A 57,671-nucleotide genomic window follows, 5' to 3' on the forward strand; every position below is an offset into this window, starting at 1 on the left:
GGGCTGTCGCTCGTGTCACAAATGCCGAAAGCCAAAAGCTGACGGATATCGGGATATGTAGCTGCGCCGGGGCACCGTACCGCCCCGGCGTTTATTTTTGTGTTCCTGCTTTTTCTGCATAGGAGAGTTCGCGTGAAAATGCCTGACCTGCTCAAGGCGCTGTTTCCGTCGCGCGACGCTGGGGAACTCACGCGATCGCGGCTGGACACATGGAATGTGTGGTTGCAGCCGCTACCCGGCGAGAATGGCGTCGGGCGCGATCCGGGCTACGAAGACGCGTTCTTCGCGCTCAAGGACGAGACGAACAAGCTTTCCGGCATCGACGACGTACTGATCACGGGTACGTGCGAGCAGTTACTGAAGGAAACCGGCAAAGATCTCCGGGTGGCGGGCTACTATGCCGGGGCGCGCCTGAGGCAGGACGGGCCAGCCGGATTCGCGGATGGGCTGGAGCTGGCCGCAGCCCTTGTGGAACGGTTTGGGGAAGCGGTGCTGCCGGCTCGCGCCGAAGCGAAGAAGGGCGCGCTGGAAATGCTGGCTACCACGCGCATGATGGAGTTGCTGACGAGCCGCGGCGAGCCCGCGCCAGCCGATCTTGAGCGCTCGCTCGCGGCACTGGATGTGCTCGTTACACAGACGGGCAACTGGGCAGAAGCCGCCCGCCCGAATCTTCAGCCGCTGGTTTCCCGGTTTGAACGCAGGGAAGAGCCGGCTGGTATGGCCACCGACACGTCAACCGTCCCGTCATCGCCCATGACGGGAGGTGGCACGTCTGGCGCGATCGCCTCGACGCGCGACCTGCTGGAGCAGGCGCGGGGCATGGCCACCTGGCTGTGTGACCAGGAGCAGGGCTATCTGCCGTCGGTGCGGCTTGTGCGCTGCGTTCGCTGGGACACCCTGCATGAGGTTCCACCGGCGGATGCGGCCTCGCATACGCGGCTCGTCGCGCCGCGCCCGGAGCTGCGCGCGCAGATGAAGCGCCTCGTCCTGCAGAAGCAGTGGCATGAACTGCTTGAGCGCGTCGAGGGCGCCTTCATGGAAGGCGTCAATCACCTGTGGTTCGATCTGCAATATTTCCAGCACATTGCGCTCGATCACGCAGGCGCGCCATACAACACCTGGCGCGAACTGCTGCGCGCGGACTTCGCGCTTTTCCTTGAACGCCTGCCCGGCATCGAGCGCCTGTCGTTCAACGATGGCACGCCGTTCTCGGACGACACGACACTCGAGTGGATTGCCCGGCATGCGGTCGTGCGTGACCTGGAAGCAGGGCAGAGCGTCGCACCGTTACCGGTGTCGGCCGACTGCGAGGAAGGGGGAGCCGGTGACTGGCCAGAGATCGAGGCGCAGGCGAAGGATCTCACTGCGCGCGATGGCATCGAAGCCGCTTTTGTGTGGCTCGAAGGCCTGCCCGGTATGAAGACCGAGCGTCACCGATTCCTCCAGCGGTTCGTGATGGCGCGTCTAGCGGCTCAGGCCGAACGCGCGGATACGGCCATGGCGCTGCTGCTGGAGCTCGACGGGGCAGCGAAATCGCTGCCGCTCGTGCGCTGGGATCCGGCGCTCGTGTTCGAGGTCAAACTCCAGCTCACACGTGTACTGAAAGCCGCGAGTAGCCGCAAGGACGCCGACAAACCGGGAATCGCGCGCCGTATCGTCGATCTGCAGGGCGAGATGACGGTGCTCGATCCTGCGCGCATGCTCGCGCTGGAGCAGTGACCTCTCACGCATGGCGTCGTGGTCGCCGCGGGTGCGCGCTGCGACACCTCGCGGCTCTTCTATTCGTCGTAGAACCCGGAACGCGCAATCACACGGTTCTCGCCGCGCGGGCACTGGCAGGCCACGATATCGTTGTCCTTGACAGCTGTCGTCCCCGTCAGCCCCCAGTTCTTTGCCGTTCCCAGCATGGGCCCGTTGTGGCCACAGCGACCGCAGGAAGCCAATCCGCCATCCGGCGCGAGCGCTCCGCTCTCGTCCGAGAACGACTCATCGCCATCCAGTACCTCACCTCCTGTCGTCGTTTTGTTCCCCTTGACTGCCAGCATCGTTGCCACGCCATTTCTCCTGGGTTAAAAAAAGATCCGTACCGCATCAATACCGGTCGAGCGCCGCCTGCAGCATCTTCAGACGCGTTCTGCCGTCTGGTGTGAATACCGTGTCAAAGCGCACCAGCCCTTCCCTGTGCAGGTGGCATTTCATCGTGAAGCTGACCATGATGCCGGGTTCAGGGGCCTGCACTTCGATTTCGATCCTCTTCAGACGCGGCTCGTATTTGAGCAACGTCGACTCGATCGCATTGCGCAGTTTGTGCGTGGACGAAGGCAGATGCCGGTAGATCTCCGACAGGTCATCGAGCCCGAAGTCGGGCAGGTGAGCGAGCGAGCCGCGCCGGCTGTTCAGGATGCGTTCGATGTTGTCCCGCACCGAAAGGAACGTCTGATCCTCCGGCGAGAAATCCTTCACGACCGCCCCATCGGCAAAATGCCCCGTGATCCGCTCGAAGAGTCCTGGTCCGGTACGCATCAGTGCCTCAATGTCCCATGCCGGCAATCGACGACAGCAGCCACCGGTCGATGACGAACCAGCCTAGACCTGCAGCGATGCAGGCAATGAGTACCCACGTCAGCGACGACAGCGGGCTCCTGAGGCTGCGCGAGGGGCTCACCACCAATGGTCCCGCGCGGTCCGGCACGACACCGCCCATGGCGCGCTCAAGGCGCCCGTCAATCGCGCGGATAAGCTTCGTGCGTGCTTCGGCCTCGTTCACGGCAAAGCGCCCTGTAAAGCCGTGCTTGAGCACGGCGGCAAAGATTGCGAGCAGCGGCAGCACAGGGCGGGGCTCACGAAGTCGCTGGCCGATCCGCCGCAGCAACTCCTCACCCGCATCGTTGCGACCGAACACGCCCACCTGCAGCGGTTCGCGCTCCCATTCATCGCGGGCCTCCCCGCGCAGGCTCCTGAGTGCCACTTCGTCGAGCAGGGCGCATTGCGCATAAAGCGCGTCATCGATCACGTCATGAGGCTGCCCGCGCCGCAGCAACTCATCACGGAGGCGGACGACCTGGTCATCACATTCTCCACGTAGCACATGCAGCGAAGGCGGGTTCCCTTTACGAAGAGCTACAACGGTGCGGGCAGTATCGCGCAGGGCGACGGGCAGCAGGTCCATGACGGGTTGTGCGGTGGTGATCTTCATGACGGCAGCACCGCGTAGAGTTCAAGCTCGGCTTCGGGAATCGACGACGGCAGGTAGATCTGGCACGCTCGCGCGGCGATCATCCGCTTGAATGCCGGGTCGGAACTGTCCACCGCGAAATACTGGTTTTCGATGCGCACAGGGATCGCGGCCGGCAGCCGCGACACCGCCCGCAGTGTGATGCCAGCCAGTGCCGAGTTGACGACCTGTTCGACCTCATCCGGTGCGCCCATCTTGCACAGCGCCGGCAACTGCTCCAGAAGGGTGTGGGCGGGCAGGGTGGCGCGCACCGAGAGGTAATAGTCGACGTCTTCGGTAAGCCGGTCGTCGTTGATGCGGCCCAGCCACATCGAGGTGCGCAGGCGCTCGAGTGCGATGGGGACCACGCGCGACGGAATCACCGCGTCCAGCAGCATGCGGATCAGAGATTCGAGCTCTGCAAAGACCGGCTCCGGCGCGCGATGGTCATAGGCCGGGATGGCCTGCAGCGTCTCCGTAGTCGAAAACGTGAGCAGCGATCCGGCCAGCCGCGCGAGCACCGCATAGAGCCGTTCAGGGTGCTGGTCGGGCGCCTGGGCGAGACGCGCCAGCTCCGGCCAGGTGCTGTTGACCGAATTCAGCAGCCAGAAGAGCGACACATCGGATACCGCAAAATCGGCGATCTGGTCAGAGCGCTCCTTGCGGCGCACGGCAAGGCTTGCGCTCTTGGCCGTGAGGATCTCGGAGAGGCGCCGCATGCGCTGCGTGAGCCGCGCGCTGGCCGACAGGAACAGGCACGGCGGCACGAACGACTCATCCTGCTCGAAACGGCCCTGCGGTGTGCGTACGAGGCGCGCAACGGGGCACGTGACATAGTCGCCCACCTTCTCGAAATCGAACAGCAGCGCCACTATCTGCCGTTCGACACTGATCTCTTCCTTTCCCTCTCCGTTGATATCGACGGCGTGGACGAATTCGCGGGTCGAGCGTCGCGGCCGCGCTGGCTTCTCGCCGGGCTCCACGCAGTTGCCGCCCTGCGGATCGATGAGCGCCACACCGGCGAACACCGTGACCGCCTCCAAGTCGGCCGGCACGTCGGCCAGACTGCGGGCTGAAGGCAGCCAGTCGGCCGTCTCGCTATCGATGAGGGTGCCATCGCGCAAACGCGCCGTGAGTTTCGTGAGTTGCAGCCGGTCGACGGAGAGGGTCTTCGAATCCAGTGCGACGTCGATCACGCCCCACGCGTCGGGACTCGACATACGGGCGTTCTGGTCATTGGCATATTGCTCCCAGAGCGCCTGCTGCTGGAAATGCTGCGGCGTCATGAAAATGCCGCGCGCCCACAGGGGTTTCGTTATCTTCATCGTTGAAGTTGATCGGAATTCAGGTCAGTAAAGTAGGGCGGTGTTCAATTTTTCTTCTTCGGCATCTGCGACATGAGCGAGAGACTCACATCCATGCCCTCAATCTGGAAATGCGGAACGATAAAAAGCTTGACGCGGAAAAAGCCAGGATTGTCTTCAATGTCTTCCACCTCGACCTTGGCATGCCGCAACGGATGCGAAGCCTGGAGTTCGTCGCCGGCATGCTTCATCTCGGTCACAAGGCCCTTGATCCAGTTGTTCAGCTCAAGCTCCAGCACGCGACGGTCCTTGGTCGTGCCGATGTTTTCGCGCTGGATCAGCTTCAGGTAGTGCGCGATACGTGACGCGAGAAAAATGTATGGCAGGCGGGCATTGATACGGCTGTTGGCCGAGGCTTCGCGGGTGTCGAAGACTGCGGGTTTTTGGGTCGAATGGGCGGAATAGAAGCACGCGTAATCGTGGTTGCTGGTGTACGAAAGCGCGATCAGACCGAGTTCGGCAAATTCGTGCTCGCGGGTCTCCGGAATCAGCGCGTCGGTGGCGATCTTCCCGAGGCGTCCCGTATCGAGAGCGTAGAGGTCTGTCGGCAGGTCGCGGATCAGGCCGCCTGCACGCGGGCCACGAATCTGAAGACACCAGCCGTTGCGCACGAAACTTCTGACGAGATTCACGGCAAAGGCGAAGGCGGCGTTGGCCCACAGGAAAGCGTCGCGGCCGGCGCCGCGGACGTCTTCGGCGTAGTTGAAGGCGCGCACCGGACGAGTCTCTGGCCCATACGGCAGGCGCGCGAGGAAGCGGGGCAGCGTAAGCCCGACATAGCGCGCGTCTTCCGTTTCGCGGAACGCGTTCCACTTCAGCCAGGCCGCGCGTTCGAAGTGGCCCGACAGGTCGCGTATGCCCGACACGTCCTCCATCGAAGCGCGGCCGAAAAAGGCCGGTGAGACCGCTCCGATCACCGGCATGTGCGCCGCGGCCGCCACTTTCGACAGATTACGCAACAGAGCAATGTCCGGAGCCGCAGCGTCAAACTCATAGGTCGCGATGACGGCTGAGACGGGCCATGCACCGGGCGTGTCGTATTCCTGAACGTATGTGTGCTGATACAGGCCGCTCTGGGTCAGTTCTGGCGCGTCCTCGAAGTCCTGTCGCAGGGTTTCCTTCGAGACGTCCAGCACCTCGATACATACCCTGACGTTGCCGCGAAAGTCCGTGCGATCCACCAAAAACTGCAGGCCTCGCCACGCGGCTTCGAGTGCCTGGAAGGCGGGATGGTGAAGGACGGTATCGATCTGCCGGCCGAGCATCCGGTCGATCATGGCCAGGTCATGATCAATGCGTAGCGGATCGACACACGCAGGTAAATCCACCTGAGATTGGGGTGTGCCTGGTGGTGCGGCCGTGATATCCCGCTGCGTGCTGCTCTGGAAGCTTGCGCTCATTGTTTAGGTCTTGATCGGTTCCGGCATCGCCTAGCCGATTATGTTTATCACGTCACCCATCTCAAAACCACAATAAAGAGTGAACATTTGTCAGTCAATGACCAAAAGCAACGAACACTCCACGTTTATGGTCTCCTACCTTCACCTGCGAAATGAAGACAGGTAATGTCCATCCTCCACGATTGCGCGCGCAACGATATTAGCTGCGCATGTCGTTTGCGATGCAGTGCTAATCAGGTGAGGAGTCGGCAAAGATGGCAAGCCTGTTTGACGAAGCGGGAAAAGCGAAAGAGTTCATCAACAAGCTAACGGCAATACCCGGTCGTCAGGCGTATTTTCTGGACGTGCCGGGAACGGAAAGCGCGAAGGAGCTGTCGGTCGTGGAGTTCGAGGCGACGGAAGTCATCGGTGCGCCTACCGAGGTGCGCATTGTCGCTACCCACCCGAGACAGCTTCCTCGCGCCGACTATCTGAATCTCGATGCGGTATTCACTATCGTGCCGGACGATGGCGTCCAGAAAAAGATCTCGGGTTTTATCGACCGCATTTCAAATGTGAAAACTTCAAAGGACTTCTCGCAATACGAGATTATCCTGAAGTCGCATCTCGGACGGCTTGCCGCAGTCCATAATACCCAGATCTATCAGCACCAGTCGACGCCTGACATCATCGCAACGATACTGCGTCGTCACGGCATCAAGGATCACCAGATGTCGTTCCAGCTCAGGAGCCGGTATCTCAAGCACCTGTTCCGCTTCCAGTACCGTGTCGATGATCTGGCATATGTCCAGATGCTGATGCAGAAGTCAGGCATCTACTGCTATATCGTCGAGACCGAGTATGGTGACCAGGTCGTCTTCGCCGATGACATCGACCACTATCTCTACGATCCGAGGCTGATCGTGCCGTATCGCGAAGCGGCCGGTCTCGAAGCCGGTGGCGTGGAGGCGATCACATCGCTCAAGACGCACAATTTCACGGTGGCACAGGGCTACACCGTAGCAGATTACAACCCTGAATCGGCTTGGGAAAGATTTCGAGATAGCGTCAATCTCGCACCGCAGGACACGACGACGTACGGCCAGCCGTATGTGTACGGGACTCATCACCTCGACCAGGCTGGGGCCAAGTGGGAGGCCCAACTGCGGCACGAAGCGGCGCTCGCGCGCCAGGTCGTGTACGAGGGCGAGAGCGATGTGCTGGAGCTGCAGTGCGCGCGTGTGCTCGAAACCGACATCGTCCTGCCCGATGCACCCCAGGGGCAGGTCGTCGTCGAGATCACCCACAGCGGTGGGCGCGACAAGCCCTACACCAACCGCTACAAGGCGATTCCCGCCGATCGACGTTTCCGCCTTGAACTGAAGCCGGAAACCTGGCCCAAAATCGCGGGCACACTCAGCGCACGAATTTGCAGTCCTGATAAATACACCTACGCCTATCTCATTCTGTCGGCTATTACGTCGTTCGCTTCGACGTGGATTTTGCTGACTGGCCGAAGGGTGGTGAAAGCGTGCCGCTGCGCCTTGCAAAACCGTTTGCCGGCAAGCTGCAGACTGGCATGCACTTCGTCGCGCTGGACAATGACGAGGCAGTGGTCTCATTTAGAGATGGAGACCCAGATAAGCCGGAAATTACAGCCTTCCACCACCACAGCCAGGCCCGCGACCTCATCACGAACGATCGCCGCTGGCTCTCGCGCAACATGATCCGCACGCAGAAGAACAACAAGCTGCGGATGGAAGGCTGGGCGGGACAGGAAGGCATCAAGCTTAGCACAGAGCATTCGGGCAAGTCGCAGCTGAATCTCGGCTATCTGGTGAACCAGAATCTCGAGTACCGGGGTGAGGGCTATGAGCTTCGGACGTCGGGCTATGGCGTCAACCGCGCGGGCAAAGGCCTGCACCTGACGGCGTACGATCGCCCGGCCGCGACGGGCAAGCAGCTCGAAAGCGCGCTGGCCACTGCAAAGGCACTCGCCGCTTCTACGACCAGCGCCAAGGCGGAGCCTGCCGACACCGACGCACAGCAGCAGATGAAGGCCGACTTCGACGGCCTGAAGGAACCCGGACTGCTGATGAGCACGCCGGCTTCTGCGGGAATTGTCACGGGGCAGGGCATGCAGTTCTCGGCGCAGGGCAACATCAACGCCGTAGCCGGAAAGAACGTCGATTTCAGCGTGCTCAAACGCTTTACGGTCGCTGCTGGCGAACTCATCTCCCTGTTCGCCGGGAAGCTCGGCATCAAGATCTTCGCGGCGAAGGGTCCCGTTGAGATCCAGGCGCAGAGCGATGCCATGTCCTTGTTCGCTGCTCAGGATGTTTCTGTGATGAGCGTCAATGGAACGGTTCGCATCAGCGCGAAGAGTGAGCTTATTCTCGAATGCGGCGGCGCATTCGTCCAGTTGAAGGACGGCAATGTCACGCTTGGTGGTCCGGCGGATCTGTTCTTCAAGGTCATCACGATCCAGAAGCAGGGCGCGGCGTCGATGCAGATCTCGTCGAAGCTGCCAACGCCAAATGACCTCTCCGACCTGACTGGACATAGCTCCAAATTCTCCGGCTAACCTCATTCAATCTGCAAAATGGCCTCACCACAACCCACTCCGGCGGCCCCCCAGAGCAATCCGGCAGATACTCCGTCTGCGCCGTCGTTAAACTGGCGCTATCCGTTTCCTGCGAGGGACGGCAGGGACATCGCCGATCCGCAGATTTTCTACGGTGCGCTGGGAGCCATGAGCGATGGCTTTTTTCCGCTCGGCGTCAACGGATTTCCGCACGGCGGCATTCACTTCGGTGCGGCTTCCGCATCGAATGTGGACCAGTCCAAGGGCGTCCGGGCCATCGCAGAAGGGGACATCGTCGCGTTCAAGATCGACGATGCGTATCCACACCTGCACTACACGCAGACGCGTCATTGGGCCTGGTATTCAACGGGTTTCGTGCTGATCCGGCACACGATGACGATGCCTCGTGCGCCGGGAAGCACTGGTGCCCAGCCAGCCGACGAGACGCTGACATTTTTCAGCCTCTATATGCACATGGCGGACTGGGCTACCTATCTGTCGGACGGCAAACTCGTGCGGCCCGGCTGGTGGCCCGGCGTGGACGTATTTCGTATCGGGACAACAAACACGCAGATTGGGGGTGGGGCAGCAGGTGCGTTCGTGTATACGGCGCCGACAACTGGCAAGAAAAAACACACATTTACGGCCGGACAGCAGGTTGGCTTTCTGCCCGAAGGCAGTGAAGTCACAATCAGCGAAACGCGTGGAACGTGGGGCCACATCAAGGCGATTACGTCGGGGACGATGATTGCCACGAAAAGTGGGGACTACTTCGGCTGGGAAGACGGGCCGCAGGCGCCATGGTTGCACCCTGATGGCACCAAATCGGCGGACGAGCCGGGTGACATCCGAGATCCCGGCAGCTCCAACCAGAGCCAAACACCGCTCACACCGGACGGAGACTGGGGGTGGATCAATTTGCACGATCAGCAGGCCCTCAAAGAACCGACATCGGGTGTCGGCACGGTTTTTATTCCGCCAAAGACACAACCGATCCACGTGACTGCTGGAACATTGCTGGGACAGCTTGGCGAATACATCGATTACGAAACCTCAACGCCGCTGCCGCCTATTCCGAGTCGACAATTGCTGCATGTCGAGGTCTTTGCCGATGAGTCGCTGAAGGCCTTCATCGACAAAAGTCGGACACGGGCCGCGCAACTACCCGCTAGCGACAGGACCATCTTCGTTATCCAGGCGGGTGCGAAGCTTGTCGCAAAACCGACTGCCGCAGACCTGACTCTTGGTTCTGGTGTCCAGCTTGCAAAGCTCACCCAGACCACCACTAGCCCGAAGATCGGACCTTGGGCACAAGTCCAGCAGTGGATCAACAGTCCATCAGGTCATCCGCAGCAATACCAGAGTCCCATCTGGATTTCGCGTTCCGGGTTGGGCCAGCTCGACTCCCCGACCGGCCTCAAGGCGTGGAAATCATTCCCGCTGCAATTGAATCAGGCGAGTTCACCCGCCAACGCGGACCAGGTCACCTACCCAAGCGCGCAGCTCAACGCGCTCGGGAACGGGAACGTGGCAGTCGATGACAAAGGGGTGACCTGGTGGCGCCTCGAAGTTGGGACAGGCTCAGGCCAATCGGCATTAGGCTGGATCTGTGGTGGCAAGCAATCTGACGTGGCAGACGAAGCCGGACAACACGGATTCGAAACCTGCCGCGACGACGACGGAGGGGCTTGCGGATATCGCGGCACAGGTTGCCCAGGAGCCGCTCGCGCCGGCGCCGGCTGGCATGACGCACCCGCTGCGCTACCTGATCCGCACCGACGTGGGCAGGGGACCACTTGAGCTGCTGGCGCTGCGGGGCTTTACGCTGCCCTCGCGCATCTTCGTCGATCGCGCGGCACCAGCCGCAAGGCAGCCCATGCCCGCCGGTCCGCCGCCGCTGCCCAAGGCGGCCATCGCAGCCGCGAAGCACGCTGCGGTGTCCCTTCCAGGAGGTATGGCGCCCTGATGAAGCACGCTGATCGCCACCACGTCCAGGCGCGTCAGGGGGTTGACCGCTGTGCGCGCGGCAAGCTCATTTTCATCGCACCCACGCTGGTGCGCGCAGACCGGCTTCACGCAAGTGGGACCGACAAACACTGATTCAGACCATGACAGATCCCACCCGAGATAACGAAATCCTGCGGTATTTCGAGGCAGAAATGCGCTACCTGAGCGAAGGCGGCAAGGAGTTCGCGCGCGCGTTCCCAGATCGCGCGCGTGAGCTCGACCTTGACCGCGTCGGCGAGCGCGACCCGCATGTCGAGCGGCTCTTCGAAGGCTTCGCCTTCCTGATGGGGCGGCTGCGCCACAAGCTCGACGACGAGTTGCCCGAGCTGACCGAGGGCCTCGTGAGCATGTTGTGGCCGCATTATCTGCGCATGATTCCGTCGCTCTCCATTCTCGAGCTGATCCCCGAGAAGGGCGCGCTACAGAAGCACGAAACGCTTGAGGCGGGACTGGAAGCGACGTCCGATCCGGTGGGAGAGGGCGACGCCACCATCGAGTGCGTCTACCGCACCACGCAGTCCGTTGACCTGTATCCGCTGGCCCTCTCCGAGGCAGGCGTCTACGCACGCGAGGATGGACGCTCCGTCATCCGTCTGCGTCTGGCCTTCCAGAGCCAGACCGAGCGCGACCGGCTGCAGGTGCCGCGCCTGCGTCTGTACCTGAACGCCGACCGACCCGTCGCCCTCTCGCTCTACGCCGCGCTCACGGCAAAGCCGGTCGCGATGCACGTACGCGTGCCGGGGTGGCCCGAGGACCGCCCCGGCGCGCCGGCGGCGATGCCGGGCCTGCGTCTGGCTCCCGCAGGCTTTGCGGCCGAAGAACGCCTCTGGCCCAAGGCCGATAACGCGTTTGGCGGCTACCAGCTGTTGCTGGAGTACTTCACGTTTCCCGAAAAGTTCATGTTCGTCGATCTGTTCGGACTCGACATTCAGGCCATTCCCGCGTCGGCGACTTCGCTCGACGTCGAGGTCGTGCTCGAGCGCCCGTATCCGGACGACATGCGCTTCACCGCGGAGAACGTGCGGCTGTACTGCACGCCGGTCATCAACCTCTTCACGGTGGGCGCCGACCCGGTCAACGTCACGCAGCACGAAACCGAATATCGCGTACGTGCGCGCGCCGAACACGGCTCGCTCATCGACATCTATTCAGTCGATGGCGTGGAGTATTTCGAACGCGGCAAGCGTCACGAATACGTGCCCTTCGCGGCGTTCCGCCACCGCGGGGGCATGCTGCGCCACGACATGCCGGAGCGGTATTACCACACCCGCATGCGGCGCGGCCCGTCGGGCCGCTTCGACACCTGGCTCGTGCTCGGCGGCCACGCATGGGAACAGGTGGACTCGCTGCCCACCGAAACGCTGACGCTTGCCGTGACGGGCACCAATGGCATGCTGCCGCGCAAGGCGTTGCGCGAGGCGGGCATCACGCACATGCGCGGCGGCTTTACCAATATCGGCGCAGTGCGCAACCTCACGGCGCCCACACTCCCGGTCTATCCACCCACCGGCGACCGGTATCAGTGGCGCGTGCTCTCCCACCTGGCACCGAACTACCTCTCGCTGCTCGACGCCGAAATCCTGCGCGGCTCGCTCGCGCTCTACGACTGGACCGACAGCGAACTCAACGCCCGGCGCATCAACGCGATCACCGACGTGCGGCACCGGCCGCTCAGCAAGCTCGTCAAGGGCGGCCTGATGCGCGGCGTCGAAATCACCGTGACGCTCGACAGCAACCGCTTCGCGGGCGAGGGTGATCTGGAGCTCTTCGGCAGCATGCTCAACCGGTTCCTGGGCCTGTACGCGACGGTGAATCTCTACACGAAGCTGGTGATCGTCGCCATGCCGACCGGGCGGCGTATCGAGTGGCCTGAGACGAAAGGCGAGGGGGCACCGTTTTGAACGCACCCATGATGCCGACGGCCTCCGCGCCACTGTTGCCGGCGATCCTCTACGACGCACCGCGGATGAACTTCATCCGCTTCTGCGAACTGCTTGAGCTGGCTGTGCCCGATGCGCCGCCTCTCGGGACGACGGATTCGTCGGCGGCAGACCCCGTCCGGTTCCGCTCGCGCGCCCAGTTGGGCTTTCCGGGGCGCGAGATCGACGCGGTCCGGTACGACGCCGACAATCCGGGGACGCCCCCCTCAGTCATGACGACGTTCCTTGGGTTCTATGGCGTCGACGCACGCATGCCTGCGTACTTTGCTGACGAGGTGGCGCAGAACCGGGATGGCGCGGAACCCCTGTCGGTATTCCTTGACCTGTTCCACCACCGCATCATCACGCAGTACTACCGCATCGCGCGCAAGTACCGGTATCCGGTGGGCTTCCGGCGCGATGGCACAGATCCGGTGTCGCGCTACCTGCTCAGCTTTGCCGGCTTCGGATTCAGCACTTCCGCGCGAATTTCCAGCCCCGTTCCAGGGGGAACGCCGGCCTCGCTCGGGCGGGAAACCTCGACTGCACGGCAGATGCTCACGAAGGTGGCCGACAAGCGACGGCTGCTGTCGATGCTCGGCCTCGCCATGCAGCGAACGCGTACGGCGGAAGGGCTGGCCGGGGTGCTGCGTCATGCCGTGCCCGATGCCGCGATCACGGTTGAAGAGTTCTACCCGGTGTGGCGAGAGGTGAATGTTTTTGAGCCGGCGGCGCTGGGCGAGCAGTGCCTGCTCGGCCGCGGTTTCTACGACCGGGGCAACACGGTGCGCGTCGTCATCACGCCTGCGTCGCGCGAGACGGTCCTGGCGCTGGTGCCGGGGCAGTCCGCCCATCGGGAAATCATGGCGCTGCTGCGGTTCTATCTGGGCTACGAAAGCGAAGCGGATCTGGAAATGCATGTGCGGCCCGAGCTCATGCCGAAGCCCACCCTCGAGCCACGCCAGACGAACCTCGGATTTACGACGCAACTGGAGGCGCCGGCCAGGTTAGCGACCGGCGCGCCGGCGCGCATCACACGGGTACAGCTCGGCTGCTGGGATGGGGCGGCGGAGGCACACGCATGAAGAACTGCACAATGAACCGGGGCATCCTCGCAATGGACAAAAAAATGAAATACGCGGCACACCGCGCAACGCTGGCGATCGCGATCCTCGCGGCCGTCGCCACGGCCGGGTGCGGAGTCGCGCAGGCTGTCGGCGACAGCACCGTGGATGCCGCGAAGTGGGCCTTCACGACCCAGGTCAAGACGATGAACGTGGATCTCACGGGTCGCGCGTCGATCAATTCCGACGTCCAGGGGAAATCGCTCTCGACGGTCGTGAGGTTCTACCAGCTCAAGGATGCAAAGAACTTCGCACAACTGAACTATGTACAGTTGCAGTCGGATGACCTGAAGCTGCTCAAGGCGGATTTGCTGGCCACGAAGGATGTGGTGCTAAGGCCGGGCGCGAACGCCAGTCTCACCGAACCGATGAATCCGGATGCACAGGTCGTAGGCGTAGTCGCGTTCTTTCGCGAGCCGGTGCAGGACAGGGTATGGAAGCTCGCTGTTCCGAAGAAGCAGTGGAAAAAGACCGACCCTGTGAAGATCGAGGTCAACGGTAGTGAACTGGTGCTGGTCGGCGCCGATTCGCAACCTGTCAAGCATGAAGCACCGCAGCAGGCCGTGCCGGCAAATCCAGCGTCGGCACCAGGCACGCAATCCGGTGCCCACAAGCAGGGCTGAACGGCACCCGCGCTGCGTACGATCAGTGTGTGGTGACGCGCATTCATTTACTAAAGGAGAACAACTTGAAAAAACTGCTTTCACTGAGCGCCAGCGTCAGTCTGGTTGCGCTGCTGTCGGCCTGCTCGGGTCTTGATCGCAACCACGAGATCGCACTGAACCAGGCCACCGGCATCGAGGTCACGCAGGGGCCGAACGGCGTCGAGTTGCGCCTGCCCGAGAAGGTGCTGTTTGACTTCGACCAGTCCACGCTGCGCGCCGACGCAGCCCCCGCGCTCAACCGCGCTGTCGTACTGCTCAAGCGTAGCGACAAGCCCGTAATCGTCGAGGGACATACGGACAATGTCGGCACGCACGAGTACAACGTACAGTTGTCCGAAGCACGCGCCACGACCGTTGCCCACGCGCTCGAGGAGCGGGGCATTGCGGTGCCGCGCGTCACGACAAAGGGCTACGCCTACGACCGCCCCGTGGCGAGCAATGACACGCCTGAGGGCCGGGCCCGCAACCGCCGCACCGAGATTGTCATCGTCGGTGAATCGGAAGACCGCATCCTGGGTAAGTAAGCCGGCGCGCGAAAACACAGGCTGGCCGGCAGACAGACAAAAGAACAGGGGGGTCCCCGAGAATATGCGGCGACCACCCCAGATATCGTCCATGAACCCGTGCCCTGGTTCGATGCCACGCAACCGCTCACAAGCGTCAGTGGCCGCCCATCATGCACGCCGACGAACCCTGTATGGACGGCGTTCGTGACGGACCTGCGCGATGAACTTTCCCCCCGGGACACGCAACCGGCGCCGCGGTGTCCGGGTTGCGCAGGTGCACGTACTCGCCAGACCCGCGTTGAATCCGCCGTGTTCCATTGCTGCAGGCGGAATAGTTGATTTATAGGGAATCCAGAGAATGAGTTTATTGGGAAAGTTAAAGGATCTCGTCATCGTGAATGAGGCCGCTGACCAGCACGAGCAGCCAGACAGGGCTACCGCCGCCGCACAACCGGCCATGCCTTCCGCGGAGATACCCGCGACAACGTCCGGTCCTGCCTTATCAGGCACACCGGCCGAAAGCGCCGACCTTGAAAAACAGATTGACGGCGAGATTCGGGGCAATCCCGCCTTTGCACCGTTTGCGACCTTTATCCGCATGTCGGAAAACATGAAGAACAAGGTACCGGACGAGGCGCAACGCTACCAGGCCGTTCAGGCAGCGACGGAATCAACGCTCGAAACGCTCCTTGCCGCGGTGAATTCACGCTCGGATGTACTCAAACGCGAGGCCGCCAACTTCAATTCCTCTCTGGTCAGGACAACCGAAGCGGAGATTGCCTCGCTCACCGGGCAGGAAAAGCAGCTGGAGCAGCAGATTGCCGCATTGTCTGCGCAGATTTCGACGCTGAGCGCCCGTAAGGAGGAACTGTCCCGTCAGGCCATCACGCACAAGTCCAACCTCGACAAGCTCAGGATCGACTTCGACGCGGCATGCGAAGCGGTAGACAGGCGCTATCGGGACTATGCGGCGAAGCTGCAGAACTATCTGGGAGCCACCCGCAATGGCCAATGAACTTACGACCAGCGCGGTCAGGCAACGCGCCCGCTCCTTCTGGGATACCCGGGAAGGCACGACAGGAATGATCGTCGGTGCCGGCCTCTTCGGGGCAATCGGCTGGGCTGCGTACAAGCTCATGCCGTACATCGCGAACCTGCTTGAGAACACCGTCTATGCACTGCTCTTCGGCGCGCTTGCGGTAGGCCTGTTCTATGTGCTCGTCATCGACAGCACGCTACGCAACCGTTTGTGGCTGATCTACCAGTTGCTCATGCGGGCCTTGACCTATTCGATCATCCGGTATGACCCGGTCGGCGTGCTGCGCGAAACACAGAAGATGGCCAAAGCGCGCATTCAGCGGGTCTCGGACGCCATCGACAAGGTCAAGGGCAAGATGCGCATTCTCCGGGAGACGACCGAGGGTTTCCGGCGCGATCAGCAGAAGCTGAAGGAGGAGACGCTATGGATGCAGCAGCATGGCAAATCGCAACTGGAGATCAACAGTCATGCCATGAAGATCGGCCGGCTGGAGGAATCGATCGGCAGGCTTTCCACGGCCTACCAGCAGATCAACGGCGTTGCGGACAAACTGGATCACGCATTCGAGACCCTTACGGTCATGAACAGCAATATCGATTTCGAGATCGATCTCCAGGAAAAGGAGTATGCCGCCGCGAACGCCGCCCACGAAGCATGGAGCGCGCTGCGGTCCGCTTTTGCCGGTAATACCGGGATGGACCAGATGCGGGTGGCAACGCTTACTTACATGGCGGACGACTACAACAACAAGATGGGCCAGATCGATTCCTTTGTGAATGACAGCGAGAAGTACATCGCGGCGGCAGACATGCAGAACGACATGTACGCCGAAAAGGGGTTAAAGCTCCTCGAGAAACTCAACAGCCAGACCTTCGATCTCGACATTTCTCCCAGACTTCAGACGCCTGCGGTGGTTCCCTCCACCGCGAATGTTGTTGATTTTTCACACTACAAAAACTAGGAAGTCTTTAAATGGCGCTTACTCCCGGCTTCAAGAAATTCGTCGGCCTTCTGTGCACGGTTGCTGTCGTGGGCGGTGGTCTCTTCGCGTACCGCCACGGCTATTTGGGCAACCATGACGGCGCGCCATCCAACCCGCCCGAAACGACGATGTCGCCGTCGACATCAGTACCACCGGCCGCGGTTCAACCGGTCTCCACCGCGACAAACCCGGTTGGCTACACGGCCAATGCCAACACGCTCAAGGCAATCAGGGACAACGGGATCGTGCGCATTTCGGTGGAGAATCCCAGCGAGCCGTTCTTCGGCGAGACGGGGGGAATCCCGCACGGATTTAATGTCGAATTCGCGCAACTCCTGATTTCCGATCCGTCGTTCACTGCGAACGGCCGGCCCATCACGATCGACACACGCCATGAAGTCGATACGTACGCAGGCGTACCGCAGCAGTTGCTTCAGGTGGACCGCAGTGGAAACCATACCGTCGATATCGCGATGGACGGCCTGACCTTCTCCGACAATACGCCAGCGGGCGTCGTCTATTCGGTCCCGTACGTCGACGACTTCGGCTACGCGCTGATTGTCCGGCGCGGATCGACAATCCATTCGACGGGCGATCTCGCTGGAAAGACTGTCGGTATTCTCAAGGGCGACCCGGACGTCAGGGCATTCGTAACCCGCGAATATCCGGACACGCGTTTCGTCGAAATCGACGACGCCGATCCTGCCTTCATCGCAAAGGGTGTGGACAGTCGCCAGGTTGACGCGTTCATCTACGATTATCCGTTTGCGGTGAGCGCCATCAAGGGCACGGATCTGCGCTTCGCCGTGACCAGGCTCGACGGTTCGAACATCGCCTACAAGATCGGCGTGCGTGCCCAGGACCAGGATCTTCTCGTCTATGTCAACGCGGCGATTGCCAAGGTGAAAACGTCACCCGCCTATCTCGCACTGCTGCAGAAGTATTTCACGAGCAATCAGGTCGAGACGATCGCCGCGGGCGCCGGCGAGCACGCCTATACCGTGCGTCAGGGCGATACCCTGAACCTCATCGCCTCATCCCAGTTGGGCAATGGTGCACGATATCGTGAACTCCAGCGACGGAACAATCTTGCGAATCCGAACCTCATCCTCGTTGGCCAGGCTCTCGTGATTCCAGCCCGTTGACGATCGAGGTCGTCGTCAAGCCGCGGCTTCTGTGCGACGCAGGCAAGCGTGTAACACAGAAGCCGCATCGGGCGCTGGCCGGGCGCTTCGTGAAAACGATGAAACGCGGTCGCCTGCGGCGCGCCGTGTCTATGCGCTCCTGGCGTGACGGCGAATTCGGGGCCGTCATCAGCACGGCATTCGCGACGTACTGCGCGCGTCTGACGCAAAAATGGGATGACGCGCCATTTCCTGACCGGTGGCAAACGTGCCAGGGTCCAGTCGCCCGATGCGACTGGACCATTCCGTGTACGTTGCGTGCCGCTGGCGCACACCCGTTCTTCACGGCGACGTCAGCCCGTGCCGGACCTTTGCGTGAATCTATGCGACGTCTTCCTTCACTGATCGCGCTCCGTTTCTTTGAAGAAACGGCGCGACATCTGAGCTTCAATCGCGCGGCAAAATCCCTGTGTGTGACACAGGGCGCCGTCAGCCGGCAGATCAGGATCCTCGAGGAATCGCTGGGCGAAAAACTCTTTGAGCGCGATCATCGAGGCATCCGGCTGACCGCAGCCGGTGAACGCCTGGTTCCGTGCGTCGTTGAAGCCTTCGACATCCTCGAGCGCGCAACGCATCCAAAGTCGGCGACGATTTCGCGCCGGCGTCTCGTGCTCGCATTGCCGCCAACCTTTGCCACCCAGTGGTTCTCGCCCCGGCTGCCACTGCTTGCGGCCGCGCTGCCCGAAGTTGAGCTTTCCGTTCGAACGGGCATGATGGCGGATTGCCATTGCGCGATCCGCTTTGGACGCAGTGCGCTAGCCGGTGCCTATTCAGAATTGATCGCCATTGAGCGTCATACGCTGGTGGGCGCGCCATCGCTGGCCGGCATGCCGGTGGAGACGTTGGTGCGCCAACGGCCCCGTCTGCATGTGCTGCACGAGGATGAGCGTCTGAATCTCTGGCCCGACTGGCTCGAAAGCGCCGGTCTGCCGGCAGGCGACGGGAACAGCAATATCGAATTCTCGACGCTTGAGCAGGCCATCCACGCGGCCCGCAAGGGGGCGGGGCTCGCCATCGTCGATCGCAACATGATCACCGAGGAACTGGCAAACGGCAGCCTCCTGGCGTTCTCTGATGTGCAGGTAAATGGCCCCTACGGGTACTGGCTGGACATCGCGCGCGAGCATGTGCAGCTTTCACATGTCCAGGCTTTCGTGGACTGGCTGCGTCAGCAGATTGTGGTCGCGGAATAGTCCGCTCCGGAGCTGGCGCCGCCACCGGCGGACGTTGCGGCCGCGCGCAGCCCGTGGGGACGCCCTGGCATGTCGCCTGCCAGATTACCCGTGACTTGCCTGATTCAGCGTCAGATGCTTCGTTTCGGGCGCCCAGGCGATCGAGATGATCATGCCGACCAGCAGTACGGCCGCAAGCGCCATCATCGTCGGATGAAACCCGAACTGCGTGATACCGAGAGGCAGCAGGAAGGTGCCGATCGCTGAACCAAGCCGGCTGCACGCGATCGCCAGCCCCACGCCACACGCGCGTACCGAAGTCGGAAAACACTCCGGCGGATAAACGCCCACCAGATTGGAGAATGCGGACATCGTCACCGTGAAGATCGCAAATGCGGCAATCATGGCCACGCGCGCGGTGTCGGGCAGCCAGCTCAGGGTGGCGAGCGCGGCGCAGGTGATCGCGAATGAACTGATCAGGAACATGCGCCGTGGCAACCGGACCATCAGCCAGATGCCGAGCAGCGCCCCGAAGATCAGCAAACCGTTGAGCAGGAAATCCGCGCCGGTGCCTTCGTTCAGATGGACCGCCTTGAGAACCGAGGGCAGGAACGTGTAGATCGCAAAATACGGGATCACGAGGCACACGAAGAACGCGCAGTTGAACAGCGTGCGCCGGATCATGTCGGCCCTGAAGAGGCGGCCGAAACCGTCGTTGGCGTTCTTCGGCAGATCGGCCGGCGTATCGAGAACGACATCCGGTCCGAAATATTTGTGCACGATGGCGCTGGCTTCGGCATAACGCCCCTTGCTCTGCAGCCAGCGTGGCGATTCGGGCGTGCCGATACGCGCTACCAGCACGAGAAGCGCGGGCACGCCCGCCGAGGCGAGAAGCCAGCGCCAGGCGTCGGGCGTTGCGTCGGCGTAGTAGATGCCGAGTACGCTCGCGATAACGTACCCCATGGTCCAGATTGCGCTGAACGAGCCGAGCAGGGCACCGCGATGCCTGCGTGGCGAGAACTCCGCGAGAAACGTGTGGCCGACGGCGAAGTCGCCCCCCATGCCGATGCCAATCAGGATCCGAAGCGCGCACAGCATGAGCGGGGAGGTGACGTAGAACTGGGCAAACGCGGCGATCGTGATGATGAGAAAGCTCAACAGGAAGATCCGCTGGCGACCCATCCGGTCGGAAAGGCGTCCGAACACGAGGCTGCCGAGAAAGATGCCGATCAGGGCCGCGCTGCCGACCATGCCGGTCCAGAATGTGTCGAGCGGCATCTGCCGGTTCAGCGACGTCAGCGCATAGCCGATCGTGCCGAGCGCAAAGCCTTCCGTGAAGTGGGCCCCGAAGGTCAGGCCAGCGATCTTGATGTGAAACGCGTTCACCGGGATTTCGTCGAGCGTCACGCGATTCTTCCCGTGTGCCTCAGCGGCCTCATAGGGCGGTGCATGGGGACGCCCGGATGCTTCATCGAGCCTCGACGAAAGCGACGGGTTATGGGTCATGCTGTCTCCTGTCTGTATTCTGCGGGTATGGCGTGCTCATGCCGCCGCCGTAACGCGGCGGCATGAGCATTGATGGTTAGCGCTCGAGGCCGGCCATCAGGACATACTTCATCTCGACGTATTCATCGAGCCCGTACTTCGATCCTTCGCGGCCGAGACCTGACTGCTTCACGCCGCCGAAGGGCGCGACTTCCGTCGAGATGATCCCGTCGTTGATGCCGACCATGCCCGACTCGAGCGCTTCGGACACCCGCCATGCGCGCCCAAGGTCACGCGTGTAGAAGTAAGCAGACAACCCGTAGGGCGTGTCGTTGGCCAACTCGATCACTTCGCTTTCCGTGCGGAAGCGGAAACACGCGGCAACCGGCCCGAATGTTTCCTCTGACGCGATCAGCATGTCCGCACTGGCATCGGCAAGCACGGTAGGTTCGTAGAAGGTGCCGCCGAGAGCATGCCGCTTTCCGCCGGTGAGCACGCGCGCGCCGTGACGTTGTGCATCGGCCACATGCGCCTGGACCTTCGCGAGCGCCGCCGCATTGATAAGCGGCCCCTGGTCGAATTCGCCCTTGAGTGCATCGCCCACGCGCATCTGTCCGACGGCCCTGGCGAGCGCCTGGGTGAAGGCGTCGTAGATGCCGTCCTGCACGTAGAAGCGGTTCACGCACACGCAGGTCTGCCCCGTGTTGCGGAACTTCGACGCAATGGCGCCCTGAACCGCGGCGTCGAGATCGGCGTCGTCGAACACGATGAACGGCGCATTGCCGCCGAGTTCGAGCGAGAGCTTCTTGAGCGTGTCCGCGGACTGGCGCGCAAGCAGCTTGCCCACCCGGGTGGAACCGGTGAACGAGAGCTTGCGCACGACAGGCGATTCCGTGAGCGCATTGCCGATCGAGACCGCGTCGCCGGAAACGATATTGAAGACGCCCGCCGGCACGCCCGCCCGTTCAGCCAGCACGGCCAGCGCCAAGGCGCTGAGCGGCGTCTCCTCGGACGGCTTGAGCACCATCGTGCAACCGGCGGCCAGCGCGGGACCGGCCTTGCGCGTGATCATCGCCAGCGGAAAATTCCACGGCGTGATCGCGGCGACCACGCCCACGGGCTCACGTGTCACGACGATACGCGAGTTGGGCTTCGGGCTCGGAATGACGTCGCCATAGCAACGCTTCGCCTCTTCCGCGAACCATTCGAAGAAACTCGCGGCGTAGGCAACCTCACCGCGCGCTTCGGCAAGCGGCTTGCCCTGTTCGCGCGAGAGCAGTTGCGCGAGCGCGTCGCGGTTTTCGAGCATCAGCTCACCCCAGCGCTTCACGCGCGCACCACGCTCTTTCGCGGTCAAGGCGCGCCACGCCGGGAAGGCGCGTTCGGCAGCCGCGATGGCTTCCCGCGTTTCGTCACCGCCGCCCTGTGCCACCTCGGCGATAACCTCACCAGATGCCGGATTGCGGACCGGGTAGGTCCTCACGCCCGTGCGCCACGAACCGTCGATGTAATGTCCAGTACGCAGGAAATCGTTCATGCTGCCTGCTTCCCGTCGTCGAGAGCCTTCGCCGCGCGCGGCTCACGGGGCACGCGCCTGCCGGCCGTGTAGTCGTTGATAAGATCGCAAGGCGTGTAGTTGCGATCGATCTCGTAAAGTTCGTCAGCGGTGAGGCCCGTGTTCAATGCGGCCAGTGCGCTGTCGAACTGCGCCGGCGAATCTGCGCCGACCAGCATGCTTGACACGCCTTCGCGCTCCAGTACCCACGCCTGGGCAATCTGCGCGGGGCTCACACCACGCCCCTTTGCCACGCGCGCCACGGAGGCGGCGATCTCGCGTGAGGCGACGTCGCCGTACATCTGCGCCGTGAAGAAGTCGGTCTGGTTGCGCGTGGAGCCCGGGTCGCTGGAGAGCAGGCCCCGCGCGAGCGGGCTGAACACGGAGACGCCCACGCCCTGGTCCTGGCAGTAGGGAATCATCTCGCGTTCTTCCTCGCGATAGGCGGCGTTCAGTTGCAGTTGCATGTTGATCGGCTTGTGCCAGCCGTTTTTCTCACACGCCTGCATGATCTTCGCGAACTGCCACGTGTACATGGTCGAGACGCCGATGTACCGGGCCTTGCCCGCGACGACGATATCATCCAGCGCACGCAGGGTCTCCTCGACGGGCGTGTTCACGTCGAAGTAGTGCAGCATGTAGATATCGACGTAGTCCATGCCCAGACGCCTGAGCGAGCCGTCGATGCCGTCCATCACATGCTTGCGGGAATGACCGCCCGCGTTCTGGTACGAACCCATGTCGTAGCCGACCTTGGTGGTCACGACGATTTCCTCGCGTCGCGCGAGCCGCCTGAGAATGCGGCCGACCACTTCCTCGCCGACGCCGGTCGAATAGAAGTCGGCCAGGTCGATGAAGTTCACGCCCGCTTCGAGCGCGTGACGCACGATCGGCTCGCTTTGCGCTTCATCAAAAATCCACGGCTTCCATTGGGGCGTACCCATGTTCATCGTGCCGAGGCACAGACGCGAAACCTTCAGGCCCGACTGGCCGAGACGGACATATTCCATGCTTGTGCCCCTTACTTCTTCGGCGTGTAGAACGGGTTCGAGACGTCGCGCGCAGCAGCGAACACGGCTTCCTTGCGCGGCAGGCCTTCCATCGCGGCGATGATCGCGTTCCTGCAGGCGTGGTAGTTGTTCTCGAATACGGCGTCGAGATCATCGGTCTTCGGATTGACCCAGTTAGCCGACACGACAACCCAGTCGTTTTCCGCTTCGGGCGGCAGCGTACCGTTCTCGAGCGATTCGGCGACGGCTTTCGCGATGCCGGCCTGCGACGCGCCCCACGTGGCGTTGCCGTGGAAGTCGCCTTCGATCTGCGCCTTGTTCACGTAGAGCGTGAGCGGCTTGGTGGGAACGCCCGGCTTTGCGATGATCACAAACGGCGCATGCCCTGCGGAAGGTGTCGCAAGCGCGGTGGCAAACGCCTGGCCAGCGGGGCCGTTGCGCGGCCCGACCAGCACGTTGATGTGAGCGAGATTCACGCCGGGACCTTCAAAACCTTCGCCGATATAAAGCTGCCTGTCCATCTGTCTGCTCCTGTCCTTTAAGGGATAAAACGGTGGACGGATTGTGCAATCGGCCCCTGCCTCCGGGGAATCGATGATTATTCGACGGGGGGCGCAGGCAAACTCATATCCGGGTTTTTGCCAGGTTCAGACTGGCGACGTACGCACGGTTCGCGGGCGAAGAGGGCCAGCCGGCTATGCAGGTACGCAATCTGAAATTTGATCGCCAGCAGGACAGCGTCAAACAGTGTCAGCAGGCGCTGCAATCTGGCGCACGTCTGGCAGTAGCATGGGCACGCCTGCTGTCATGCTGCTCGCGGTTGGCGTCAGCCCGCTCATCGTCCATGCGCGGAGGACTTGCTGCTTTTTCTGGCCCGGCACGCGCGGCCCGCTGTCACTCCAGCTGACTGACATCGCCAGCCAGGCTACCCTGCTTGCGGCAAGCCCTGGCATGTCAGAAAGGCACGTTGGGGATCTGCTGCGTATCGCCTGCGATGCCGGCGCACTCCTGTCGAACGTGCGCGCCGAATCCGCTGAAATCGATCGCACGATGATGACCATGCTTGAAAGGGCCGCGCTCTCGCCTGACTCCACAAACTACATTTTTCCGCCAGCACAGAACCAGTGACGCATCGGTGACGCACGGCAGAAACAGCGTGCCGGCGGGACACCCCGGGATGCCGCTGACATCGCCGCAGGCCACCCGCCTGAAACACCATCGGGGAAACGATCTCCTTCTCACGGTGGCGTAGAGGAGCAGGGATCGATATGGGGTGGTTGGGGGTACCTTTACGTGTCCGTTTCGCTGCTGTCGCTATCCCAGGTGACAAAGTAGGCTCCACCACTCGTTCGGTGGGGCCTACTTTGTCCACTTTGGCGTCATCGGTCTAGCCGGTGCTTGAGCAACGCTTACATCGAATCCAGAGCCGACTCAGATTATTCTTCAGCGCAGGCTTCCTCAGTGGCTTCTGAAAGTGAGATTCTGTCTTCGCGAAGACACTCTGGAGGCTTGCTTCTGGTCAAATGGCAGTCGCGAACGTTTGGCATACGGGCGTGATCTGGCTGAGCCGCACGTTGCTGGGAACCATCGTGCAACGTACGGCTCGAACCGGTCAACAAGAATGCCCCGTCCCTGCTATTACTTGCCCTGCGCGTTGAACCAGCCCGGACCTATCGGCGCGTATCCGCCGGTGCCGGCAGCGGCAGCCGCTGCAATTGCACCGAAATTAGGCCACGCGGGATAGTACTGACTCGACGCCGCCTGAGAGGTGCCTTCGATCTTCCCCGCGCCCGGGTTACCCGTCGAGCCGGTCGTCGAACTTATCGTTAAGATGCCGAAGTACGGCTCGTAGATGTTCGTGCTGCCCGGCGAGGACAACGTCTGGTCCGAATAGCTGTACGCGTACACCGGACCGTACGCACCCTTCGCCTGCTGCCCAATCCAGGCCATCAGCGCACTATATTCGCGTGCCTGGTTGGCCTGTGTCAGATAGGGCGCAAGCTGCATCGTTTGAAAATTGGCGTTCGTGTACTGCGTCGACGAACCACCCAATTGACCCGTGAAATTGGTTGCGCCATCCGAACCCGTGGTCGGCGCGCCGAACTCGGTAAGGACGATCGCCTTCGCTCCGTCACCGTGCGCGCTCATCTGGTCGCGCAGGCTCGTCCCCGTATAGCTCGCGAATGTATTTCCTCCGTCACTTGCCGGCCAACCGTACGATGGCGACGAAAAGGTATGCCACATCATGGTGAACGCATTCGAGTATTGCGGGAACGTTGAGTTGAGGGTCGTGCTCGGGCACTGGTTGGGTGCGGATTGCCAGTCATCGGAATAACAGTAGGGATGGTGGGCAAGTGCATCAAAATAGCCCTGGGCACCGTCCGCATACATCACCGCCAGCCAGTCGCGCGAGTCCCACTGCGTAGGCGCAGGGTAATTGGAGTTGGTCGAATTAACGAGCCCCGCGACGCCATTCGACGGCAACGCGCCGATTGTATTATTCGGATACGTAGTACAACTTGCACTACCGCCTGCATACACATAGGCGCCTGGATTTGCCTGCTTGATCGCCGGATAGACGCTCTTCAGGAGCGTCGTGTAAAGAGCGGGATCGTGAGGCATGAAATCAATGCCGCAGTTGGGCTCGTTCCAGATCTCCCATGCGTCGACCTGACCGCCATAGCTATCGCTGCTGTAGTGCCTGGCAGCAGCCCGCGCAAAATTGGTATAGAGAGTCGGATCCGGCGCGCACGTCCAGGATGAAACTCCGTTCGCCTGCTGGTAACTGCTCGAGCATTCTGAACTCACTGCCCACGGAGGGGTTAGATTAATCATGCCCAGCACGCGCAAGCCGTTGTTGCGGGCGGCACGGATGATCGTGTCTGTCACCCCCCAGTTTAGTCCGCTGCTCGTGCCCGGATTAGGATCACTGGCATTGATCGTCGTTTGCGAGGGTTGAGTTTGCGCCCAGTTGATGCCAATCCGAACCCAGTGGGCCTTTGTCGCCGCGAGGCCAGCCATGTAGTTGTTGATCGCCTGAGTCGGGTTGTTGGGATGCTGGTTGACGATGTCCATGATTTCGCTGCCCAGGTTAATGGCAGGCACGGGTGTATTGGTCTGGCCGATCGCAGTCTGGCACCCAAACAGCGCCATAATTAGCACACCCCAGCCGAGCCTGCATCTTGTTAAATTCAGTTGATTGAGCTGGAGCTTTTCCGCGATAGACCGTATCTGACCGGGCAGGAATTTCATTGAATCTCCAATTATTATGCTTTCCGCGTTGATATGACTCCCGGTGTCAATCAGTACACCAGTTTGGACGATAGCTCATCGCCCCTTGATATCACCGCGCAATTAAAGAAGCGGCCAATCATTTCCTGCCGTCTTTAAACCAGGAGGTGCTTCTGGTCGTCAACACTAGCAGCGCTGCGATTGCGTTTGCCCCTACGCTTACGTAGCTTATGAAATCACGAGGGCTCACGTTGGCTTGGGGTAAAGCGTTCTAGATCGTCGATACGACCGCCAGGACGGTAAGCGTGAGGGCCACGTTTCTAGCCCAGCGGCTCCGGGGGGACAATTTCACGAGAATAGAAACCTCCAACAGAACCAGAGCAGCGAAAACGCTCGACGCGAATGCCGTTGACCGTGAATCTTGCTGCCGGCCAACGCGTAACGACGCACGGCATCGACCAGCGGCTTGAGCAGTTGCGAGACGCTACCCATCCAATACCCCATCGTGCCGGGATCGATCTCGACGCCATCACGCGCGTACATAACGGCCTGCCGATGCAAAGGGATGTGGAAGCCGAACTTCGATACCGCGATGTGCGCAAGCAGTGCCGGCCCAGGGATGCGGCGGTCAACCGGTCGGGTTGGCGCGGCAGCCTGCACGATGCAATCGCAGCACGTGCTGGCGAGCTTCGGACGGCGGTGACGAATCACACGGAAGTGCGCCCGCACGGACTCGAGTTGTTCCGCGACGTCTTCGCCCAATGGCTTGAGACGCCCACCGCCATCCGGGCAGTGGTCGTGCGCGGGTAGATGAACGCGCACTTCGCGTTCGAGATGATCAGGTAGCGGCTTGCGGCCGGATCCTGCACGCCGCGGCCGGCACGCTACGGCAGGCGTGGCCATATCGGTGGCGCCTTCGTCCGCCTGCAGACCATCCAGCCGAAGTTCGAGCTGTTCGATCTGGCGATCGAGCTTCTCCGATTGGCGACCGAACTGCATGCGGCGCAGCTTCGCGATGGTGAGCTTCAGGTGCTCGATCCCGACGGCGCGTGACGAGAGTTGCTCTTGCAGGTCGGCGACCTGTGCATCGCGTTTACGCACGATCTCGTCGCGAGCAAACACCATCGCTTTCAGGGCGTTGATGTCGTCGGGGAGGTCTGTCGCACGAAGGTCCATGCCGACAGTTTACGGGCATGGCTCCTGTCGGAATTTGACGATGGACAAGGTCGGCTGCAATGCGCTGCGCGGGCGCGCTGCTTCGTATATTTGCCCACCGCCGTCATATCCTCAGGACGGCCTTGCTCAGGCGCTTACTGCGCACCAGCGGGGGCAGACCGACCTTGCCGCGATTGCCGCCCTTGCCGGCTACACGCAGCCAGTGATCGCCCGGGACCGATTCGAATCCTTTCTATAGTTCGGCTGCTTCGCATCCTCAATACTTCCCGAAGTGGAATTGAGATGCGCCTTGTGAGTCAAGCGGCCTCCTTCGACAAGATGGGCAAGACCGCGAGGCGCTGTTGAAGGCGAACGGGTAGAGCCCCAGGTGGCTCCGCGTGAGTTAGCAAACATTCCGCCCCATCAATTCAGTTGATTAAGGATGATGAAATGAATCGGGCTTTTCGAGCAATCTGGAATTGTGTGACAGGAACGTGGGTGGCCGCAGCGGAAAATACCAGGGGACGGCGCAAGGGCGGGGCAACGGTAGCCGCGCTGGCACTCTTCGTATTCGGTACCGCAGCGGGTCAGGCCTATGCCTATACCGCAGGAACTGGCGCAGCCACCAACGCTGCAAGAGATACAGCGGTCGGTGATAACGCGTCCGCCAGTTCGCAGGGAACTGTGTATTGGGGACCGTCTGTTCGCGCAGACGGGAGTACCGTGCCCGACCTCAATTATGGCGCCACGGCGCTCGGATACGGTGCAACTGTTCAGCCTGGTGGCGAGGGCGGGGTTGCCATTGGCGACTCGGCAACCGCAGGGTCCGCCGTGGCGACGGCCATTGGCGCGGCTTCGACCGCGACCGGAAACGGCGCCACGGCGCTGGGCGCGGGTTCGCTTGCCTCGGGCTATGGCGCGACCACTGTCGGCATTCAATCGGAAGCGACGGGCGATTACTCAACGGCGTTCGGCCAGCAGTCGTGGGCTGCAGGCGCTCATTCGACGGCATTGGGCGTCGGTGCGGTGGCGGCGTCGGACAACAGTTCGGTTCTGGGCTCCGGCGCGCAGGCGTCGGCGAATAACGCGGTGGCGATCGGTTACGGCGCGAGCGCCACGACCCAAAACTCGGTGGCGCTGGGTAGTGGCGCCACGACTGGCGCAGTCATTTCGACGGCAAATGGCGTGATCGGTGGCACGACGTACACCTACGCTGGCGTTAGCCCGACGGGCACCGTGAGCGTGGGCACGGCAGGCGCCGAGCGCACGATCACGAACGTGGCGGCGGGTCAGGTGACGGCCACCAGCACCGATGCGGTGAATGGCTCGCAACTCTTTGCGGTCGGCCAGGCCGTGACGAACGTCACCAACACGGTGAACAACATCACCAACGGCGGCGGGATCAAGTACTTCCATACCAACTCGACGGCTGCGGATTCGGTGGCGGCGGGTGCGAACTCGACGGCGATTGGCGGCGCCGCGACGGCGGCCGGCGCAAACGACATTGTGATGGGCAGTGGTGCCACCACGACTGTTGGCGGAACCAATTCGACGGGTGCGATCGCGATCGGCATGGGTGCGACCGCTTACGGTTCCAATGCCATAAGCGCCGGTGCGAACGTCGCAATGGGCCACGGAGCGGTTGCAGGTTTGGCCGACATGACGACCTCCCAGGCGACGGCAATCGGTACGGCCGCTACCGCGTCCAACTGGGAAGCCACGGCGCTGGGCTTCCGGGCTCAAGCCACGGGCATCTATTCCGACGCGCTGGGCGACTCGTCCGTCGCTGGCGCCAACTATGCGAATGCTGTCGGTTCCTATGCCACGGCCAGCCAGCAAGGCGCGACCGCAGTCGGCTATAAAGCAAACGCCAACGCGACAAACGCGGTGGCTCTCGGCAACGGCGCGAACGCTTCGGTGTCGAACTCGGTGGCGCTGGGCAACGGTGCGACCACGGCAGCGGCAGTGGGCACAGCCAGCGGCGTGATCGGCGGCGCGACGTACACCTACGCCGGCACGAACCCGACGGGCACGGTAAGCGTGGGCACGGCAGGCGCCGAGCGCACCATCACCAACGTGGCGGCGGGCCGGGTGACGGTTTCCAGCACGGACGCTGTGAACGGTTCGCAACTGAATGCGACCAACACGCAGGTTGCAGCCAATACGGGCAGCATATCGACGCTGCAGGGCAATGTGACCGACCTCGGCAGTCAGATCACCAGCATGGCCGCCACGATGGGCGATGCAGTGATGTACGACTCGTCGGCGCACGGTTCGGTGACGCTGGGCGGTGTGGGCGCAACCACGCCGGTGGCGCTGCACAACGTGGCAGCTGGTGCGGTGAATGCATCGAGCTTCGACGCGGTGAACGGCTCGCAGTTGTACAACGTGGCCAGCTCGACGGCCAGCGCGATGGGTGGCGGCTCGACGGTGAACAGCGATGGCTCGATTTCGGCGCCGACGTACAGCATCGGTGGCAACACGTTCAACAGCATTGCAGGTGTCGTGACGAACCTGGACGGCCGCGTGACGCAGAATTCGACCGCCATCTCGAACCTGCAGGGCGATATCACGAACATGGCCGGCACGATGGGCGATGCAGTGATGTACGACTCACAGGCGCACAATTCGGTGACGCTGGGCGGTGTGGGCTCGACCATGCCGGTGGCGCTGCATAACGTGGCATCCGGTGCACTGAACGCATCGAGCAACGACGCGGTCAACGGTTCGCAGCTTTATGCGACGAACCAGCAGGTAGCGCAGAACACCAGCGCAATTGCCCAGAACACGACCGACATCGCGAACCTGCAGAGCAATGTCACCACGATCAGCGGTCAAGTGGCGAATGCGATTGCGTACGATTCGTCGGCGCACGATTCGCTGACGCTGGGCGGCACGGATGCTACCACTGCGGTGGCGCTGCATAACGTGGCGGCTGGCGACATCTCGGCTTCCAGCACGGACGCGGTGAACGGTTCGCAGGTCTATGCACTGAGCCAGGCCATCAGCAACGTGCAGAACATTGCGCAAAACGCAACCGACCCGATGTTCTCGGCCGACGGCGACCGCAATACCGGGGCGGCGATCTCGAGCGGCACGCATTCCACCGCGGCGGGTGCACTCGCTTTGGCGAGCGGCGCGCAAGCGACGGCAATGGGCGCGGGTTCGACGGCCAGCGGTGTCAATTCGACGGCGATCGGTGCGAACTCGACCGCGACCGCGTCGAACTCGGTCGCACTGGGCGCAGGCTCGGTGGCCGATCGTGACAACACGGTGTCGGTGGGCTCGGCGGGCAACGAACGCCAGATCACCAGCGTCGCAGCCGGCACGCAAGGCACGGATGCGGTGAACGTGAACCAGTTGAACGCAGCGGTGGGGCAATCGCAGAACTACATCACCCAGCAGATTGCTGGCGTGCAGAACCAGATTTCCGACGTGCGTCGTGATGCATTCGGAGCTGCCGCGGCCGCGATGGCTGTTGCTGGTCTGCCGCAGCCGAACCAGCCGGGCAAGACGATGGTCGCCGCAGGCACCTCGCGTATTGGTGGCCAGACTGGCACGGCACTCGGTGTCTCCTATGCAACGCAGAACAACCACTGGATCGGCAAGCTGGCTGTTAGCTCGAGCAGCCAGGGCAGCACGGGCGTTACAGCTGCCGCTGGTTATCAGTGGTAAATCCGTGGTGATGTAGTGAGATAGGGCCACGTGCAGAGAGCCTGGCAGTCGAAAGGCTGCCAGGCTCAGATTGCTGACAAAGCCCAGGCCCAGGCCGGGCTTTGTTGGTTAGTGAGCACCCTGCTCAGGAAACGCACTCCCGCCCGGCACGAACTCCCGATTCCGCCGGGTAGGGTGCAGAGCTTGCGCGTTCCGACTCGGCGTACCGCGCCGGGATCGGCCTTGCCACACAACGATAAATACAATTTTCGTTGTGCAGGCGGTCATGCGGCCTTCCTCGCTGGTCAGGCGGCCCGATTTTCGCGCCCTGACCGGCGGAATAACCGGGTACGACTGTCATGAGCCGCATGCGCGATACACGAGGTCAAGGCACACAGCCAGGTGGCCGCAGGAGCGATCGTGGATGCGCACACCGCGTCGCGCAGACGCAGGAGCGGCCCCCAATTCGCCAGAGCGCAGGCCGCTCGCAGCGCCTGATCCGCGGATCCCTCAGGCAACGTGGTTCGAACCTGTCGCAGCGGCAGGTCCGGCCGCTGCGCGCAGGAACGGCAATGGCACGTCCGCAGGAATCGGGCAGACATAGGGCTTGCCGCCCCGGCGTTCGAGCAGTTCCGCCCGCGCTTCCTGTATGCGCCCTGGTGCGGCGAACAGATCCAGTGCCGATGCGGCCAGGGTTTTCGCCGCGAGCAGCATCCCCTTGTGCGCGAGTGATGTCTTGCCCTGGGCGACGAGCTGCCACGAATGCAGGGGTGTGCCAAATGCGAAGCAGCTCACAAAGCATTGCGCGGTTGGCGTGACCCAGCTTACGTCGGCAACGTCCGTCGATCCATATAGCGGCTTCCCGTTGCCAGGCTCGTAGGGATCAACACGGTCGAAGAGCGGTTTCGGCTCGCGCCAGGCGTGCGCCAGCGTGCGCGTGGCGCTTTCAATGTCTTCGGCGTTCAACGTTTCCTGCTGGACAGCGCGTGCAAAGGCGGTTTCCTCATCGCTCCAGGCCGGCGCACCGAACGCCTGGAGATGGCGGTCCATCACGCGATTGAGGACCGTGTTCTGCAGCAGGTTCGAACAGGCCTTGTCGAATACGGTCTCGACACGGCATCCCGTCATCAACGCGGCACCCCGCGCCACATCGCACACGCGCGCGTAGAGATCCTTCGCCTGATCGTTGCGTGGCGCGCGCACGAGATAGAGCACTTCGGCCGAGGCCTGGACAACATTGGGAGAGAGGCCGCCCGTATCGGTCACGGCGTAGTGCACGCGCGCCTCGGGAAGCATGTGCTCACGCAGGTAGTTCACGCCAACGTTCATGAGTTCGACCGCATCGAGCGCACTGCGGCCAAGATGGGGCGACGCCGCGGCGTGCGATGCCTTGCCGTGAAAGCGGAAGTACGCCTGGATGTTGGCAAGCGTCTGCGCCGCGAATATGCCGGTGTGGGTGGCCGGGTGCCAGCATAGCGCGGCGTCAACGTCGTCGAACAGGCCGGCGCGCGCCATGAAGGTTTTGCCGGACCCGCCTTCCTCGGCCGGACACCCATAAAAACGCACCGTGCCGGGCAGCTCTGCGCGGCAGAGCTGCTGCGCAACGGCGACGGCCGCCAGATGCGCCGCCGTGCCCAGCAGATGATGCCCGCAGCCGTGTCCATTGCCGTTGCCCATATCGCCCGCGGGCCGGCATTGCAGCACGCCCGCCTCCTGGCTCATGCCCGACAGGGCGTCGTACTCGCCGAGAATGGCGATGACCGGCGCGCGATCATTCGGGCCCCTGTTTTCCTGGTGCGAGAACTCGGCGACGAAGGCGGTCGGAATGCCGGCTACGCCGCGTGTTATGCGAAAGCCGGCCGCTTCGAGCGCATCGATATGCAACTGTGCCGATCTCGTTTCCTGGTAGCGCAGCTCGGCGAGATTCCAGATGGCATCGGCCAGCGCAATGTAGCGTTGCGCATGGGTTTCAATGAAGCCGGCGGCTTGCGCGATGGTGTGGGTCGGGTCGTTCATGACGGGGAAAGCCGGAAAAGGGGAGAATGGAATCAGAACTTCTTGCGTATGCCAACGGCAACGACGAACGGATTGACGCCCGGCGTCGAAAGCGGATCAGAGCCAAACGAGATCGCCGATTGCCCCTGATTGCGAAAAGCCCCGACACGGGCGTACAACCCGGTCAGCTTCGAGAACTGATAGTCGTAACCGAGCAGCGCGCCGATGGCACTGTCTTCACGCCCTGACACGTTGCGATACACCGCGCCAGCGCGAATCGCATGGGGACCGTTCGACCATACGGCGCCGAGAGAATAGACGCTCGCCACATAGGTGTTCGGCGCGGTGGGTCGGGTCAGCGTATAGGTGGCCGACGTTGCGACCGGACCGATCTGGTAAAGCGCGCTCGCCATCACGAGGTCGGTGCGCGGACCGCTGGGCGTCGCCGGAGCGCCGCTGACGGGCGGCGCGTCGGCCCAGACGGCGTTATAGGAAACCGTGAGTTCAAGCGGACCGCGCGCATAGTCGATGAGCCCGCCCGTATTGCGGGCGACAGGGCTGGACCCCGCCTCGTTTCGCAGTGCGTAGAGCACCGTCGCGCTCAGGCCATTGAAGGTCGGCGTGTGATAGCTCACCGCGTTATCCACGCGCGCCTGCACGGTGGTCACGCCCGCTCCCAGATCGGAGATCGCGAGTACGGTGCTTGCCCAGGGCGAAAGCATACCCACGGCATAGAACGGATCGGCGCCTTCGGGCGGAATGGCCGGATACTGTTTTCCGAACTTGAGGACGCCCCAGCGTTCGGAGCCGATCCAGACATTCGATTCGCGGTTGAATGTCGAGGTCGCGCTCTGCTGCTGCCCGTTCATCAGATTGATGCCCCCTTCGAGGCGAAAGCCTGCGTAGGCGCCGCCCCCGAGGTCCTCGGAACCGGTGAGGCCCCAGCGGGAGGTCGACGCGCCACCGCTTTGCAGGCGCAGCGCCGTACTGCCGCCGTTATCCGAATACTGCAGGAAGCTGTCGACAGCCCCGTACAGCGTCATGGTGGCGTGGGCGCCATATGCCGTGGCAGAACACCCGATGAGGGCAAGGAGGCGGGCCAGGCGTGCGCACAATTGCGGAGTGGAATACATGTCTCGTTCTGTTGTCGTGGTCGTTGTCCCTCCGTTTCGCACAGGCAAGGGCGCATCTGTCCCGTCCGGTGCGCCCGAAGGCGAACAGGAACGTGGTGATCGGACGCGGGAAAGGGCGCGGGCGCGAACCGGGGAAGTGAAAGGGGAAGCGGAAAGGGGCGGCGGGGTGCCGCTCACACTTCGCGCCAGCTAGTCAGCGCGCTGCTCCGGAAACCGTGCGAGGGCGAGAAGACTGACGGCGCCTGTCACCAGCAGATACCATGCGGGCGTCATGGGGTCGCCGGTGTGCTGCTGCAGCCATGTCACATTGAACTGCGCGAAGCCACCGAAAATCGTGACGCCAAAGCTGTAGATTGCCGCGAGGGCCGTTGCGCGCACGCGCTGCGGAAATGCCTCGGTAATGAGCAAAAAAAACGATGACGTTCCGAGCGTCGCCAGGCCCATGACAATGGTCACAATAGCGATCAGCGTTCCGGTCGACGGTGCGGTGGTCAGCGCGCGGAACAGCGGATACACGCAAAGCAGGGACAGCAGTGAAGTGGCAAACACGATGGGTTTGCGATGTTGAAGACGGTCGATGATCCACAGCCCGGCAACCAGCGCGACGACGATCATGGTGAGACCCGATGCGCAGCCCGCGAGAAATGAACTCACCACGGGCAGATGCCATGTACGCACGGCGTAGCCGGGCATGTAAAACACCATGATGTAGAGCATCGAGGTCGGCCCGACGATGGTCAGCACCCCAACCAGCAGGCGGGACTTGAAGTGCGTGAGCAGCTCACGTACCGCACCTTCCTGCTTTTCCGCCGAGCGGTGTGTTTCGTCGAGGTGGCGACGGATATAGAAGCCGACCGGGCCGAGCAGCAGCCCGAAGAGAAAGGGCAGACGCCAGCCCCAGGATTCGAGCGAGGTCGGCGGCAAAACGGCCGAGAGCACCGCGGCGCTTGCGGCGCCGAGCAATGCCGCCACGCCCTGACTGAGCATCTGGAAGCTCACCATGAATCCGCGACGGGACAGCGGACCCGACTCCATCAGGAAAGTCGTCGCGGTGCCGACTTCCCCTCCTGCCGAGAGTCCCTGAAGCAGCCTCCCTGCGATGACCACCACTGGCGCGGCGAGACCGATCTGTGCATACGTGGGTGTCAGCCCGATCAGGGCGGTGCCCGCCATCATCAGCACAATCGTGAGCGTCAGTGCAGCCTTTCGCCCGCGCCGGTCCGCATAGCTGCCGATCAGGATGCCGCCGAGCGGACGCATCACGAAGCCCACGCCAAAGGTCGCAAGCGCGAGCAGCATGGGGCCAGCCGCCGAATCGACCGGAAAGAAGTTTTTCGCGATGATCGTCGCGAAATAGCTGAACACGGTGAAATCGAACATCTCCAGCGCATTGCCGGCGGAAGTGGCGAAGATGGTCCGTGCACGCGAGTGGGCGTACTGCCTGACGGCGACGGGTTCGACGGGTTGCCGCGAGAGAGATTGCATAACGCCAAGGTCTCCTTAATGGTTTTTTATTTCTTGCGCGCTGACAAACCTGCTGCGCATGAATGTGGGGAGATCATAGGCGTGCTTTCTATAATCCACATAAACATAAATTCTTATCCAGATAAATGCCATTTATCCCGCCGTCGGTTTATGAAGACGCGATACGTCAGAAAAGAACGCACGGCGCGAAGGACCAGGCCAGATGAAACTCCATCAACTCCGTGCGCTTGTCGCGGTAGCGCGGGCGGGAAGCGTCCATGAGGGCGCACGCGCGCTCTGCGTGACACAGCCTGCTGTCACGCGGGCATTGCGCGATCTGGAGGACGAGGTCGGGCTCATGCTGGTTTCACGCAGTTCCTCGGGGATCTCGCTGACCCCGGAAGGCCGGTTGACGCTGCAGCGGGCCGAACTGATCCTGAACGAGATAGGGCGAACCGAGGACGAGCTCGCGCGAATGCGGGGCGCCCGCCAGGGGCGTGTCGCGATCGGTGTGACGCCCCTGTCCGGCATCGCGCTCCTGCCGCGTGCGTACGTCCGCTTTCGCGAGCAGATGCCGGACAGCACGCTTGAGTTCGTCGAATACGCGCCTTCGCTGCTGGTCGAACAGCTAAAGAACGGCGAACTCGACTTTGCGCTCGCTGCGGGTGTGGAATCCCAGGAATTCTCGTCGGTGCGCTGCGTCGAACTCGCCGAGTTTCCGATGTGGTTTGCAGTGAGCCGGCGCAGCCCGCTCGCGCACGCCGCATCACTGGCGGACCTGGAGCATGCGGAATGGCTGCACACCGGACCGTGCGCGGAATTCCGGGCGTTTCTCGCCGCGCAGTTTGCGCGCGCCGGACTGCCTGCGCCACGCCGCATCACGCGCTGTACCTCGCAGGCGCTCTACTACGGGCTGGCGCTTGATCCCAACATGGTGACCTCGTGGACGCATCTCGCCCTGCGCGGCGAAGAAGCGCTCGAACACATGACCACGCTCGACCTGATCGAGCCGCCTCCGGCGCGCCGCCTGTACCTGCTGTTCCGGCGCGATACCGTGCCTACCTGCACGGCGCAGCACTTTGTCGATTGCATCATGGAGGTGATCGAAGCGGTACGCAGTGCAGGCAGGTCCATCGTCCCCAGCGGGGAGCGCAACGCATGCGTGCGGCCTTTTGATGGCGCCTGCGGGAGCCATCAAAAGGGGCAGTGTCAGGAGTCGGGGATGTGACGAAAACCGGGAAGTCCGTCAGGTTGTGCGGGTGCTCGCAAGCCCGGCGGGTCTGTCTGCCCTTCACGGTAGCGCGGGAACCGTTGCGCGCGCCTGCCGTGGAAGCCTTCGCACGCCAGATTGTGGCGACCTTCGCCCAGGTTGAGTTGCAACAGCGTGGCGCGACGGCGCTCGTCGGCGTCGACAAGGTTCAATGTGGAATGGTCCTGTCGATACGGTCGATCCGAAGCGGGACCGGTTTCATGAGGGCAGGGTGCACAGCCAGGCCGCAGCACTGCCGCGCGCGGGCGGCAGAAGCGGTCGTGGATGAGCACACAGCGACGCAAAGACCCGTCAGTGGGTATGCACCCCGTCGTCGGCAGTGACGCGTCCACGGTTGATTTCGGCCGACGGGTAGTGTGCAGAATTGGGGGCGCCCGCCAGGCCACTCCCATTTGCCGTAACAGGCGCTTCTACTGTGGTGGCTGGAGTGGGTTCACCCGATATCGTACTGCCCGGTGCGGCGACTTGACCACTCTGCGCGACCGGTGAAGCGGTACTTGTAGATGTTTCGTCTCCACCGCAGCCGCCCAGATACAGGCTCATTGAAAGGGCGGCGACGCAAAGGGCAGCCGTAAGCGGGCGCCTGGTCCCATACATCTTCGCGTTGACCAGATGGAGCTTGCTGATCCGGTGAGACCTCAACACGTTCAGTTCCTGGAAATTCTCTTTTTTCATACGATCTTTCCAAAAAAATAAAATAAATACAGGAATACGTTTCCATTTAATTCTCAGAATATCCTGAATATTTTTTGAGAGAAGAATGGTTATGAATATGGGTCTATTATCTGCAATATTTCAACGATGTAAACATCAGGATAACTAAGCATGACAGTCAAGGCAAAAAGACACAGGCCAGAAATTTCTCCTGCAGGTCGCGGATGCACCATCGGCGCCATCACCGGAATTCGCGCAACCGTTGTGATCGCAACGTCTCTGGCCGGGCTTCTGTACGCATCGGCCAATCCTGCCGTAGCCCAGACCATGCCGGCGGGGTGGCCCTCAACCGCGACGATCCCCTACAACCTTGGCGGCACAACCAGCGGTACGTATACCGACAGCGCTGGGAAGACCTATGACGGCACGGGTTACATTGTTGTGGACATTGACGGCGCATTCCGTACCGACAATCCGGTTTTTAAGTACAAGACTTTGCAGCCCGTTGCGGGCTACAACAAGGTAAAGACCGAGGCGTGTGTGGGACAGAAGACGGACACCCAGTGGACCGGTCTCTGCCCATACGAAGATGCGTCAACGTGGGTGTCTCGCCCGCTGCCTGGCAAACCCTCCGCCGGGTATTACCTCATCACGCTTCAAAACTCGTCGATGCCGTCCGACGCTGCCGATAATCAGTGCCGCGAGAGCAGCAATCCGGATAATCCGCAGTACTGCCATTATTACCATGGCACGGCGACCAGCGGCATCATGGTTGGCGAACCGACCGACCGTTGGGAGGGCACCACCCATCTGGTCTACACGGGCGTCGCGCCGGGCGCCCAGGTCATCCCGATCAGGATCGGAGGAGGGACGGGTACGGACGGTCCTCGAGGCTGGCCCATCAACTCCGTGGTCGATGCCCTGACTTACGTCAATAACGGTTTGATGAATCGCACCGATGTGAATTCGAAAATCGTTGCGGTCAATATCTCGGCGTCCGGTGACCCGGTTGCAGGCGATGCGTTGTGTTCAACGGACGCAGACGGCGCGCGGATCGACGCGCTGGCCGCTTCACTGCGGGCAAAAGGCGTGGCAGTTGTCATGTCAGCGGGCAACGACGGTATGTACGCCACCGGCAACTGGACCTGCGGCAATAACGTGATCGTCGTCGGCGCGACAGGCATCGTGAATCCGACCGTGCCAACTAGCTACACGAACATTTCGCAGAAGGTCGCCCTGTTTGCGCCAGTCGGAACAGCAGATCGGGACAGCGGCGACTTTGTGCTCGCGCCCTGGGCTGGTCTTGGGTCGTTCTATATTTGGGGCACCTCTTTTTCCGCGCCTCAGGTAGCGGCCGCGTTCGCGGTGCTACGCCAGAAATTCGGCAGTGGCCCGTCTGTATCGTCGCTTGTCCAGTTGATGAAATCGACTGGCACACCCATCACAGGACAGCGCGCCGGTTTTGCTCCGGCGGGTGCGTCCGTGCTGAACATCAAGGCCGCGCTCAACGGCACGCCACCGTCAATCAAATAGCTGGCCTCGGGGCGGGGGGAGCACACCCACCCGTCCCGATCACGGCAAACCCGAGCCGGTCCCATAAGCCAGTGTTCTGCAGCGGCAATCCGTGCGCTATCTACTCCGTTTCAACGGTATTGCTCTTCTCGCACAATTGATTTGTCCGTCCGGCTCGGAAGCACCGCTTCAACCTTTTCGAGGATTAGCGCCGATGCCAAGCCATGATGCTCGAGCACGGTTTCTCGCCCCTCGCATATATTAGACATTATAAAAATAATGTCCAAATAAACAGGCAGCATCGTTAAATATCACACGGTTTACGTTGTATTACGTACTAATCACAACGTCTTCAACAGCGACCGCCTGAGCTTGCCTGTCTCTGTACGCGGCAGGGCGTCGATAAAAGCCACCAGCCGCGGGTATTTGTACGCAGCCACCGCGCTTTTCACGAAAGTCTGCAATTCCGCCACCATCGCCTCGTCGCCCTTGAACCCGGGCCGCAGCACCACAAACGCCTTGACCACCTGGCCGCGCACCTCATCTGGCACGCCCGTCACACCGCATTCGGCCACGGCGGGGTGCTGCATCAGCACTGTCTCTACCTCCGGCCCCGCAATGTTGTAGCCCGAGGAGACGATCATGTCGTCTGCGCGCGCCTGATAGAAAACGTAGCCATCCGCGTCGATCGACACCGCGTCGCCGGGCAGATTCCAGCCATCACGCACGAACGTCAACTGCCGCTCGTCGGCCAGATAGCGACAGCCGGTCGGGCCGCGCACCGCGAGGTTGCCCGTCACGCCCGGCGGCACCGGTTGCAGTGCGTCGTCGAGCGCCTGCACGACGTAGCCCGGCACCGCACGGCCGATCGAACCGGGGCGCACATCGCCGCCCGCTGACGAAACAAAAATATGGATCATCTCCGTGCCGCCGATGCCGTCGATCATCTCGATGCCGGTGGCCTCGCGCCAGAGGTCGCGGGTGCCTTGCGGGAGCGCCTCACCCGCCGACACCGTCTTGCGCAGGCTGCTGATGTCGGCATCCGGCACAAGCGGCGCCATTTGCCGGTAGAAAGTGGGCGCGGTGAAAACGACGCTCGCGCGAAAGCGCTCGATGGTTTGCAGCAGCAACGCGGGCGTGAGTTTTTCGATCAGCACTGTCGAAGCGCCCACACGTAGCGGAAAGCAGAGCAGGCCGCCCAGCCCGAACGTGAACGCCAGCGGCGGGGTGCCGCAAAATACATCATCGGCGGCGGGCTTGAGCACGTGACGAGGGAACAGATCGCACATCGCCAGCACGTCGCGGTGGAAGTGCAGGCAGCCCTTGGGCGTGCCCGTCGTGCCGCTCGTGAATGCGATGAGGCAGACGTCGTCACCGGCCGTATCGCAGGCGCGAAATCCGGCGGGTTTGACGGCGGCAAGGCTTTCAAGGCTCTCGGGCGCATCGTCGTGGAAGTAGCACACCTGCTTGAGGTCCGCGCAGAAAAATTCGTCTTCCGGGTTCATGCAGCGCGCCAGTTCTTCCGTGAGCCGCACATCGCAAAGCGCCGCGCCGACGCGCGCCTTGTCGATGATCTGCTTGAGTTCCTTCGCACGCAGCAGCGGCATCGTCGGCACCGCTACCAGCCCCGCTTTCAACGTCGCCAGCAACGCCACCGCCATCTGCAGCGTGTTCGGACCGCGCAACAGCACGCGGTTGCCGGGCTGCAGGCCCATGTCCTCAACCAGCACATGCGCGCTGCGATCGACGAGTTCGCGCAGTTGCGCGTAGGTCGTTGCGTGAGCGTTGCCGTCGACTTCGGACCAGATGGCGGGGCGCCCGCCATAGCCGCGCTCGATGGTCTCGTCCAGCAATTGCGCCGCACAATTGACGCGCTCCGGGTAGGCAACGTCGGCATTGTCGAGCAGCAGCACCGGCCATTGCGATTCGGGCGGAAGATGATCGCGTGCGAATGTGTCCACGTGAGCGGTCGGTTGCATGGTGACTCCGGCTGGCTGGTCGAACGATTCTATTGTGTAGTACTGCTGTGCTTTTACGGGCTAACCCGGCGTGTCAGGCCAGCAGCGGCCTACGACGTGGACAGATGCGCATCGTCGGGAATCACGGCGGTTGCCTCGATTTCCACTTTTGCGGCGTCTTCCACGAGGGCCACCACCTGAACGGCGCTCATGGCGATGTCGTAGTCGCCGATCAGCTCGCGAAAAGCCGCGCCAATCTCTTTGAGCGATGCCAGGTACTCCTTCTTGTCGACGACATACCAGGTCAGACGCACAAGATGTTCGGGTTTGCCGCCCGCCGCTTCGAGCACGGCCACGATATTGCGCAGCGCCTGCACGGCTTGAGCGCCGAACTCGCGGCTGGTGAAGCGAGCGTTTTCGTCCCAGCCGATCTGGCCGGCGATATACACCTGGGTTCCCCGGGCGGCGACGCCGTTGGCATAGCCGCGCGGCTTGACCCAGCCGGCAGGAAGAAGGGCTTGTTTCATAGGGTTTCGCCTTTTTAGTTACGCCGCATCATGAGCCGCGTGATATTCCTTCAGCAGATCGCGCCCGACGATCAATTGCTGCACTTCGGTCGCACCTTCGTAGATGCGCAGCGAACGGATCTCGCGATAGAGCGACTCGACCACCTGCCCACTTTGCACGCCCATACCGCCCCAGAGTTGCACGGCCGCGTCGATCACCTGTTGCGCGCCTTCGCTCGCCTGCCATTTCGCCATCGCCGCTTCGCGCGTGACGCTCACGCCCTGGTCCCGCAGCCATGCTGCGCGATAGACCAGCAGGGCGCTGCTGTCGATGGTCAGCGCCATCTGCGCGAGCTTCGCCTGCGTCAGTTGAAAATCGCCGAGCGTCTGGTTGAACATCTTGCGCGAGGCCGCGCGAGCCAGTCCTTCGTCCATCGCGCGGCGCGCAAATCCAAGCGAAGCCGCCGCCACCGACGTCCGAAAAATATCGAGCGTACGCATCGCGATCTTGAAGCCCTCGCCCGGCATGCCCAGCAATTGCTGCTTGCTCACCCGCGCATTCGTGAAGCGCAGGCTGGCGAGCGGATGTGGCGCGATTACGTCGATGCGCTCGGCGATTTCCAGCCCCGGTGTGCCGGCATCCACGATCAACGCACTAATGCCGCGTGCGCCCGGTGCTTCACCGGTGCGCGCGAACACCACATAGAAGTCCGCGATGCCGCCGTTCGAGATCCACGTTTTCTCGCCGTCAAGCACATAATGATCGCCGGCGTCGCGCGCGGCGAGCGCCATCGCCGCGACGTCCGAACCCGCGTTCGGCTCCGAGAGCGCGAAGGCGGCGATCGCTTCACCTTGCGCAACGCGCGGCAGATAGCGCGCTTTCTGCGCGTCGTTGCCAGCAAGTGAGATCGCGCCCGAACCGAGCCCCTGCATTGCGAGCGCGAAATCGGCGAGACCCGAATGCCTCGCCAGCGTTTCGCGCAGCAAACAGACGGCGCGCGTATCGATGGTGTCGCCGTGGCCGCCGTAAGCGGTGCCGCCCACCCCGTAGCGCAGCCAGCCCGCAGCGCCCAGCTTGCGCACGAACGCGCGGCAGGTATTGTCGACGTCATCGTGCGGTACGTGGGCGAGATGTTCGCGCGCCCACGTCTCCACGTCCGTTGCAAGCGTGCGGTGTCGGTCTTCGAAGAACGGCCACGCCAGTGCGCCGTGCAGTTTCTCTTCAGCCGAAACATACGATGCATTCGATGAATTCATGTGCTCAATCCCCCTTGAAAACCGGGCGCGACTTCGCGGCGAAGGCTTCATACGCGCGGCCAAAATCGCGTGTCGCCATGCAGATCGCCTGCGCCTGAGCTTCGGATTCGATCGCTTCGTCGATGCTCATCGTCCATTCCTGATGCAGCATCGTCTTCGTAATGCCATGCGCGAAGGTCGGCCCCGATGCGAGATCGGCGGCCAGTTTCTGCGCGTCGGCCAGCAACGTCCCGGGTTCGCACAGGCGGTTGTAGAAACCCCATGCATGACCTTCCTCGCCACTTGCGGAACGACCCGTGTAGAGCAGTTCCGCGGCACGGCCCTGTCCGATGATGCGCGGCAGGATGGCGCACGCGCCCATATCGCAGCCCGCGAGGCCCACACGCGTGAATAGAAACGCGAGCTTGCTGCGCGCCGTCGCGTACCGCATATCGGCGGCCATGGCGAGAATCGCGCCCGCGCCCGCGCACACGCCGTCCACTGCGGCGATGATCGGCTGCGGGCAATGACGCATGGCTTTCACGAGGTCGCCGGTCATGCGCGTGAACATCAGCAACCCGGGCATCGGCAGATCGACGAGCGGCCCGATAATGTCGTGCACGTCGCCGCCCGAGCAGAAGTTCTCGCCCGCACCGTGCAGAACAACCGCTTTCACATCAGTCGCATAGGCGAGTTGGCGAAACAGATCGCGCAGTTCCGCATACGATTCGAACGTCAGCGGATTCTTGCGCTCCGGGCGATTCAGCGTGATCGTGGCCACGCGCGCTTCGACCGACCAGCCGAAATGGCTTGCCTCATAGTCGCCGAGCGTCGTGCGGTTACCCGCAAAAAGCGCGTCCGCACGGGAGCGTTCTGTCGTCAAGATGTGTCTCCTTCCTGATATCTTTGATTGCATCGTCTGATGCAGCAGGCGCCTAGGTTTCGAGGCTCTTGCGCAAATGCTGCTTGAGCTTGCCAAGCCTGTCGTGCATCCTGGCTTTCTCGTCGAGCGAGAGACCGCCGAACATTTCCACCACCCATTGCTCGTGCGCCACCGCCATGCGGTCGAACGCAGCGCGCCCCTCGGGCGTTAGCCGCACCGCGGTCGAGCGTCGATCCTCGGGATCGGTGTCGCGCACGACAAGGCCTTCCTTTTCCAGTTGATCGGTAATGCCGGTGACGTTGCCGCCCGTCACCATCAGACGGCGCGACAGCTCAGTCATTCGGAGTCCTTCTGGATGACGTTCGAGCTGGGCCATCAAATCGAAGCGCGGCAAGGTGGTGTCGAATTCCGTACGCAGGCGGCGACGCAACTCGGCTTGCACGAGGTTGGTCGTGGTGAGCAGGCGCAGCCACAGGCGCAGGCCCATATGGCTATCGGCGCCGGTGCTCATTTCCATATCCACCACGTTTTCTGCGGGTTTTTCGACGCCCTTGCGCGTGACTTTGGTGGCCGCATTCTTGCGGGAGGGCAGGGGCGAGGTCATGTGATTTCTCCACCGGAAACGGATATCGATTGCCCGGTAATCGCGGACGATCCGGGTGCGCAGAGCCATAGCACCGCATTGGCGACCTCGTCGGGCTGCACGAAGCGCTGCTGCGGATTGTGGCGCACGAGGATGCTACGCGCCTCGGCCTCGCTGCGCGAGGTCTTGCGCGTGATCTGATCCAGCGAAGCCTGCAACAATTCCGTTTCCGTATAGCCGGGGCAGACGGCATTGACGGTCACGCCCTGCGTCGCCACTTCGAGTGCAAGCGCACGCGTCATGCCGATTACCCCGTGTTTCGAGGCGCAATACGCGGCCACATAGGGATAGCCGACCTGACCCGCCGTGCTCGCCACATTGACGATGCGCCCGCTTTTCTTCGCGAGCATCGCGGGCAACACCGCGCGCGTACACAGGAATGCGCCCGTGAGATTGACGTCGAGCATGCGTTTCCATAGCGCGAGATCGGTCTGCACGAACGGCGCGGCCGTGGCCTGGCCCGCGTTGTTCACGAGAATGTCGATGGCGCCCAGGCCCCCGGCGGCGTGCGCGAAAGCGGCATTCACCGCCTCTTCATCGGCCACGTCAACGCTCAAGCAGGCAATATTCTCGCCGCCACCCAATGCCGCACGCTGCGTTTCCAGCTTCGCCGCATCGCGGCCCATCAGCGTGACGCGTGCGCCCGCGCGCAGCAGCATGGCCGCGGTCGCTGCGCCGATACCGCTGCCGCCGCCAGTCACGACCGCATGGCGCTCGTTCAATGTCAGCTCGCTCGTGGTCATACCGTTCCTTCCGCGCGCTGCGCGCGTTCGAGCGGCGAGAGGCCCGCTGCAGCCGCTGCGGCTGCGCGTTCACGCTCGATATTGCGTTCGAGCTGCGTCTTCGCCGCCGTGTATTGATGCGGCCACATCACGTCGAAATAGCCTATTTTTGCGGCCTCGTTGAGCGTCCACGCGGGATTCGCCAGATGCGGACGCGCCACCGCGCAAAGATCCGCGCGACCTGCCGCGATGATGCCGTTGACGTGATCGGCCTCGGAAATGGCGCCCACTGCAATCGTCGCGATGCCGGCTTCGTTGCGGATGCGGTCCGCGAACGGCGTCTGGAACATCCGGCCGAACACGGGTTTTTCTTCCTTGCTGACTTGACCAGATGACACGTCGATCATGTCGGCACCTGCACCCTTGAACGCGCGCGCGATCTCCACCGCGTCGTCGGGCGTGATCCCGCCTTCGACCCAGTCGTGCGCGGAAATCCGCACGGAAATCGGTTTGTCCTGCGGCCATACCGCGCGAATCGCCTTGAATACCTGCAACGGATAGCGCAAACGATTCTCGAGCGAGCCGCCATATTGATCGTTGCGCTGGTTCGTGAGCGGCGAGAGAAAGCTCGACAGCAGATAGCCGTGCGCGCAATGCAGTTCCAGCCAATCGAAGCCCGCTTCGGCGGCCATCTGCGTCGAGCGCACGAACTGCGCTTCGATTTCGCGTAGTTCGTCTTCGCTGGCTTCATGCGACCACTGGCTCACGCCGCGCAGATATTGCTGCGGCGACGCGGAGACGAGCGGCCAATTGCCATCGTCGAGCGGCTGGTCGATGCCTTCCCACGCCACCCGCGTCGAACCTTTCGCGCCCGAATGCCCGAGCTGGATGCCGATCTTCGCATCGGACTGCGCATGCACGAAATCGACGATGCGCTTCCATGCACCCAGATGTTCCGGGGCGTACATGCCGGGGCAGGCGGGCGTGATACGCGCCTCGGGCGACACGCAGGTCATCTCGGTCATCACGAGCCCCGCGCCACCCATCGCACGCGCACCCAGATGCATCAGGTGATAGTCGCCCGCCACGCCGTCGCGCGCGGAATACTGCGCCATCGGCGAGACGACCACGCGGTTCTTGAGCGTGACGCCTCGCAGCGTATACGGCGTGAACATCGGCGGCACGGCGCGCGCTCCAGCGCCCGCGCGCTGCGCGAGCCACGCTTCGAAACCGCCAAGATATTTCGCATCGCGCTCGCGCAGATTCTCGTGCGAGATGCGCTGCGAGCGTGTGAGCAGCGAATAAGCGAACTGTTCGGGCTCGAACTTCGCGTATCGATCGACGTGCTCGAACCATTCCGTTGAATTGCGCGCGGCATTCTGGATCCGCAACACATCGATACTGCGCACGCTCGTGTAGTGATGCAGCGCGGCGCGCAGATCGCCGGGATGCGTGTCCATGCTGTTCGCCAGTTCAATGGCGTCTTCGAGCGCGAGCTTGGTGCCCGAGCCAATCGAAAAATGCGCCGTATGCGCCGCATCGCCCATCAGCACGACCGGAATGGACTGGCCGTCGGCGTTGGTTTTCCAGTGCACCCACTCGCGATTCACCACACGCGGAAAGCGGATCCATTGCGACGAGCCGCGCAGATGCGAGGCATTCGAGCGCAACGCGTGGCCGTCGAGATAACGCGCAAACAGCTTTTCGCAAAAGGCGATGCTGTCTTCCTTGCTCATATCCTCCAGGCCCGCAGCGCGCCAGACACGCTCTGGCGCTTCGACGATAAACGTAGAAGTGTTGTCGTCGAAGCGATAGGCGTGTGCCTGAAACCAGCCGAATCCGGTTTCTTCGAATGCAAACGTAAAGGCATCGAACAGCTTCGAGGTGCCTAGCCACACGAAGCGGCAGTCGCGCAGATCGATATCGGGCTGATAGGTGTGAGCGTACTTCTGGCGCGTGGCGCTATTGAGGCCATCGCTGGCGATGATGAGGTCGGCGTTCTGCACGTCGTCGTCGCTGATCTGCGATTCGAATACGAGCTTCACGCCGAGTTGTTCGCAGCGCGCCTGCAGGATATTGAGCAAGCGCTTGCGTCCGATGCCACAAAAGCCATGGCCCGACGAGCGCACCGCACGACCGCGAAAATGGATTTCGATGTCGTCCCAGTGATTGAACGCGTCGAGGATTTCGGCGGCGCTTTCCGGGTCGGCCGCGCGCAGATTGCCGAGCGTCTGGTCCGAGAACACCACGCCCCAGCCGAAGGTGTCGTAGGGACGGTTCCGTTCGATCACGGTGATCTCGTAGTCCGGGTGACGCCGCTTCATCAACAGGCCGAAGTACAGTCCGGCTGGCCCGCCACCAATGCAAACAATGCGCATGCTCGCTTCCTCGCTCAATCTGTGAGACCAGAGTAGGCGTCAATGCTTTAGGTGTCAAGTAATTTGCCGTGAGAACGGGTAAGCCCTGGCGCGGCGCGAATCTTACGGTCGTCTTGCGCTTTGGGTAGAAACTGCAATCGCTCTGACGAATATGCGATGCTGCAACCCGGCGTCGATCGACAAGCGTTAAAGCTGGCATTGAATTCGCATACGCAAGCGGGCCGCGTAATGATGAGCAAGCGGGTGAGCAAGCGACCAGGCCGCCACGCCGCATAGCTTTCAAACGCATTCCGCCGCACTCTGCTTTTTGCCCATCGATCAGCCATCCTTACGAATCAATTCGAGCGCGCTCTTCGCGCCGATGCTTCACGCCGTGGCAATCCAGTGTTTTTCGACTCTCAACCGTACGATCAGAACAGAGCGGGAGCCTTCATTGATGAGCCAGACAGCGCAGCGATCAATCGAAATCGACTTCTTTCGCGGTTTCGCGTTGATTGCGATTGCCCTCGACCATATTCCTTCCAGCGTGCTTTCGCACGGCATGCTGCATACTTTCGCGTACTGCGATTCGGCGGAAGTTTTCGTGTTCGTCAGCGGCTATGTATCGGCGGCGAGCTGGCTTGCGATCGCTGCACGCAAGGGCACCGATGCTGCAAACTGGCGCTTTTTTCGACGCAGCCGGGAAATCTATGCCGCCTATCTGTGCGCGGCGGTATTGATGCTGCTTTCTGGTGCGGCGGCCGTGGGGTTGCGCGTGGATTCGCCGCTCGTGGGCGTATCGGGCTTCGAGCGTTTCGCCGCGCATCCGTTCGCGATGCTCGGCAATATCGCGATCTTTCGCGATCAGCCCTATCTGGCCGGGGTCTTGCCGCTTTATGTCGTGCTCGTGCTCGCGTTGCCTCTTGTCATGCCGCTCGCGCGGCGTGCGCCCGCAGCCGCGCTGCTGGGCAGCTTTGCCCTCTGGTTTGCAAGTAGCTGGCTCGGGCGCTATCTGCCCTCGGTGCCCGGATCCATCTGGCCGTTCAATCCCTTCGCATGGCAAGCCATGTTCATGCTCGGTCTGTTGTGCAGGCTTTATCCCGTTTCGGACGCGTTTCAGACCTCGCGCTTTGGCCGCACCTTGACGTTGCTCGCTTGCGTATTGCTCGCCGCTTTTGCGTTCGTGCGTCTTTTTGTCGAGGTCGATCCGCAGCCAGGCTATATGAAACAGAATCTCGCGAGCGTGCGCATCGTCAGCTTCGCCACCGTGGCGTGGCTCGCGGCACAGGCCACGCGGCTTGGCTGGGTCGGTTGGCTCGCGCGGCGTTTGCCGGGCATCGTTACGGTGGGGCAGCAGGGACTCGTGTGCTTCGTGGGCGGTGCGCTGGCGTCGAACACGATCGACACGCTGCTGCACGCGACGCATTCCACCACGCTGCTGCCAACGCGCTTGCTGGGCGATGCGCTCGCGATTGGCGCATTGTTGATGCTTGCAGGCGGTGCGCGACGATGGAAAGCCGTTCGGCCACGCGTGGCGCTCACGTAAGCCGCTATTTTCAACGGTGAGTGTTTGCGGGAATGCCTGTCGGACGGCCCGCAAAACTATCGCTGTGAACACAGAAAAGCAACACTCTGTCTTGATGCGCACGCAACGTCACCAAAATCAAAGGTGAGATTTTGCGGGAGTTGCGCGCGCGTGATTTTCATTACGGCGCGACTTCACGCACATCGGCGATGGGCGATGTCCCGAATGCATCGCTCAGCGCATAGTCAATCAACTGGCGCGCGGAGTCTTCAGGCGTCGCCAGCTTGCCAGTCTGCTTGAGTTCTTCGAAGCGTGAGCGCAGCGGAAAGTGATCGACGCTGGTTGAGCGGATCGTCGCCTGCATGCCCGTGTCCACGACGCCAGGCGCCACGCTGCTGATGCGCACGCCGTCCGGCGCATCGAGCGCGACCGCCCGCGCATGATGATCGAGCGCGGCCTTGGTGGCGCAATAAACGCTCCAGCCCGCGTAGGCATTGCGCGCCGCACCGCTCGAAATATGGACGATGCGGCGCTCCTGGGCCTGCACGGACGCCAGGGCGTTGGCCAGCATCAGCGGCGCGGCGACATTGAGCGTGACGGCGCGGGCAATCGCGCTCGCGTCCTGGGCGCCGGGCGGCGCAATCGGGTCAACCATCCCCGCATTGTTGAACAGCACCACGCACTGTGCGCCTTGCGCGAAGCGCTGCAGCGCTCCGCCTGCGAGCCATTGTTCGAGCGCAGCGGGATCGGCGAGATCGAGGGTGGCCTCTACAAAATCAGCGTCCCGGGATGCCGATGTCGAGCGCTTACGCTGCGCCAGCGACGGGTGCGCGCTACGGCCCACGCCGAGCACATCGATCTGGCGCTCCAGCAACAATTCGGCCAGCGCGGCGCCCAGGCCACGCGAATGGCCCGTGACGATCGCGCGTACCGGAGAAGGGGAAATAACGGATTGGGTCATGATTTACAGGGGAAAAACCGAAAATAAAAGCGCGACGCTGCGCTGTCTTCAGGGAAGCATCGTCGAATGCAATTTTGCGGAATCGAGGGTCCGACGCGACGCAATCAGACAAAAATAAGCGGCATTTTTGCGCCGTGCGCACAGGAAATCGAGAGGATCAGGCAAGTTTTCAGGCTTCAATATGCAGGGTTTTCGCGTCCAGACGCGCCTTAAAAGCTGCGCAAAATCGGGCGGATCGCGGCCCCAACGCGCGACGAGACAGAAATGCGGCGCGCGATTCTGTATCATAGCGTCCGATCCAATAAGGAAGAGAGCTGGACGTGAAAGCCGCATCGCAACAACGCCGACCCCTGAGCCTCAAAGACGGGCTGCTCGAACTCAAGAAGAGCATGGGGCTGGGCACGGGCCAGCCGCCCGAAGAACAGGCGCAGTCGCCGCAAGGCAAGCACGCGCCCAAGGGCGCACCGAAAAGCGCACAAGGCCAGCGTCGCGCGCAGGGCGCGCCCGGTCACAAGGACCCGAAGGGTTCTCGTCCGGCAGGCGCCGACGAGGCGCGTGGTCGTGCGCGCCCGCAGCACGCGAAGGGTCAAGGTCAAGGCCGTCCCGCCAGCGAAGGCGGCAAGCCGCAGAACGCCAACGGTCAACCCGGCACCCCGCGCCAGTCGCGCGGTCCGCGTGACGGTGAGCGAGGCGAACGTAGCGAACGCGGCAGCAATCGCCAGCGTCCGGCGCGCGCACAGCAACAGACGGCCAATCTGAGCGAAGCGGAAAAGGCGCGCATCGAGCGCAACCGCCAGCTCAACACGGTCTGGAACGTATTCGCGAAGCTCTATCCGGCGTTCCGTGATCGTCTGCCGCTGAAGATCGGCGTTGCGGAAGATCTGGTCACGCGCCATCCCGACTACGAGCGCACGCTGATCGTCGCCGTGCTCAAGCGCCATGTGAATCATCCGCGCTATCACGAGCGCGTCGCGGCAGGCGGTTCGCGCTTCGAACTGGACGGCAGCGCATCGGAAGGCCCGGGCATCGATCCGTCGCATGTCGGCCGCGCCAACGCCGCGCTCGCACGCCAGAAGGCCAAGGCCGAAGCGCAAGCCAAGGCTCAGGAAGCCGCTAAAACGGTGCAACCCGACGCCACGGCTGCACAGGCGCAACCGGAAACCGCCGCAGAGGCTCCCGCAGCGCCTGAGACCGCCGCAGCCAATGCAACCGCGGAAACCGTTCAGGCCGCGCCCGAGCAGGTCGAGCCAGTAGTAGGCAACGACGCCGCCAGCGAAGCAAAGAGCGAAGCACAAGGCAGCGAAGGCGCAACGCCCGCAGCCGACGCCTGAGCCGTTCAGCGCCATCAGAGCGCGGTAACCGGACGGCGCCCGACACGCCCGGCGAGTGAACCTCGCCGGGCGGTTTGCATTTTTACGTTCGGTTTAAATGGATTCAGCGTTCGCGCGAGCGCGAATAGCTGCGCACGGCAAGCGGATCGGCGCCTGAGGCAGCGGAAGCGGTCTGCGCAGACGTGGACGGAGACGTGGCTGAAGCGCCTTGCGCGGGCGTCGCCGCCACATCGCTCGCCGCGATATTGGCCGCGATGTTAGCCGAAAACGCCCCGCTGAAATTCGCCGCCGCGTCGTCACCCACGGCGCCACCCGCCTGAGTGGCGCTCGCGCTGTCCAGCACGCGGCTGAATTCCGCGGCACGCATGCGGATCTTTTCGGCGTAGGCCTTCGATCCGCCGTAGTTCTTCATCGCCGCATCCAGATCGCCGCCGGCAGCACGCTTGTAGCCGTACAGAATCGACGAACCCACATCGATATTGACGTCCGGATCGGTGAGATCTTTTACATTGCGCAGCAGACCGCGGTGCGCCGAAGGCACGACCTGCATGAGTCCGGTAGCGTTATTGCCGCCGTGCGCCTTCTCATGAAAACGCGATTCGACCGAGATGATGGCGAGCAGCACAGCCGGCGGCAGCGAATATTTCGCGGCAGCCGTCGTGACCGCCTCTGAAATCTGCGCGGCTTTTTCCTTCGCCAACCCGAACTTCTGGGTCAGATAGGTGGGAAGCTTTTTGTCGTCCCCTTGCGGGGGAGCCTGCTGCGCCGATGCGTGTTGCACGAGGCCGGGCAGCAAGGCGAGCAGGCAGAGTAGGCGCCTCATGGCCAGTGCGCGTCGTGAGCTATGGAAGGCGCACAGTATAACCGGCCACAAAAAAGGACAGCCGGGATATGACCCCAGCTATCCCTGACGCAACTTTCAGCAACTTATGACCGCGCGATCGCTTGATCGCGCGCAGACCCATCAGCTTTTCTGCACCGACGCTTTGTAGATTTCATCGATGCTCGCCGCCAGCGTGGCGTCGAATTCGGCATCGCTCATCTGCTTCGTGAGGTCGTTGATGAGCGCGCGCGAAAAGCTCGCGATCATGCCGTGGTTGTGCGTGAGGCGCTCGCACGCGTCGCTGCGCGAATAACCGCCCGACAGCGCCACCACCCGCACGACGCGCGGATGATCGATGAGCGGCTTGTAGAAGTCGGGCGTATCGGGAATCGTCAGCTTGATCATGACGTTACGCGAATCGGGCAGGGCGTCCAGCCCCTTGAGCAGTTCGTCGCGCAGCAGCGCCTCGGCTTCGGCCTTGTCGGGCGCCTTGATCGAGACTTCGGGTTCGAGGATCGGCACGAGACCCTTCGCGCTGATCTGCGCACCCACGTCGAACTGCTGCTGCGCGATGGCCGCGATGCCCGAAGCCGACGCACGCTCGATCACCGAGCGCATCTTGGTGCCAAAAATGCCAGCCTTGCTGGCGCGCTCCAGCAGAGCGTCGAGGCCGGGGTTCGGCTTCATCAGGCGCACGCCGTCGGCTTCGCTCTCCAGCCCCTTGTCGACCTTCAAGAACGGCACCACGCCGCGGTCTTCCCAGAGGAACGCGGGCACCGGCTTGCCATGTGCCTGGCCGTCCATGGTCTGCTCGAACAGAATTGCCCCGATCACTTTCTCGCCCGTGAACGCGGGCGCGCTGATGATGCGCACGCGCATTTCGTGCATGAGGCGGAACATGTCGGCGTCGCCGCTGTAGTCGCTTTCCGGGATGCCGTATTGCCGCAGCGCGCCTGGCGTGGAGCCGCCGCTCTGGTCGAGCGCCGCGATAAAGCCGGGCTTTTCGCGCATCTGCTGCAACATCTTGTCGTTGGCCATCTTCCAACCTCCCGAAAAATAAGCGCCTGCGGCGCGGTAACGTGGGACGCGGCGCGCAGCCGCATCCGATCCATAAAGCCATCCGGAATGTGATTCGACGAGTGTACCGGCGCGGCGTGACAGCGTCTGCGCCAATGTGCCGGTCCCGCCGGTCAGAGGAAATAAGGAAACAGGAAGGAAGCAAGCGCGATGCCAAGGCCGGATCGCGCTTGCAGCCAGGCCTAGACGATCACCTGCGCCTGCGCGGAACGGTCGATGGCGAGCAATGCCGACAACCGGCGCAACGCCGCTTGCAGCCGTGCGCGCTCCGCCGTCGCGCCCAGCGATATGCGGATCGCGTTGGCCGCGCCGCCGCCCTGATCGAAAGCGGTGCAGGGCGCCACGGCCAAGCCCTCGGTGCTCGCCGCCGCCGCCAGTTCGCGCGCCTGCCAGTAGCTCGGCAGGGCGTACCAGAGGTGAATGCCGGCATTCTCGCCCGCCGCCGGACCCAGCAGTTGCGCCGCCATGCGCTGACGCGCCTGCGCCTCGGCACGCACGCCCCGGAAAATCTCGTCGGCGACGCCGTCCTCGATCCACTGCATCGCCAGCGCGTTCGTGAGCGGCGCGGCCATCAGCGAAAACGAGCGCAGCGCCGCCAGCACGCGCGCATGCGCGGCGCTGTCCGGCAGCGTCAGGAAGGCGGTGCGCAGTCCCGGCGAAAGCGTTTTGGAAAGCGTCGATAGATAGCAGACCTGCGCGGGCGCCATGCGCGCGAGCGGCGGCGGGGCGTCGGGCGCGAAGCGCCAGTACGGATCGTCCTCGACGATGCGCACGCCGTGGCGCTGCGCCACGCGCAGGAGATCGCGGCGGCGCGCTTCGGAGAGCGTGGTGGCCGTGGGATTTTGCAGCGTGGGGTTCAGATAGAGCATACGCGCGCCGTGCAGGCGGCACGCGGCGTCGAGCGCGTCGGGCAGCATGCCTTCGGCGTCCGTGGCCACGGTGGCGAGACGACGGCCCAGTTGCGCGACCGCATGCGGCAGCCCGGGATAGACGAGCGGCTCGCTCAGCACCACGTCGCCGGGCACCGTAAAAGCAAGAATCAGCGCGGCCAGCGCCGCCTGCGCGCCGGGGCAGACCACCAGACGCGCCGGATCGGCCGTGCCCAACACCGGCTCGAGCCACTTCGCGCCCGCCGCGCAATCGGCCGCCGCACCGCCGCCGATGTGGTACGTCATCAGCAGATCGGCGTCACTGCGCAGCAGCAGGCGCGAAAGCCCTTCGCGCAGCAGCGCGTCGGCGTCAAGTCCCTGCGGCGGCGGCGGAATGTTCATGCTCAGATCGACGCGTTGCGCGAGTTCGGCGCGCGGCGCGGCAATGAAGGTGCCGAGCGGCCCGCGCGCCTCGATCAGACCGCGCCGCCGCGCCTCATTGAAGCCGCGCGTGATGGTGGTCAGATCGACCTCCAGCAGATCGGCCAGCGTACGTTGCGCGGGCGCGCGTTCGCCGGGCGAGAGGGTGCCGTCGGCCACGGCGCGCTCGATGAAGTCGACGAGACGCAGATAGCGCGGCCCGACGCCGCCGTGCAGCGCCGACGTCCACGCCGATGCGGCGTCTTTCTTGTCCGGATCGATAGGCTCTTTTCGCGTCATTCTGTCGCAGATGTATGTGTCATGTCTTACTCTAGCATGCGGACACGAAGCGCGTAAATCCATACATATAGGCTATGTATGGCTGCCGTGACGGCGTCCCAACGGCGCCGCCGCCACGGCGAGGTGAGCACGTATGGATGGGTTTGCGCGATCGTCAACCATGGAACCCGACATGCGCAACCTTCCCATCCGAAGAGGACCGGCCGTCGAAGCCGACCCGCCGCTTCCTCAACCACCCACACGCAAGACCCATCTGCCCGCGCTGCGCGGCGCCGCCACGTTCGCATCGGCCGGCGCGCTCGCCTTGCTCGGCGGCTGCAGTTCCGTGCTGATGGACCCGAAAGGCGACATCGGCGTGCAGGAGAAAAACCTCATCCTCATCGCGCTCGGGCTGATGCTGCTCGTCGTGATTCCGGTGATCGCGCTCACGCTCTGGTTCGCCTGGCGCTATCGCGCCTCGAACACGCAAGCCACCTACGCGCCGAAATGGTCGCACTCGACCGCGATCGAAATCGTGGTCTGGACGATTCCCTGCGTCATCGTGGTGACGCTCGCCGCGCTGATCTGGCGCACGACGCACTCGCTCGATCCGTACAAGCCGATCGAGTCGCAGGTCAAGCCGATCCGCGTCGATGTCGTGGCGCTCAACTGGAAGTGGCTCTTCATCTATCCGGACTACGGCGTCGCCTCGGTGAACCAGTTGGCGATTCCCGTCGATACGCCGGTGTCGTTCCGGCTGACCGCCGAATCGCTGATGAACTCGTTCTTCATCCCGCAACTGGGCAGCCAGGTCTACGCGATGTCGGGCATGGAAACGAAGCTGCATCTGATCGCCAACCAACCCGGCACTTACGCGGGCCGCTCGGCGGCGTTCAGCGGCCCGGGGTTCTCGGACATGCACTTCGACACGCTCGCCACCAGCCGCGCCGACTTCGACGCCTGGATCGCGCGCGCCAAGGCTTCGCCGGCGATGCTCAGCCGGGGCGCTTACGAGCAGCTCGCGATGCCGGGCGAAAAAGCGCCGGTCGCGCTCTATTCGAACGTTGCGCCGGGCCTTTTCGAAGGCGTGGTCGACAAGTACATGCGCGACGTGCACGGCAACCCGATCTGCGGCTCGGGCACAGGCACTGGAACCAGCGTCCCGGCACTCACCCTTGATAGCAGCGGGGCGCGTGCGCCCGCCACCCTGGCAGCGGAGTAATCACATCATGTTCGGAAAACTCACGCTCGATGCCGTTCCATGGCACGAGCCCATCATCATGGGCACCGGCGCCGTCGTGGCGCTCGGCGGCCTGGCCCTGCTCGCGGCGATCACGCTCGCGGGCAAGTGGGGCTATCTGTGGCGCGAATGGCTCACTTCGGTCGATCACAAGCGCATCGGCGTCATGTACATCATCCTCGCGATCGTGATGCTGCTGCGCGGCTTCGCCGACGCGATCATGATGCGCGCGCAACAGGCCATCGCCTATAACGACGCAGCGGGCTATCTGCCGCCGCATCACTACGACCAGATCTTCACGGCGCACGGCGTCATCATGATCTTCTTCGTGGCCACGCCGCTCATCCTGGGCTTGATGAACGTGGTCGTGCCGCTGCAGATCGGCGCGCGCGACGTGGCGTATCCGTTCGTCAACTCGCTGTCCTACTGGCTGGCCGTGGTGGGCGCGGTGCTGGTGATGATCTCGATGTTCGTCGGCGATTTCGCGGCGACCGGCTGGGTCGCGTATCCGCCGCTCTCCGAACTCGGCTACAGCCCGACCGTCGGTATGGACTACTACATATGGTCCCTGCAGATATCGGGCCTCGGCACGACGCTTTCGGGCATCAACTTCATCGTGACGATCCTGCGCATGCGCGCGCCGGGCATGAAGCTCATGATGATGCCGGTGTTCGTGTGGACGGCGCTCATCACCAACATCCTGATCGTCGCGGTGTTCCCGGTGCTGACCGGCACGCTCGCGCTGCTCACGATGGACCGCTATCTCGACATGCACTTCTTCACGAACGAGCTGGGCGGCAACGCGATGATGTACATCAACCTGATCTGGGTGTGGGGCCACCCGGAGGTGTACATCCTGATCCTGCCCGCGTTCGGCGCGTTCTCGGAAATCATCGCCACGTTCTCGGGCAAGCCGCTGTTCGGCTACAAGTCGATGGTGTACGCGACGTCCTCGATCGGTATCCTGTCGTTCTTCGTGTGGCTGCACCACTTCTTCACGATGGGCTCGGGTGCGAACGTCAACGCCTTCTTCGGCATCATGACGACGATCATTTCGATCCCGACCGGCGTGAAGCTCTTCAACTGGCTCTTCACGATGTATCGCGGACGCATCCGCTATCACAGCGCGACGCTCTGGACCATCGGCTTCATGGTGACGTTCGCCGTGGGCGGCATGACCGGCGTGCTGCTGGCCGTGCCGGGCGCGGACTTCGTGCTGCACAACTCGCTGTTCCTCGTCGCGCACTTCCATAACGTCATCATCGGCGGCGTGGTGTTCGGCTGCCTCGCGGGCGTGAGCTTCTGGTTCCCGAAGGTGTTCGGCTTCACGCTCAACGAGTTCTGGGGCAAGGTGTCGTTCTGGTGCTGGCTGATCGGTTACTGGCTCGCCTTCACGCCGCTCTACATCCTGGGCTTCGAAGGCATGACGCGACGCATGAATCACTACTCGGAACCGGGCTGGCATATGTGGCTCGTGGTGGCGCTGGTGGGTGCGGTGTTCGTCGGTCTCGGCATTCTTGCGCTGATCGTGCAGCTCTATGTCAGCGTGCGCGACCGCGACCTGAACCGCGACGTCACGGGCGA

44 protein-coding genes and 4 pseudogenes (2 of these 48 cut by a window edge) are annotated in these 57,671 nt (G+C 62.7%); 21 read left to right on the forward strand and 27 right to left on the reverse strand.

The genetic code is table 11. The features are described from left to right. Together tssC (B0G62_RS07770) and tssA are read left to right on the forward strand one after the other, a co-directional pair. A protein-coding gene (gene tssC, locus B0G62_RS07770) for a type VI secretion system contractile sheath large subunit (RefSeq protein WP_103703565.1) crosses the window boundary here: on the forward strand, window positions 1-42 show its final stretch. It extends 1,494 nt beyond the left edge of the window; 42 of the gene's 1,536 nt are visible here — the last part of the coding sequence; the start codon falls outside the window, past its left edge; the stop codon is at window positions 40-42. A 96-nt stretch (window positions 43-138) separates the two neighbouring features. Next, on the forward strand, window positions 139-1,719 hold the full coding sequence (gene tssA, locus B0G62_RS07775; RefSeq protein WP_103703678.1) for a type VI secretion system protein TssA: 1,581 nt from the start codon (window positions 139-141) through the stop codon (window positions 1,717-1,719). A 59-nt stretch (window positions 1,720-1,778) separates the two neighbouring features. Here the strand turns inward: tssA and B0G62_RS07780 are convergent, their stop codons facing one another. Genes B0G62_RS07780 through tssC (B0G62_RS07800) form a run of 5 tightly spaced genes read right to left on the reverse strand, consistent with a single transcriptional unit; the run spans window position 1,779 to window position 5,978 of the window. After that, entirely contained in the window at window positions 1,779-2,045 is a 267-nt protein-coding gene (locus B0G62_RS07780) for a PAAR domain-containing protein (RefSeq protein WP_322789230.1), read from the reverse strand. Between the two features lie 46 nt (window positions 2,046-2,091). Beyond that, entirely contained in the window at window positions 2,092-2,523 is a 432-nt protein-coding gene (gene tssE, locus B0G62_RS07785) for a type VI secretion system baseplate subunit TssE (protein ID WP_103703567.1), read from the reverse strand. A gap of 7 nt (window positions 2,524-2,530) precedes the next feature. Further along, window positions 2,531-3,196: a DotU/TssL family secretion system protein gene (locus B0G62_RS07790; RefSeq protein ID WP_103703568.1), complete on the reverse strand. Its 666-nt coding sequence runs from the start codon at window positions 3,194-3,196 to the stop codon at window positions 2,531-2,533. Further along, a complete protein-coding gene (gene tssK, locus B0G62_RS07795; protein WP_103703569.1) occupies window positions 3,193-4,539 on the reverse strand; it encodes a type VI secretion system baseplate subunit TssK in 1,347 nt (448 codons plus the stop codon). The genes B0G62_RS07790 and tssK overlap by 4 nt, the downstream gene beginning before the upstream one ends. A gap of 44 nt (window positions 4,540-4,583) precedes the next feature. After that, complete coding sequence (gene tssC / locus B0G62_RS07800; RefSeq protein ID WP_103703570.1) at window positions 4,584-5,978, reverse strand: type VI secretion system contractile sheath large subunit; 1,395 nt, start codon at window positions 5,976-5,978, stop codon at window positions 4,584-4,586. 254 nt (window positions 5,979-6,232) lie between these two features. Here tssC (B0G62_RS07800) and B0G62_RS07805 point away from each other — a divergent pair. From B0G62_RS07805 to B0G62_RS07850, 10 genes and pseudogenes are all read left to right on the forward strand, one after another. Continuing rightward, window positions 6,233-8,541, forward strand: a pseudogene (locus tag B0G62_RS07805) (type VI secretion system Vgr family protein). Window positions 8,542-8,559: 18 nt separating this feature from the next. After that, window positions 8,560-10,341 carry a hypothetical protein gene (locus tag B0G62_RS07810; RefSeq protein WP_181315558.1) on the forward strand — a complete coding sequence of 594 codons (1,782 nt, stop codon included), beginning with the start codon at window positions 8,560-8,562 and terminating at the stop codon, window positions 10,339-10,341. Window positions 10,342-10,649: 308 nt separating this feature from the next. Further along, window positions 10,650-12,449, forward strand: coding sequence for a type VI secretion system baseplate subunit TssF (tssF, locus tag B0G62_RS07815; protein ID WP_103703571.1), 1,800 nt, complete (start codon window positions 10,650-10,652; stop codon window positions 12,447-12,449). Window positions 12,450-12,457: 8 nt separating this feature from the next. Then, window positions 12,458-13,552, forward strand: coding sequence for a type VI secretion system baseplate subunit TssG (gene tssG / locus B0G62_RS07820; protein ID WP_407671129.1), 1,095 nt, complete (start codon window positions 12,458-12,460; stop codon window positions 13,550-13,552). 44 nt (window positions 13,553-13,596) lie between these two features. Continuing rightward, window positions 13,597-14,214, forward strand: a complete 618-nt coding sequence (tssJ, locus tag B0G62_RS07825; protein WP_244193141.1) for a type VI secretion system lipoprotein TssJ — start codon at window positions 13,597-13,599, stop codon at window positions 14,212-14,214. A gap of 65 nt (window positions 14,215-14,279) precedes the next feature. Next, window positions 14,280-14,780, forward strand: coding sequence for an OmpA family protein (locus tag B0G62_RS07830; protein WP_103703573.1), 501 nt, complete (start codon window positions 14,280-14,282; stop codon window positions 14,778-14,780). A 340-nt stretch (window positions 14,781-15,120) separates the two neighbouring features. Further along, window positions 15,121-15,777 (forward strand): hypothetical protein, encoded by a 657-nt coding sequence (locus B0G62_RS07835; RefSeq protein WP_103703574.1) that lies wholly within the window; start codon window positions 15,121-15,123, stop codon window positions 15,775-15,777. Further along, window positions 15,767-16,762: a hypothetical protein gene (locus tag B0G62_RS07840; RefSeq protein ID WP_146055216.1), complete on the forward strand. Its 996-nt coding sequence runs from the start codon at window positions 15,767-15,769 to the stop codon at window positions 16,760-16,762. The genes B0G62_RS07835 and B0G62_RS07840 overlap by 11 nt, the downstream gene beginning before the upstream one ends. Window positions 16,763-16,773: 11 nt before the next feature. Next, window positions 16,774-17,928, forward strand: a complete 1,155-nt coding sequence (locus B0G62_RS07845; protein WP_103703576.1) for a LysM peptidoglycan-binding domain-containing protein — start codon at window positions 16,774-16,776, stop codon at window positions 17,926-17,928. A gap of 362 nt (window positions 17,929-18,290) precedes the next feature. Then, on the forward strand, window positions 18,291-19,160 hold the full coding sequence (locus B0G62_RS07850; protein ID WP_103703577.1) for a LysR family transcriptional regulator: 870 nt from the start codon (window positions 18,291-18,293) through the stop codon (window positions 19,158-19,160). An 84-nt stretch (window positions 19,161-19,244) separates the two neighbouring features. Here the strand turns inward: B0G62_RS07850 and B0G62_RS07855 are convergent, their stop codons facing one another. The 4 genes from B0G62_RS07855 to fae form a co-directional block, all read right to left on the reverse strand. Continuing rightward, window positions 19,245-20,645, reverse strand: a complete 1,401-nt coding sequence (locus B0G62_RS07855) for an MFS transporter (protein WP_103703578.1) — start codon at window positions 20,643-20,645, stop codon at window positions 19,245-19,247. A gap of 76 nt (window positions 20,646-20,721) precedes the next feature. Continuing rightward, window positions 20,722-22,161 carry an NAD-dependent succinate-semialdehyde dehydrogenase gene (locus B0G62_RS07860; RefSeq protein ID WP_103703579.1) on the reverse strand — a complete coding sequence of 480 codons (1,440 nt, stop codon included), beginning with the start codon at window positions 22,159-22,161 and terminating at the stop codon, window positions 20,722-20,724. Further along, window positions 22,158-23,189: an aldo/keto reductase gene (locus B0G62_RS07865; RefSeq protein WP_103703580.1), complete on the reverse strand. Its 1,032-nt coding sequence runs from the start codon at window positions 23,187-23,189 to the stop codon at window positions 22,158-22,160. Before B0G62_RS07865 ends, B0G62_RS07860 begins: the two co-directional genes overlap by 4 nt. Window positions 23,190-23,200: 11 nt before the next feature. Continuing rightward, the gene (gene fae / locus B0G62_RS07870; RefSeq protein ID WP_103703581.1) at window positions 23,201-23,710 is read right to left on the reverse strand and encodes a formaldehyde-activating enzyme; all 510 of its coding nucleotides are present in this window, start codon (window positions 23,708-23,710) and stop codon (window positions 23,201-23,203) included. Window positions 23,711-23,978: 268 nt separating this feature from the next. On the opposite strand from fae, the gene B0G62_RS31585 reads away from it, so the two are divergent. Beyond that, a complete protein-coding gene (locus B0G62_RS31585) occupies window positions 23,979-24,317 on the forward strand; it encodes a hypothetical protein (protein WP_167401204.1) in 339 nt (112 codons plus the stop codon). A 510-nt stretch (window positions 24,318-24,827) separates the two neighbouring features. Here B0G62_RS31585 and B0G62_RS07880 read toward each other — a convergent pair. Both B0G62_RS07880 and B0G62_RS07885 read right to left on the reverse strand, forming a co-directional pair. Then, the gene (locus B0G62_RS07880; protein WP_103703582.1) at window positions 24,828-26,342 is read right to left on the reverse strand and encodes a glycoside hydrolase 5 family protein; all 1,515 of its coding nucleotides are present in this window, start codon (window positions 26,340-26,342) and stop codon (window positions 24,828-24,830) included. A gap of 492 nt (window positions 26,343-26,834) precedes the next feature. Further along, window positions 26,835-27,596: pseudogene (locus B0G62_RS07885) on the reverse strand (IS66 family transposase); the annotation flags it as partial. A gap of 429 nt (window positions 27,597-28,025) precedes the next feature. Between B0G62_RS07885 and B0G62_RS32640 the strand changes: the two are divergent. Beyond that, a pseudogene (locus B0G62_RS32640) lies at window positions 28,026-28,130 on the forward strand (ESPR-type extended signal peptide-containing protein); the annotation flags it as partial. A gap of 168 nt (window positions 28,131-28,298) precedes the next feature. Next, window positions 28,299-31,250: a YadA-like family protein gene (locus B0G62_RS07895; RefSeq protein WP_244193143.1), complete on the forward strand. Its 2,952-nt coding sequence runs from the start codon at window positions 28,299-28,301 to the stop codon at window positions 31,248-31,250. Between the two features lie 489 nt (window positions 31,251-31,739). Here the strand turns inward: B0G62_RS07895 and B0G62_RS07900 are convergent, their stop codons facing one another. The 3 genes from B0G62_RS07900 to B0G62_RS07910 all read right to left on the reverse strand — a co-directional run bounded on the left by B0G62_RS07900 (window position 31,740) and on the right by B0G62_RS07910 (window position 35,842). Next, window positions 31,740-33,245, reverse strand: a complete 1,506-nt coding sequence (locus B0G62_RS07900; RefSeq protein ID WP_103703585.1) for a M20 family metallopeptidase — start codon at window positions 33,243-33,245, stop codon at window positions 31,740-31,742. Window positions 33,246-33,277: 32 nt separating this feature from the next. After that, window positions 33,278-34,357: a porin gene (locus B0G62_RS07905; protein WP_103703586.1), complete on the reverse strand. Its 1,080-nt coding sequence runs from the start codon at window positions 34,355-34,357 to the stop codon at window positions 33,278-33,280. A gap of 189 nt (window positions 34,358-34,546) precedes the next feature. Next, window positions 34,547-35,842 carry an MFS transporter gene (locus tag B0G62_RS07910; protein ID WP_103703587.1) on the reverse strand — a complete coding sequence of 432 codons (1,296 nt, stop codon included), beginning with the start codon at window positions 35,840-35,842 and terminating at the stop codon, window positions 34,547-34,549. Window positions 35,843-36,044: 202 nt separating this feature from the next. Here B0G62_RS07910 and B0G62_RS07915 point away from each other — a divergent pair, with 202 nt between their 5' ends. Further along, on the forward strand, window positions 36,045-37,049 hold the full coding sequence (locus B0G62_RS07915; RefSeq protein WP_103703588.1) for a LysR family transcriptional regulator: 1,005 nt from the start codon (window positions 36,045-36,047) through the stop codon (window positions 37,047-37,049). A 50-nt stretch (window positions 37,050-37,099) separates the two neighbouring features. Here the strand turns inward: B0G62_RS07915 and B0G62_RS31095 are convergent. Beyond that, window positions 37,100-37,272: pseudogene (locus tag B0G62_RS31095) on the reverse strand (Tn3 family transposase); the annotation flags it as partial. Window positions 37,273-37,382: 110 nt separating this feature from the next. After that, on the reverse strand, window positions 37,383-37,766 hold the full coding sequence (locus B0G62_RS31100; protein ID WP_146055218.1) for a hypothetical protein: 384 nt from the start codon (window positions 37,764-37,766) through the stop codon (window positions 37,383-37,385). A 150-nt stretch (window positions 37,767-37,916) separates the two neighbouring features. Here B0G62_RS31100 and B0G62_RS07925 point away from each other — a divergent pair, with 150 nt between their 5' ends. After that, the gene (locus tag B0G62_RS07925) at window positions 37,917-39,278 is read left to right on the forward strand and encodes a S8/S53 family peptidase (protein WP_103703590.1); all 1,362 of its coding nucleotides are present in this window, start codon (window positions 37,917-37,919) and stop codon (window positions 39,276-39,278) included. Between the two features lie 320 nt (window positions 39,279-39,598). On the opposite strand, the gene B0G62_RS07930 is transcribed toward B0G62_RS07925, so the two are convergent. The 7 genes from B0G62_RS07930 to B0G62_RS07960 all read right to left on the reverse strand — a co-directional run bounded on the left by B0G62_RS07930 (window position 39,599) and on the right by B0G62_RS07960 (window position 47,583). Beyond that, a complete protein-coding gene (locus B0G62_RS07930) occupies window positions 39,599-41,236 on the reverse strand; it encodes an AMP-binding protein (RefSeq protein WP_103703591.1) in 1,638 nt (545 codons plus the stop codon). Between the two features lie 89 nt (window positions 41,237-41,325). Further along, a complete protein-coding gene (locus tag B0G62_RS07935) occupies window positions 41,326-41,742 on the reverse strand; it encodes a RidA family protein (protein ID WP_103703592.1) in 417 nt (138 codons plus the stop codon). An 18-nt stretch (window positions 41,743-41,760) separates the two neighbouring features. Then, the gene (locus tag B0G62_RS07940; protein WP_103703593.1) at window positions 41,761-42,978 is read right to left on the reverse strand and encodes an acyl-CoA dehydrogenase family protein; all 1,218 of its coding nucleotides are present in this window, start codon (window positions 42,976-42,978) and stop codon (window positions 41,761-41,763) included. A 4-nt stretch (window positions 42,979-42,982) separates the two neighbouring features. Beyond that, window positions 42,983-43,840 (reverse strand): enoyl-CoA hydratase family protein, encoded by an 858-nt coding sequence (locus B0G62_RS07945; RefSeq protein ID WP_244193144.1) that lies wholly within the window; start codon window positions 43,838-43,840, stop codon window positions 42,983-42,985. A 52-nt stretch (window positions 43,841-43,892) separates the two neighbouring features. Next, window positions 43,893-44,444, reverse strand: coding sequence for a MarR family winged helix-turn-helix transcriptional regulator (locus B0G62_RS07950; protein WP_103703595.1), 552 nt, complete (start codon window positions 44,442-44,444; stop codon window positions 43,893-43,895). Beyond that, on the reverse strand, window positions 44,441-45,226 hold the full coding sequence (locus B0G62_RS07955; protein WP_103703596.1) for an SDR family NAD(P)-dependent oxidoreductase: 786 nt from the start codon (window positions 45,224-45,226) through the stop codon (window positions 44,441-44,443). The genes B0G62_RS07950 and B0G62_RS07955 overlap by 4 nt, the downstream gene beginning before the upstream one ends. Beyond that, window positions 45,223-47,583, reverse strand: coding sequence for a bifunctional salicylyl-CoA 5-hydroxylase/oxidoreductase (locus B0G62_RS07960; RefSeq protein ID WP_103703597.1), 2,361 nt, complete (start codon window positions 47,581-47,583; stop codon window positions 45,223-45,225). The genes B0G62_RS07955 and B0G62_RS07960 overlap by 4 nt, the downstream gene beginning before the upstream one ends. A gap of 436 nt (window positions 47,584-48,019) precedes the next feature. Here B0G62_RS07960 and opgC point away from each other — a divergent pair, with 436 nt between their 5' ends. Further along, window positions 48,020-49,108 (forward strand): OpgC domain-containing protein, encoded by a 1,089-nt coding sequence (gene opgC / locus B0G62_RS07965; RefSeq protein WP_103703598.1) that lies wholly within the window; start codon window positions 48,020-48,022, stop codon window positions 49,106-49,108. Between the two features lie 160 nt (window positions 49,109-49,268). On the opposite strand, the gene B0G62_RS07970 is transcribed toward opgC, so the two are convergent. Further along, a complete protein-coding gene (locus tag B0G62_RS07970) occupies window positions 49,269-50,048 on the reverse strand; it encodes an SDR family oxidoreductase (RefSeq protein WP_103703599.1) in 780 nt (259 codons plus the stop codon). 320 nt (window positions 50,049-50,368) lie between these two features. Here B0G62_RS07970 and B0G62_RS07975 point away from each other — a divergent pair, with 320 nt between their 5' ends. Beyond that, window positions 50,369-51,379, forward strand: a complete 1,011-nt coding sequence (locus tag B0G62_RS07975) for a ProQ/FINO family protein (protein WP_103703600.1) — start codon at window positions 50,369-50,371, stop codon at window positions 51,377-51,379. 103 nt (window positions 51,380-51,482) lie between these two features. On the opposite strand, the gene B0G62_RS07980 is transcribed toward B0G62_RS07975, so the two are convergent. The 3 genes from B0G62_RS07980 to B0G62_RS07990 all read right to left on the reverse strand — a co-directional run bounded on the left by B0G62_RS07980 (window position 51,483) and on the right by B0G62_RS07990 (window position 54,868). Then, on the reverse strand, window positions 51,483-52,202 hold the full coding sequence (locus B0G62_RS07980) for a transglycosylase SLT domain-containing protein (protein ID WP_103703601.1): 720 nt from the start codon (window positions 52,200-52,202) through the stop codon (window positions 51,483-51,485). 141 nt (window positions 52,203-52,343) lie between these two features. Beyond that, window positions 52,344-53,240: a fructose bisphosphate aldolase gene (locus B0G62_RS07985; RefSeq protein ID WP_103703602.1), complete on the reverse strand. Its 897-nt coding sequence runs from the start codon at window positions 53,238-53,240 to the stop codon at window positions 52,344-52,346. Between the two features lie 221 nt (window positions 53,241-53,461). Further along, complete coding sequence (locus tag B0G62_RS07990) at window positions 53,462-54,868, reverse strand: aminotransferase-like domain-containing protein (protein ID WP_103703603.1); 1,407 nt, start codon at window positions 54,866-54,868, stop codon at window positions 53,462-53,464. Between the two features lie 172 nt (window positions 54,869-55,040). Here B0G62_RS07990 and cyoA point away from each other — a divergent pair, with 172 nt between their 5' ends. Together cyoA and cyoB are read left to right on the forward strand one after the other, a co-directional pair. Continuing rightward, window positions 55,041-56,069, forward strand: a complete 1,029-nt coding sequence (gene cyoA / locus B0G62_RS07995; protein ID WP_103703604.1) for a ubiquinol oxidase subunit II — start codon at window positions 55,041-55,043, stop codon at window positions 56,067-56,069. Window positions 56,070-56,076: 7 nt separating this feature from the next. Further along, a protein-coding gene (gene cyoB, locus B0G62_RS08000; RefSeq protein ID WP_103703605.1) for a cytochrome o ubiquinol oxidase subunit I crosses the window boundary here: on the forward strand, window positions 56,077-57,671 show its 5' portion. It continues 397 nt past the right edge of the window; 1,595 of the gene's 1,992 nt are visible here — the first part of the coding sequence; its start codon is at window positions 56,077-56,079; its stop codon lies off the right edge, out of view.

The sequence above is a fragment of the Paraburkholderia eburnea genome (genome assembly GCF_002917095.1).
In the GTDB taxonomy this organism is placed as follows: Bacteria; Pseudomonadota; Gammaproteobacteria; order Burkholderiales; family Burkholderiaceae; genus Paraburkholderia; species Paraburkholderia eburnea.

Bases quoted from the DNA above. Each gene is read 5' to 3' on its own strand.
- tssA (WP_103703678.1), top strand. From the start codon at position 139: ATGCCTGACCTGCTCAAGGCGCTGTTTCCGTCGCGCGACGCTGGGGAA.
- B0G62_RS07780 (WP_322789230.1), bottom strand. From the start codon at position 2,045: ATGCTGGCAGTCAAGGGGAACAAAACGACGACAGGAGGTGAGGTACTG.
- tssE (WP_103703567.1), bottom strand. From the start codon at position 2,523: ATGCGTACCGGACCAGGACTCTTCGAGCGGATCACGGGGCATTTTGCC.
- B0G62_RS07790 (WP_103703568.1), bottom strand. From the start codon at position 3,196: ATGAAGATCACCACCGCACAACCCGTCATGGACCTGCTGCCCGTCGCC.
- tssK (WP_103703569.1), bottom strand. From the start codon at position 4,539: ATGAAGATAACGAAACCCCTGTGGGCGCGCGGCATTTTCATGACGCCG.
- tssC (WP_103703570.1), bottom strand. From the start codon at position 5,978: ATGAGCGCAAGCTTCCAGAGCAGCACGCAGCGGGATATCACGGCCGCA.
- B0G62_RS07810 (WP_181315558.1), top strand. From the start codon at position 8,560: ATGGCCTCACCACAACCCACTCCGGCGGCCCCCCAGAGCAATCCGGCA.
- tssF (WP_103703571.1), top strand. From the start codon at position 10,650: ATGACAGATCCCACCCGAGATAACGAAATCCTGCGGTATTTCGAGGCA.
- tssG (WP_407671129.1), top strand. From the start codon at position 12,458: ATGATGCCGACGGCCTCCGCGCCACTGTTGCCGGCGATCCTCTACGAC.
- tssJ (WP_244193141.1), top strand. From the start codon at position 13,597: ATGAAATACGCGGCACACCGCGCAACGCTGGCGATCGCGATCCTCGCG.
- B0G62_RS07835 (WP_103703574.1), top strand. From the start codon at position 15,121: ATGAGTTTATTGGGAAAGTTAAAGGATCTCGTCATCGTGAATGAGGCC.
- B0G62_RS07840 (WP_146055216.1), top strand. From the start codon at position 15,767: ATGGCCAATGAACTTACGACCAGCGCGGTCAGGCAACGCGCCCGCTCC.
- B0G62_RS07845 (WP_103703576.1), top strand. From the start codon at position 16,774: ATGGCGCTTACTCCCGGCTTCAAGAAATTCGTCGGCCTTCTGTGCACG.
- B0G62_RS07850 (WP_103703577.1), top strand. From the start codon at position 18,291: ATGCGACGTCTTCCTTCACTGATCGCGCTCCGTTTCTTTGAAGAAACG.
- B0G62_RS07855 (WP_103703578.1), bottom strand. From the start codon at position 20,645: ATGACCCATAACCCGTCGCTTTCGTCGAGGCTCGATGAAGCATCCGGG.
- B0G62_RS07860 (WP_103703579.1), bottom strand. From the start codon at position 22,161: ATGAACGATTTCCTGCGTACTGGACATTACATCGACGGTTCGTGGCGC.
- B0G62_RS07865 (WP_103703580.1), bottom strand. From the start codon at position 23,189: ATGGAATATGTCCGTCTCGGCCAGTCGGGCCTGAAGGTTTCGCGTCTG.
- fae (WP_103703581.1), bottom strand. From the start codon at position 23,710: ATGGACAGGCAGCTTTATATCGGCGAAGGTTTTGAAGGTCCCGGCGTG.
- B0G62_RS31585 (WP_167401204.1), top strand. From the start codon at position 23,979: ATGGGCACGCCTGCTGTCATGCTGCTCGCGGTTGGCGTCAGCCCGCTC.
- B0G62_RS07880 (WP_103703582.1), bottom strand. From the start codon at position 26,342: ATGGCGCTGTTTGGGTGCCAGACTGCGATCGGCCAGACCAATACACCC.
- B0G62_RS07900 (WP_103703585.1), bottom strand. From the start codon at position 33,245: ATGAACGACCCGACCCACACCATCGCGCAAGCCGCCGGCTTCATTGAA.
- B0G62_RS07905 (WP_103703586.1), bottom strand. From the start codon at position 34,357: ATGTATTCCACTCCGCAATTGTGCGCACGCCTGGCCCGCCTCCTTGCC.
- B0G62_RS07910 (WP_103703587.1), bottom strand. From the start codon at position 35,842: ATGCAATCTCTCTCGCGGCAACCCGTCGAACCCGTCGCCGTCAGGCAG.
- B0G62_RS07915 (WP_103703588.1), top strand. From the start codon at position 36,045: ATGAAACTCCATCAACTCCGTGCGCTTGTCGCGGTAGCGCGGGCGGGA.
- B0G62_RS31100 (WP_146055218.1), bottom strand. From the start codon at position 37,766: ATGAAAAAAGAGAATTTCCAGGAACTGAACGTGTTGAGGTCTCACCGG.
- B0G62_RS07925 (WP_103703590.1), top strand. From the start codon at position 37,917: ATGACAGTCAAGGCAAAAAGACACAGGCCAGAAATTTCTCCTGCAGGT.
- B0G62_RS07930 (WP_103703591.1), bottom strand. From the start codon at position 41,236: ATGCAACCGACCGCTCACGTGGACACATTCGCACGCGATCATCTTCCG.
- B0G62_RS07935 (WP_103703592.1), bottom strand. From the start codon at position 41,742: ATGAAACAAGCCCTTCTTCCTGCCGGCTGGGTCAAGCCGCGCGGCTAT.
- B0G62_RS07940 (WP_103703593.1), bottom strand. From the start codon at position 42,978: ATGAATTCATCGAATGCATCGTATGTTTCGGCTGAAGAGAAACTGCAC.
- B0G62_RS07950 (WP_103703595.1), bottom strand. From the start codon at position 44,444: ATGACCTCGCCCCTGCCCTCCCGCAAGAATGCGGCCACCAAAGTCACG.
- B0G62_RS07955 (WP_103703596.1), bottom strand. From the start codon at position 45,226: ATGACCACGAGCGAGCTGACATTGAACGAGCGCCATGCGGTCGTGACT.
- B0G62_RS07960 (WP_103703597.1), bottom strand. From the start codon at position 47,583: ATGCGCATTGTTTGCATTGGTGGCGGGCCAGCCGGACTGTACTTCGGC.
- opgC (WP_103703598.1), top strand. From the start codon at position 48,020: ATGAGCCAGACAGCGCAGCGATCAATCGAAATCGACTTCTTTCGCGGT.
- B0G62_RS07970 (WP_103703599.1), bottom strand. From the start codon at position 50,048: ATGACCCAATCCGTTATTTCCCCTTCTCCGGTACGCGCGATCGTCACG.
- B0G62_RS07980 (WP_103703601.1), bottom strand. From the start codon at position 52,202: ATGAGGCGCCTACTCTGCCTGCTCGCCTTGCTGCCCGGCCTCGTGCAA.
- B0G62_RS07985 (WP_103703602.1), bottom strand. From the start codon at position 53,240: ATGGCCAACGACAAGATGTTGCAGCAGATGCGCGAAAAGCCCGGCTTT.
- B0G62_RS07990 (WP_103703603.1), bottom strand. From the start codon at position 54,868: ATGACGCGAAAAGAGCCTATCGATCCGGACAAGAAAGACGCCGCATCG.
- cyoA (WP_103703604.1), top strand. From the start codon at position 55,041: ATGCGCAACCTTCCCATCCGAAGAGGACCGGCCGTCGAAGCCGACCCG.